The 57,671-nt window shown below is 28.7% G+C and carries 54 protein-coding genes and 1 pseudogene (1 of these 55 running past the window's edge); 23 read left to right on the top strand and 32 right to left on the bottom strand.

Annotation, left to right across the window (positions count from 1 at the left end; translation table 11 throughout):
* Window positions 1-306 precede the first annotated feature (306 nt).
* Entirely contained in the window at window positions 307-459 is a 153-nt protein-coding gene (locus L8X33_RS01400) for a hypothetical protein (RefSeq protein WP_263669761.1), read from the bottom strand.
* Window positions 443-832, bottom strand: coding sequence for a hypothetical protein (locus tag L8X33_RS01405; protein ID WP_263669762.1), 390 nt, complete (start codon window positions 830-832; stop codon window positions 443-445). The genes L8X33_RS01400 and L8X33_RS01405 overlap by 17 nt, the downstream gene beginning before the upstream one ends.
* A gap of 527 nt (window positions 833-1,359) precedes the next feature.
* Here L8X33_RS01405 and L8X33_RS01410 point away from each other — a divergent pair.
* Window positions 1,360-2,280 (top strand): helix-turn-helix transcriptional regulator, encoded by a 921-nt coding sequence (locus L8X33_RS01410; RefSeq protein ID WP_263669763.1) that lies wholly within the window; start codon window positions 1,360-1,362, stop codon window positions 2,278-2,280.
* A 4-nt stretch (window positions 2,281-2,284) separates the two neighbouring features.
* Here the strand turns inward: L8X33_RS01410 and L8X33_RS01415 are convergent, their stop codons facing one another.
* Entirely contained in the window at window positions 2,285-3,694 is a 1,410-nt protein-coding gene (locus L8X33_RS01415; RefSeq protein ID WP_263669764.1) for a PD-(D/E)XK nuclease family protein, read from the bottom strand.
* Between the two features lie 106 nt (window positions 3,695-3,800).
* On the opposite strand from L8X33_RS01415, the gene L8X33_RS01420 reads away from it, so the two are divergent.
* From L8X33_RS01420 to L8X33_RS01435, 4 genes and pseudogenes are all read left to right on the top strand, one after another.
* A complete protein-coding gene (locus L8X33_RS01420) occupies window positions 3,801-4,349 on the top strand; it encodes a hypothetical protein (protein ID WP_263669765.1) in 549 nt (182 codons plus the stop codon).
* Window positions 4,350-4,422: 73 nt separating this feature from the next.
* A pseudogene (locus L8X33_RS01425) lies at window positions 4,423-4,788 on the top strand (agmatine deiminase family protein); the annotation flags it as partial.
* Between the two features lie 69 nt (window positions 4,789-4,857).
* Window positions 4,858-6,780, top strand: a complete 1,923-nt coding sequence (locus L8X33_RS01430) for an AAA family ATPase (protein ID WP_263669766.1) — start codon at window positions 4,858-4,860, stop codon at window positions 6,778-6,780.
* A 13-nt stretch (window positions 6,781-6,793) separates the two neighbouring features.
* Entirely contained in the window at window positions 6,794-7,486 is a 693-nt protein-coding gene (locus L8X33_RS01435) for a hypothetical protein (protein ID WP_263666215.1), read from the top strand.
* On the opposite strand, the gene L8X33_RS01440 is transcribed toward L8X33_RS01435, so the two are convergent.
* A complete protein-coding gene (locus L8X33_RS01440) occupies window positions 7,478-8,815 on the bottom strand; it encodes an McrC family protein (RefSeq protein WP_263666214.1) in 1,338 nt (445 codons plus the stop codon). The two genes, L8X33_RS01435 and L8X33_RS01440, sit on opposite strands and share 9 nt — an antisense overlap.
* On the bottom strand, window positions 8,799-10,685 hold the full coding sequence (locus L8X33_RS01445; protein WP_263669767.1) for an McrB family protein: 1,887 nt from the start codon (window positions 10,683-10,685) through the stop codon (window positions 8,799-8,801). The genes L8X33_RS01440 and L8X33_RS01445 overlap by 17 nt, the downstream gene beginning before the upstream one ends.
* 196 nt (window positions 10,686-10,881) lie before the next feature.
* On the opposite strand from L8X33_RS01445, the gene L8X33_RS01450 reads away from it, so the two are divergent.
* The 4 genes from L8X33_RS01450 to L8X33_RS01465 all read left to right on the top strand — a co-directional run bounded on the left by L8X33_RS01450 (window position 10,882) and on the right by L8X33_RS01465 (window position 13,748).
* Window positions 10,882-11,445 carry a hypothetical protein gene (locus L8X33_RS01450; RefSeq protein WP_012661590.1) on the top strand — a complete coding sequence of 188 codons (564 nt, stop codon included), beginning with the start codon at window positions 10,882-10,884 and terminating at the stop codon, window positions 11,443-11,445.
* 145 nt (window positions 11,446-11,590) lie between these two features.
* Window positions 11,591-13,072: a DUF2779 domain-containing protein gene (locus tag L8X33_RS01455; RefSeq protein ID WP_263669768.1), complete on the top strand. Its 1,482-nt coding sequence runs from the start codon at window positions 11,591-11,593 to the stop codon at window positions 13,070-13,072.
* Between the two features lie 129 nt (window positions 13,073-13,201).
* Window positions 13,202-13,378 (top strand): hypothetical protein, encoded by a 177-nt coding sequence (locus L8X33_RS01460; protein WP_263669769.1) that lies wholly within the window; start codon window positions 13,202-13,204, stop codon window positions 13,376-13,378.
* A 43-nt stretch (window positions 13,379-13,421) separates the two neighbouring features.
* Entirely contained in the window at window positions 13,422-13,748 is a 327-nt protein-coding gene (locus L8X33_RS01465) for a WG repeat-containing protein (RefSeq protein ID WP_263669859.1), read from the top strand.
* 315 nt (window positions 13,749-14,063) lie between these two features.
* Here the strand turns inward: L8X33_RS01465 and L8X33_RS01470 are convergent, their stop codons facing one another.
* Genes L8X33_RS01470 through L8X33_RS01485 form a run of 4 tightly spaced genes read right to left on the bottom strand, consistent with a single transcriptional unit; the run spans window position 14,064 to window position 17,429 of the window.
* Window positions 14,064-14,396, bottom strand: a complete 333-nt coding sequence (locus L8X33_RS01470; protein WP_263669770.1) for a hypothetical protein — start codon at window positions 14,394-14,396, stop codon at window positions 14,064-14,066.
* Window positions 14,383-15,519, bottom strand: a complete 1,137-nt coding sequence (locus L8X33_RS01475) for a PD-(D/E)XK nuclease family protein (protein ID WP_263666207.1) — start codon at window positions 15,517-15,519, stop codon at window positions 14,383-14,385. The genes L8X33_RS01470 and L8X33_RS01475 overlap by 14 nt, the downstream gene beginning before the upstream one ends.
* 2 nt (window positions 15,520-15,521) lie before the next feature.
* Entirely contained in the window at window positions 15,522-15,872 is a 351-nt protein-coding gene (locus tag L8X33_RS01480; RefSeq protein WP_012661594.1) for a hypothetical protein, read from the bottom strand.
* Window positions 15,873-15,881: 9 nt separating this feature from the next.
* The gene (locus tag L8X33_RS01485) at window positions 15,882-17,429 is read right to left on the bottom strand and encodes a WG repeat-containing protein (RefSeq protein WP_263669771.1); all 1,548 of its coding nucleotides are present in this window, start codon (window positions 17,427-17,429) and stop codon (window positions 15,882-15,884) included.
* 191 nt (window positions 17,430-17,620) lie between these two features.
* On the opposite strand from L8X33_RS01485, the gene L8X33_RS01490 reads away from it, so the two are divergent.
* Window positions 17,621-17,824, top strand: a complete 204-nt coding sequence (locus L8X33_RS01490) for a hypothetical protein (RefSeq protein ID WP_041570284.1) — start codon at window positions 17,621-17,623, stop codon at window positions 17,822-17,824.
* Between the two features lie 16 nt (window positions 17,825-17,840).
* Here L8X33_RS01490 and L8X33_RS01495 read toward each other — a convergent pair whose 3' ends face one another.
* The 5 genes from L8X33_RS01495 to dnaE all read right to left on the bottom strand — a co-directional run bounded on the left by L8X33_RS01495 (window position 17,841) and on the right by dnaE (window position 26,348).
* The gene (locus tag L8X33_RS01495) at window positions 17,841-20,045 is read right to left on the bottom strand and encodes a DUF262 domain-containing protein (protein ID WP_263669772.1); all 2,205 of its coding nucleotides are present in this window, start codon (window positions 20,043-20,045) and stop codon (window positions 17,841-17,843) included.
* Window positions 20,045-21,394 carry a DUF262 domain-containing protein gene (locus L8X33_RS01500; RefSeq protein WP_263666204.1) on the bottom strand — a complete coding sequence of 450 codons (1,350 nt, stop codon included), beginning with the start codon at window positions 21,392-21,394 and terminating at the stop codon, window positions 20,045-20,047. Before L8X33_RS01500 ends, L8X33_RS01495 begins: the two co-directional genes overlap by 1 nt.
* Before the next feature lie 27 nt (window positions 21,395-21,421).
* Window positions 21,422-22,249: an SIR2 family NAD-dependent protein deacylase gene (locus L8X33_RS01505; protein WP_263669773.1), complete on the bottom strand. Its 828-nt coding sequence runs from the start codon at window positions 22,247-22,249 to the stop codon at window positions 21,422-21,424.
* Between the two features lie 9 nt (window positions 22,250-22,258).
* Complete coding sequence (locus tag L8X33_RS01510) at window positions 22,259-22,687, bottom strand: hypothetical protein (protein WP_263666202.1); 429 nt, start codon at window positions 22,685-22,687, stop codon at window positions 22,259-22,261.
* 67 nt (window positions 22,688-22,754) lie between these two features.
* Window positions 22,755-26,348, bottom strand: coding sequence for a DNA polymerase III subunit alpha (gene dnaE, locus L8X33_RS01515; RefSeq protein ID WP_263669774.1), 3,594 nt, complete (start codon window positions 26,346-26,348; stop codon window positions 22,755-22,757).
* A 103-nt stretch (window positions 26,349-26,451) separates the two neighbouring features.
* On the opposite strand from dnaE, the gene L8X33_RS01520 reads away from it, so the two are divergent.
* Window positions 26,452-26,691, top strand: a complete 240-nt coding sequence (locus L8X33_RS01520; RefSeq protein WP_257906301.1) for a SelT/SelW/SelH family (seleno)protein — start codon at window positions 26,452-26,454, stop codon at window positions 26,689-26,691.
* Between the two features lie 23 nt (window positions 26,692-26,714).
* Here L8X33_RS01520 and L8X33_RS01525 read toward each other — a convergent pair whose 3' ends face one another.
* Genes L8X33_RS01525 through L8X33_RS01540 form a run of 4 tightly spaced genes read right to left on the bottom strand, consistent with a single transcriptional unit; the run spans window position 26,715 to window position 30,021 of the window.
* Entirely contained in the window at window positions 26,715-27,281 is a 567-nt protein-coding gene (locus L8X33_RS01525; RefSeq protein WP_012661602.1) for a DJ-1 family glyoxalase III, read from the bottom strand.
* A 10-nt stretch (window positions 27,282-27,291) separates the two neighbouring features.
* The gene (locus L8X33_RS01530; protein WP_087699946.1) at window positions 27,292-28,164 is read right to left on the bottom strand and encodes an N-carbamoylputrescine amidohydrolase; all 873 of its coding nucleotides are present in this window, start codon (window positions 28,162-28,164) and stop codon (window positions 27,292-27,294) included.
* Window positions 28,133-29,047 carry a cation diffusion facilitator family transporter gene (locus L8X33_RS01535; protein ID WP_263669775.1) on the bottom strand — a complete coding sequence of 305 codons (915 nt, stop codon included), beginning with the start codon at window positions 29,045-29,047 and terminating at the stop codon, window positions 28,133-28,135. The genes L8X33_RS01530 and L8X33_RS01535 overlap by 32 nt, the downstream gene beginning before the upstream one ends.
* Window positions 29,044-30,021, bottom strand: coding sequence for an agmatine deiminase family protein (locus tag L8X33_RS01540; protein ID WP_263669776.1), 978 nt, complete (start codon window positions 30,019-30,021; stop codon window positions 29,044-29,046). The genes L8X33_RS01535 and L8X33_RS01540 overlap by 4 nt, the downstream gene beginning before the upstream one ends.
* 191 nt (window positions 30,022-30,212) lie before the next feature.
* On the opposite strand from L8X33_RS01540, the gene L8X33_RS01545 reads away from it, so the two are divergent.
* Window positions 30,213-31,208 carry a c-type cytochrome gene (locus L8X33_RS01545; RefSeq protein WP_263666198.1) on the top strand — a complete coding sequence of 332 codons (996 nt, stop codon included), beginning with the start codon at window positions 30,213-30,215 and terminating at the stop codon, window positions 31,206-31,208.
* Window positions 31,209-31,231: 23 nt separating this feature from the next.
* Here L8X33_RS01545 and L8X33_RS01550 read toward each other — a convergent pair whose 3' ends face one another.
* Both L8X33_RS01550 and L8X33_RS01555 read right to left on the bottom strand, forming a co-directional pair.
* Entirely contained in the window at window positions 31,232-31,513 is a 282-nt protein-coding gene (locus tag L8X33_RS01550; protein WP_133318838.1) for a hypothetical protein, read from the bottom strand.
* Window positions 31,513-32,112, bottom strand: coding sequence for an MBL fold metallo-hydrolase (locus tag L8X33_RS01555; RefSeq protein ID WP_263660924.1), 600 nt, complete (start codon window positions 32,110-32,112; stop codon window positions 31,513-31,515). The genes L8X33_RS01550 and L8X33_RS01555 overlap by 1 nt, the downstream gene beginning before the upstream one ends.
* 61 nt (window positions 32,113-32,173) lie before the next feature.
* On the opposite strand from L8X33_RS01555, the gene L8X33_RS01560 reads away from it, so the two are divergent.
* Genes L8X33_RS01560 through L8X33_RS01580 form a run of 5 tightly spaced genes read left to right on the top strand, consistent with a single transcriptional unit; the run spans window position 32,174 to window position 36,706 of the window.
* Window positions 32,174-32,914, top strand: a complete 741-nt coding sequence (locus L8X33_RS01560) for an NAD+ synthase (RefSeq protein ID WP_263664442.1) — start codon at window positions 32,174-32,176, stop codon at window positions 32,912-32,914.
* Window positions 32,901-33,839 (top strand): tetraacyldisaccharide 4'-kinase, encoded by a 939-nt coding sequence (locus tag L8X33_RS01565; RefSeq protein ID WP_263664441.1) that lies wholly within the window; start codon window positions 32,901-32,903, stop codon window positions 33,837-33,839. The genes L8X33_RS01560 and L8X33_RS01565 overlap by 14 nt, the downstream gene beginning before the upstream one ends.
* Window positions 33,814-35,223: a threonine synthase gene (gene thrC, locus L8X33_RS01570; protein ID WP_263669777.1), complete on the top strand. Its 1,410-nt coding sequence runs from the start codon at window positions 33,814-33,816 to the stop codon at window positions 35,221-35,223. Before L8X33_RS01565 ends, thrC begins: the two co-directional genes overlap by 26 nt.
* Window positions 35,220-35,945 (top strand): 3-deoxy-manno-octulosonate cytidylyltransferase, encoded by a 726-nt coding sequence (gene kdsB / locus L8X33_RS01575; protein ID WP_263669778.1) that lies wholly within the window; start codon window positions 35,220-35,222, stop codon window positions 35,943-35,945. Before thrC ends, kdsB begins: the two co-directional genes overlap by 4 nt.
* Complete coding sequence (locus L8X33_RS01580; protein ID WP_263669779.1) at window positions 35,942-36,706, top strand: transporter substrate-binding domain-containing protein; 765 nt, start codon at window positions 35,942-35,944, stop codon at window positions 36,704-36,706. The genes kdsB and L8X33_RS01580 overlap by 4 nt, the downstream gene beginning before the upstream one ends.
* Here the strand turns inward: L8X33_RS01580 and L8X33_RS01585 are convergent.
* Window positions 36,703-37,485 carry an amino acid ABC transporter permease gene (locus tag L8X33_RS01585; protein ID WP_263669780.1) on the bottom strand — a complete coding sequence of 261 codons (783 nt, stop codon included), beginning with the start codon at window positions 37,483-37,485 and terminating at the stop codon, window positions 36,703-36,705. The genes L8X33_RS01580 and L8X33_RS01585 overlap by 4 nt on opposite strands.
* Window positions 37,486-37,494: 9 nt before the next feature.
* Entirely contained in the window at window positions 37,495-38,337 is an 843-nt protein-coding gene (gene ppk2 / locus L8X33_RS01590) for a polyphosphate kinase 2 (RefSeq protein ID WP_220567128.1), read from the bottom strand.
* Between the two features lie 77 nt (window positions 38,338-38,414).
* On the opposite strand from ppk2, the gene dsbD reads away from it, so the two are divergent.
* Entirely contained in the window at window positions 38,415-40,106 is a 1,692-nt protein-coding gene (gene dsbD, locus L8X33_RS01595) for a protein-disulfide reductase DsbD (protein ID WP_263669781.1), read from the top strand.
* Complete coding sequence (locus tag L8X33_RS01600) at window positions 40,106-40,759, top strand: MOSC domain-containing protein (protein ID WP_263669782.1); 654 nt, start codon at window positions 40,106-40,108, stop codon at window positions 40,757-40,759. Before dsbD ends, L8X33_RS01600 begins: the two co-directional genes overlap by 1 nt.
* On the opposite strand, the gene L8X33_RS01605 is transcribed toward L8X33_RS01600, so the two are convergent.
* Complete coding sequence (locus L8X33_RS01605) at window positions 40,752-41,927, bottom strand: NAD(P)/FAD-dependent oxidoreductase (RefSeq protein WP_263669783.1); 1,176 nt, start codon at window positions 41,925-41,927, stop codon at window positions 40,752-40,754. The two genes, L8X33_RS01600 and L8X33_RS01605, sit on opposite strands and share 8 nt — an antisense overlap.
* Window positions 41,928-42,029: 102 nt before the next feature.
* Here L8X33_RS01605 and L8X33_RS01610 point away from each other — a divergent pair, with 102 nt between their 5' ends.
* Window positions 42,030-43,394, top strand: coding sequence for a sodium-dependent transporter (locus tag L8X33_RS01610; RefSeq protein WP_263669784.1), 1,365 nt, complete (start codon window positions 42,030-42,032; stop codon window positions 43,392-43,394).
* Here L8X33_RS01610 and L8X33_RS01615 read toward each other — a convergent pair.
* The 5 genes from L8X33_RS01615 to L8X33_RS01635 form a co-directional block, all read right to left on the bottom strand.
* The gene (locus tag L8X33_RS01615) at window positions 43,365-44,249 is read right to left on the bottom strand and encodes a 1-aminocyclopropane-1-carboxylate deaminase/D-cysteine desulfhydrase (RefSeq protein WP_263669785.1); all 885 of its coding nucleotides are present in this window, start codon (window positions 44,247-44,249) and stop codon (window positions 43,365-43,367) included. The two genes, L8X33_RS01610 and L8X33_RS01615, sit on opposite strands and share 30 nt — an antisense overlap.
* The gene (locus L8X33_RS01620; protein WP_263669786.1) at window positions 44,236-45,186 is read right to left on the bottom strand and encodes an OmpA family protein; all 951 of its coding nucleotides are present in this window, start codon (window positions 45,184-45,186) and stop codon (window positions 44,236-44,238) included. The genes L8X33_RS01615 and L8X33_RS01620 overlap by 14 nt, the downstream gene beginning before the upstream one ends.
* Window positions 45,173-46,504, bottom strand: a complete 1,332-nt coding sequence (locus tag L8X33_RS01625) for a MotA/TolQ/ExbB proton channel family protein (protein ID WP_263660932.1) — start codon at window positions 46,502-46,504, stop codon at window positions 45,173-45,175. Before L8X33_RS01625 ends, L8X33_RS01620 begins: the two co-directional genes overlap by 14 nt.
* A gap of 75 nt (window positions 46,505-46,579) precedes the next feature.
* On the bottom strand, window positions 46,580-47,644 hold the full coding sequence (fbaA, locus tag L8X33_RS01630; RefSeq protein WP_133318824.1) for a class II fructose-bisphosphate aldolase: 1,065 nt from the start codon (window positions 47,642-47,644) through the stop codon (window positions 46,580-46,582).
* Complete coding sequence (locus tag L8X33_RS01635) at window positions 47,644-48,459, bottom strand: peptidylprolyl isomerase (RefSeq protein ID WP_133318823.1); 816 nt, start codon at window positions 48,457-48,459, stop codon at window positions 47,644-47,646. Before L8X33_RS01635 ends, fbaA begins: the two co-directional genes overlap by 1 nt.
* A gap of 78 nt (window positions 48,460-48,537) precedes the next feature.
* Between L8X33_RS01635 and nth the strand changes: the two genes are divergently transcribed.
* Window positions 48,538-49,161 carry an endonuclease III gene (gene nth / locus L8X33_RS01640; RefSeq protein ID WP_133318822.1) on the top strand — a complete coding sequence of 208 codons (624 nt, stop codon included), beginning with the start codon at window positions 48,538-48,540 and terminating at the stop codon, window positions 49,159-49,161.
* A 28-nt stretch (window positions 49,162-49,189) separates the two neighbouring features.
* On the opposite strand, the gene gltS is transcribed toward nth, so the two are convergent.
* The 4 genes from gltS to L8X33_RS01660 form a co-directional block, all read right to left on the bottom strand.
* Complete coding sequence (gene gltS / locus L8X33_RS01645) at window positions 49,190-50,398, bottom strand: sodium/glutamate symporter (protein WP_133318821.1); 1,209 nt, start codon at window positions 50,396-50,398, stop codon at window positions 49,190-49,192.
* Window positions 50,399-50,512: 114 nt separating this feature from the next.
* Window positions 50,513-51,853: a TolC family protein gene (locus tag L8X33_RS01650; RefSeq protein ID WP_263669787.1), complete on the bottom strand. Its 1,341-nt coding sequence runs from the start codon at window positions 51,851-51,853 to the stop codon at window positions 50,513-50,515.
* 1 nt (window position 51,854) lies between these two features.
* On the bottom strand, window positions 51,855-53,786 hold the full coding sequence (locus L8X33_RS01655; protein ID WP_263669788.1) for an ABC transporter permease: 1,932 nt from the start codon (window positions 53,784-53,786) through the stop codon (window positions 51,855-51,857).
* Entirely contained in the window at window positions 53,783-54,916 is a 1,134-nt protein-coding gene (locus L8X33_RS01660; RefSeq protein ID WP_263669789.1) for an efflux RND transporter periplasmic adaptor subunit, read from the bottom strand. The genes L8X33_RS01655 and L8X33_RS01660 overlap by 4 nt, the downstream gene beginning before the upstream one ends.
* A gap of 133 nt (window positions 54,917-55,049) precedes the next feature.
* Here L8X33_RS01660 and L8X33_RS01665 point away from each other — a divergent pair, with 133 nt between their 5' ends.
* Entirely contained in the window at window positions 55,050-55,658 is a 609-nt protein-coding gene (locus L8X33_RS01665) for an NAD(P)H-dependent oxidoreductase (protein WP_263669790.1), read from the top strand.
* A gap of 69 nt (window positions 55,659-55,727) precedes the next feature.
* Window positions 55,728-57,671, top strand: the 5' portion of a protein-coding gene (locus L8X33_RS01670; RefSeq protein WP_263669791.1) for an acyl-[ACP]--phospholipid O-acyltransferase. It continues 1,569 nt past the right edge of the window; only the first 1,944 of its 3,513 coding nucleotides appear in the window; the start codon lies at window positions 55,728-55,730; the stop codon falls past the right edge of the window.

The following is a 57,671-nucleotide window of genomic DNA, read 5'->3' on the forward strand; positions in this document are numbered from 1 at the left end:
TATCTTCATCTTCGATATGGCTAGCACCTTCTATGCAAGGAAACGGAGAACATTGATACTTATTATCTGTTAAAACACATTCTCTTTCTTCGTTAAATGGACATACTTTCCTACTTTTAACACAATTGTTTGCAGGTGGTATTGAAGAATTACAACTATCATTAAAACCATCATTGTTAGAATCTATCGCTAGATTATCTAAGCTTTTGGAATGGTAATTTCAATAAACAATATGTTGTCACAACATATACTAGAAATCCAAAAGAAAGTAGTATATTGTGAAACTCAAAAAATTAGCAGATAAAATCACTCATTTAACTCCTTAATTTTATCCATATTGATCTCACATTGCTTATAGTGATAAAAAAGCTCACTATAAGCTTTTAATATATCTTTTTCATCTTGCACTATAGGTTTATGCGCTCTATCAAATTCTAAAAGCTCATTTGGTATTTGCACTTTTTGACTTTGTATTTTGGTTAGTACTTGTGTTTTGCTCCCACAGCCTATCAAGCATAGCATTAAAAAGCTTAGTGGTATTAGTTTCATTGCTTTTGGATATATAGTTTTTAACATCATCAACCCTTGTTTTAATTTGATTTTTTTGAGTATTTGCATGAAAGAGTGCTTTTAGCTCTTGCTCGTGTCTTATTTTAAGCTCCTGAGTAATCCTCGTGAGTTCATTATTTACACCCAAAGCTAAATTTAAATCACTTTGACTTTTTTCTAATTTTGCATTTGTGCTATCTAGCTTAAGATATAAAAATACATTAAGCATAAGCATTAGAGCTAAAGCAATATAAAGCTTTGTATTTTTAAATAAAAATGACATATTATTTGTAGTTTAAAGTAGGTTTTTGTATAATACTTTCAAGGGTTAGCCGTAGGTCTGACCCCCTATGGCTTAATCTAACCCTAGAAAGTAGGTGATTAAATTTGAGCTATATAATCCACATAATCTTTATAATTATACTACTAAGTATGATTATAGTCAAGGCTTATTAACCTTGTCCCCTTTTTTAAGGGGATTATGTGGTAACCTACTCTAAGCTTACTCCTTTCTAAAATTCGTTTGTGATTTCTAATTTTATATTTGATAAATCTTGCTGATACAACAAGTCATATAATTTTTTACAAGCTTGTCTGCTTTGACCTATACTTTCATCACTCTTGGTTAAACCTAGTAAAAACAACCTTTTGTATTCTAATAATTATATATTTATCATCTTTTACTATCAAATATTATTTTATAAACAAACTTTCATTTCCAAAATATAAGTTTTGCAGCGTTTATAAACTAGACTTTATTTGTTTATAAAGCAATTGTTGTTAATATTTTAAAAAATTTAGAGAAAAATCATGAAAGAACTTAAAAAATACATTGCAAATTCCAAACTAACACGCCTTGAAGTTTTATATGAAAAATTAGTAAAGTCTGAAAATGGCATAACCATAAAAGAACTAGCCCAAGAACTCAATGTAAGCGCTAAAACCATAAAAAGAGACATGCAAGGGGTTTTTGAGCCTATGGGGCTTATTAAAAATGGAAGAAAATGGCGTATCGATACAAGCAAAGACGTTCAAGAGCAAGATGATGAAAAAATAATCCTTGAAGTGCTTGATACCATGGCAAAAAGTGCTGGAAATAGCTTTTATGCTAAGGCTCATCCCCTACTTTCTAAACTTTCTCAAAATATCTCTAACCCCATCCATACTAGCCTAGATGCAGAAAAGCTAGAAGAAAAAGATTTAAGCAATTTTCAAATTCTTGAACAAGCTATTAACACTAAAACACAAATTGTCTTTAAATATGAAAATAAACTTTTCCAAGTAAAACCTTTAAAACTAGCTTTTTTTAGTGGCTTTTGGTATTTGCTTGTTTTTGATATGAAAAAACGTGATATTTTCAAAAAATTTTATTTAAAAAATATCCAAAACATCACCCTAACCCAAGAACATTTTCAAACCGATGAGAGTTTAGAAGTAAAACTTCAAAGAGTAAATTCTATATGGTTTAGTCTTGATAAGCCTTTTACAGTAAGGCTTTTAGTAGAAGAACCGATACGAAAATATTTTGAAAGAAAACCTCTAAATTCGCAAATCATCACTGGTAAAGACAAAGATGGCTCCATAGAAATAGAGCTTGAGATAACTCATGAAATGGAAATTTTACCTTTGGTGTATTATTACATACCTTATGTAAAGGTTTTGGAGCCTGATTTCATAGCAAATAAAGTCAAAGAAGTAATTGGAGAATACCTTGATCAAATAAGTAAATGATTGCTTATTTGTTTGGTTTTAATTCATTGTTTATCTTTTTTAAAACATCTTTTATGGTATTTTTATCCAAGAATTCTCTTAAAATTTTAGAAAATTCTACCATCCAATTGCCATGATTATTTATTAGCCAATACACAAAAGCATATTTTTCTTTAAAGTTAAAAATCTTAAATTCATCATAGTAATAATGATCACCACTTCTGCGGATATTATCATTTCTTATATTTGAGTTTTGAAAGAATTCTTTATATTTTTCATCCTCTTCATTACAATTAATTTTAAAAGTCAATCCAAAATTATCATAATCACCTTTTCCAAAAAAAACACCCACACTAGGCCACACATCATTATCATCTTCATAAATTTTTGGATAAAAATCAAACCAATCGTAATTAACTCTTTTCTCATCAAGCTTATATCCAAACCATTTTTCATCACATATAGTTCGTTCTTTTTCAAATTCTTTTTCAAGCTCATTAAAAAAATCATTTACTAATTCTTCACAAATTTCACCCCATTTCTCTCTTACTATTTCTTTTGCTTTTTTATATTTATCATTATCCACATCTTTAAAATCACTTTTATTTTTAGTATATCTATACAAAGCCATAGTATTTTTTAAATTTTCTTTATTTTCTTTTAGAAAATTTAATACATAATCCCTAGCTACATATTCATCTGTTACATACCATTCTAAAATGTTTTTATACTGATTTAAAGTAAAAATCACATTTTGCATATCATTTTTAAATTTTTTATCAATTTCATTGTTTTTAACTTTATTCTCACACACACCTATACAAGCATTAATCCACTCTTTTATCCATTTATAATCCATTTTTAGATAAAAACTCATTTTTTTATCATAGCTATCATATATAAGATCATTATTTATTTTAAACCCATTTCTTGTGCCTAGGCTATATTTGCTAGGCTCGGTATCTTCATTTTTATGCAAATAAATAGTAAGTATATTTTCATGAAAATCATCTATGTTTTTACCTTTTTCTCTTATGTATTTTATGTAGTCTTTGAGTTGATTTGGCTGATCTTTTGCATAAAGTTTATTTTCTATGATGATATATCTTTTATCTTTTAAACTTATAAGTATATCGATCCTTCTATTATCTTTTACACAAGCTTCTGTTTCTACTCTTTCTATGTCATGAGCTGTAAGATTTTTAAATTTACCAGCCTTTGTATATCTTCCAAGCTTTTTTAAAAACTCATTTGCAAAAAACTCTTGATAATGATCACCATGTGGATCTATCAAATAAGCTATAAATTTAGAATGATAATTTTCTTTATACTCAACTCCCAAAGCTTCAAAAATATTTATATCACTCATGCCTTTTTTGGTATTTTCTTCAAATTTATCATTAACACTTAATAATTCTTCAATAAAATTTTTCATTCACAATGCCTTTAAAATAATTTTCACAATTATACTACAAAAATATAGACTACCATTGTCTGCTTTTTTTAGATATGATTTTTCAAATCATTTAAAAAGGATAAAAATGCTTCAAACCATGAAACACATCCTAACTCACACCGATGAGACTTTACTTGCAAAGAAATTTGGTTATAACAATGTAGAAAAATTTACCAAAACAAAAACTTTGTTTTTAGAATGCGAAAGCATACAAGAATGGCTTTTAAAAGGACACTATGATATGGTAAATTCCTCTTTAGAATTTATACAAAAATTTGATTTTATTTTAGATAAAGAAATTTTGAATTTAATTTTAGAACAAAGTATTTTACTAAAAGATAAACACACAAAATTACAAGAAGCAAAAGCCATCATAAAAACAAATTTTAAACGCAAAAACGAGCCTTTACATACTTTGATGTTTTTATCTCACTTACGCGTGCTTAAATTTCCTATTAGTAATGATATGCTCTATCTTGATAAAACACAAATCATGCAAAAGCTCAAAGAACTAGCTATAAAGCATTATGAAAATTTACAAGGCAAATTAAAACTTTGGGGAGATATCTTACAATATGACATTATTTATGATGATGAGTTGTTAGTTTTAAGCATGCAAAAGAGTGATGAATGATAGCCATTTCTACACTTTTATCATCAAAACATAAAAGAATTTATCAAAATCTTGTGCAAAATTTACTAAATTTAACATCGCTTTTAAAGAAATACCAAGTAATGATATATGGTTAAGAGATTTCATGCCTTTAGTGTATGAAAATACGGCGACAAGCTATATTTATGATCCTGATTATCTTAGAAATTATCCGCATTTAAAAACCACTATAAAACCTCTAAAAAATCACTTAAATTTAATCCTTGATGGAGGTAATTTCATAAGAAAACATGATGTTGCCTTTATGTGTGAGAAAATTTTTAGCCAAAATCCAACACTTAGCAAGGAAAGCATTATCCATACTTTTAAACAAAGCCTAAATTTAAAACACATAGTCTTTTTACCAAGACTAGCTTATGATAGATACACACATAGTGATGATATTAATAATTTTTCATAACTAGACAACTAAAGTCTAGTTATTTTGTTTATAATTGCATTATATTATATCTTAGTTTAAAGGTTTATAATGCAATCAAATACTTCTACTCTTACTCACATTGCGGATTTTGATTATTACTCACATAATGTAAAAGTCATCTCACTACACGCACAAATGCTCTCAAACAGCAAACAAATCAAAAAAGATTTTTACAGCGAATTTGAAGATACACTAGAAAAAGATAGTAAAATCCCTAGTTTTATCTACAAACAATACTCCAAATTTATCTATCCTAGCTTTTTAAAGAAAAATCTAAGTTATCTTAAAAAATACTTAAATTTTACTCAAGCAGAATGTGATGTGTTTGCATTTTTTTACTATGCAAACAAAGGTAGATTTGCTTTACACCAAGGTTATAGCACTGCTTTAGGCAAAAAAATCATAGAAAAAATTTTCAACCACACTTCAAAAGATGTCAATAAAGCCTTAAGTGATGATTCTATGCTTTTTAAACTAGATGCCTTGTGCTATTATGATAGTGATGCCTTTGGTATAGATGTAAATAATTTTGAAAGCATTTTCACTCAAGATATTAGCAAAACTACACTTATGGGTGAGTTTTCTTATTTTTTACCTAAAACTAGACTAAATTTGAATGATTTTGACTATATACAAGAAGAATTAAATACTATCATTACTTTTTTAAAAAAACGCCAAAAGGGGAATATTTTTATATATGGAAAAGCAGGTGTGGGCAAAAACAAGCTTAGCGCACTCATAGCTAAAGAGCTTGGAAAAGAAGCATTGTGCGTTAAAGATTGTGGAAATGATAAAAAATCAAGTAGAATTTCAAATTTTTACGCACTTAAAAAGATACTCAATCCAAAAAAGCAAATAATAGTCTTTGATGAGTGTGAAGATAGCCTTTGCTATGATTCTTTAAAAGAGAAATTAAAAATCAACAAAATCTTAGATGAAGAAAATGGCGTTTGTGTATTTTTATCAAATTCCAAAGACATGGATGAGGCGTATTTGAGGCGTTTTGATGTGATTTTAGAGCTTGAAAGTATGCCTAAAGAAAAGAAAATTCAAAATATAAAAAAGCTATTCAACAAGAAAAATATAAAAATAGATGAAGCCATTATAGAAAATATAGCTTCTCATCCTGAACTTTCTCAAGGGGTTATTTTAAAATGTGCAAATAATGCTAAGATCTTTAAAAGCAAAAGCCAAGAAGTATTTGTAAGATTGATCAATGAAAATTTAAAAGCAAGATCACTTCAGGGCATTTCAATGCCAAAAAAAGACAAAAAATACGATTTAAGCTTGATAGAATGTGATTTAAATTTACAAGAACTAATAAACAATATCGATAAAAATTCAAGTTTGAGAATTTTAAGCTATGGCATAGCAGGCAGTGGAAAAAGCGAGTTTGGCAAAGAACTAGCCAATGTTTTAAATAAAACTTTACATTCTTATAAACTTAGTGATATTTTAGATCCTTTTGTGGGCAATAATGAAAAAAATATCGCAAACATTTTCAAAAAAGCTTCTAATGATAATGCTATCTTACAGCTTGATGAAATCGATGCGTTAATTTATAGTAGAGATGAAGCAAATAAAAGCTGGGAAAAAAGCTTAGTCAATGAAATGCTTATGCAAATGGAAAATTTTGAAGGCATTTTCATAGTTTCAACAAATTACCTACAAAGCCTTGATAAAGCTAGTATAAGAAGATTTGATCTAAAGATAGAATTTCAAGCATTAAAGCAAGAAAAGCTTTTAAAGGCTTTTGAATTTTTTGCCAAAGAATTAAATTTAAGCTTTGATAAAAAGCAAATTACAAAAAGACTCTTAAGACTTCAAAACATTTGTTTGGGTGATTTTGCGCTAATTCTTAGACAAAATAAAATTTTTAAAATCAAAAACGCCGATGAGTTTTTAGAAAAATTAGAAAAAGAATCAAAACTCAAATCAGATGATGAAAAAATCAACATGGGATTTTTATAAAAAGGATAAAACTATGAACATAACACTTCAAGGAACAATACACAAAAGCTTTGTGTTTGGATTTAATGATATAAAAGCAAAAGAACACATTAAAGTATTATATGAAACAAACAATGATGAGTTTAATTTCCAAACACAAATTCAAAACACAGAAAATATACAACTACTAAGCCAAAGTTATCATTTAGAAAATGGATATTTTTTAGATGAAAATACTCAAAGCAAACTTTTGTCTTTTGAAAATTTTTTAAGTCAAAATTATGCGGATTTTAAACATTTTTGTGTTGTTGATTTTATAAAACATAATGCAAAAATACACTATAAATTAAAAAAAACAAACACAAAAAGCAAACTCTATCATCTTGCAAGTGCATATGCCTTTCCTAAAAATGGCTGGATAGATAAAAAAGTGCTAAATATCAACGACATCTCACCTTATCAAAACATACTTATAGAAGGGTTATTTTATATTAAAGAGCAAGAATTGCTAGAAATTATAAAACAAAATGAAAATTTGATAAGAAATAATTTTTATTTAAAAGATTATGATTTTTCAAAAGGTTTAAAAAAACTTTTAGATGTGAGTTTGGATATTTTATTTGCTAATATTAGCACGAAAAATTTTAAACCCTATAAACTAGAAATAAACTCTATCGCTCACGAGGATATAGAAAGAAAGATTTCTTTTACTAAGCTACTAAAATGATTGTTTTAGTAGCTCTTTGATCCTTTCTATAAATTGCGTTTCTTTTTGGATAATATACTCAAGAGTGATTTCTTTATCTTGACTATCTTCAAGAAAAATTCCATCAACTATAAATTTATACTCATCTGAAAGGATAGAATTTTCACTATGGCATTTTGCTTTTTCAAATTCTTGCATAGGATATAAAAGTCCACCTAAAAGCACCTTGCCTATCTTTTGATAATACCCCATATAAGTATGAATTTGAAACAAATCATTTCTGTCTAAATCTCCCATGCCATTTTGGCTTCTACCTTCCATTTTCATTCTTTTATATTTAGTATCAAAAACCATGTATGTATCATCTTTAGACAAAACAATATCAGGTATTATATAGCGTTTATAAAAGCTATTTTTATAAATTTCAAGCTTTGGAGAATCAACCATATATTCTTCAAAATTATTTCTTAAAAGCTTACTTATATAAATTTCAAAAAGCTCTGCTATATTAACGATAAAACCATAACTTTTTTGATCATTTTTATTTTTACTAGTAAAATTTTGACTTTCTATGATCATTTTTGCGTATTTTAAAAGCTCTTTGTAGTTTTGATAGTTTTGATTTCTCAAGGCTTTGCTAGAAAAGGCTTTATTTAAACTTTCTTTTATAAAACAATGCTCGCTTTTATTTTGCACTAAATAGGTTTTTATATGCTTTACATTTTTTAAAAAGCCTGAATTTTTCTTTTCTATGACTTCTAATGCTTTATATAATACATTAATAATATGCACATCTTCTATTTGCTCTCTTGTTTTTGTAGCAACCTTTGCTTTTAAAGGGATATTGTGTTTTATAAATTCAACCATATCGATATTTCCCTTAAAGCGCAAATCGTTGTATTTTTTACTTTGATAATTTTTAGGCAAACCTATCAAAAAACTTTTTTCAAGTTTTTGCACAAAGATATAAAAAAGTATAAACTCACTTATATTGCTTTCCTTTTTTACATCTTGATAAATACTCACATCATCAACAAATACATCATTAGCATAATTTAGCATTCTTTCTAAAAACTTCTTGCCAAACCTGGAATTTATCTCAATTTCCAAACCATTATAAGAAATTTTTCCTATATAATTTCCACTAGCAATTTGCCTTTTATTTTCATCAATCGTTCGCAATGAAATGATAGGATTTTTAGCATTTTTACTTAAAATTTTTTCATCATCATTAAAAAAAGAAAAGAAATTTCCATTTTTTATAAAATCTTCAAAATACAAATCAAAATCTTGTATTCTTGAAGATTTTTGCTCTATTTCTATAAAGCTATTATCATTTATTTTTATCATCGTTTTTTTCTATAACAAAAAGTTTTTTTAAATTATCCAAGTGTGTTTGTATTTCTTTTTCATTATATTCGCTTCTTAAATACTCTTTTAAAAGCGCTTCAAAGCGGTTGCTAAAAAGTTTTTTCATATCACTATCTTTAATCTCATCATTTTTAAATTCAATTTTGAGAAAATAAGAATGCCCAAGTTGATATTTTTCACCTATATCTTTACTAATTTTATCGTTTAATTTTTTACAAGCTTGTGCGTATTCTTCAATATTATTTGCATAAATTTCATCTCTTATTACATCATAATCACACTCCATTTCTTGCCATATAAAGCGTCTTCTAAGTGCTAAATCAAAACTATCTATGCTTTTATCTAAATCATTCATAGTTCCTAGTAAAAAAATATTTTCAGGCACATAAAAATCCTCATCATCTCTCATAGAGGCATATTGTGTTTTTATCTTACCTTTTTCTCCTCTATACTCAAGCGCATAAAGTAATTCTCCAAAAACCCTAGATAATTCCGCACGGTTAATCTCATCAGCTATGAAAAAATACCCATGATCACTTAGAGCTTCATTAAAATTTCCTTTTTCGAGTTTTTCCAAAAATCCTTTTTCTTCTTCTTTTGCTTTATCACAAAATTCTCTAAAAATTCCATTTTTAAGCTCAAGTTTTAATTGTCCATTTTCAATCCCCGCAGGTTTAATACCCTCTATAAAATCCTCATAAGAAAAACTTGGGTGAAATTGAGTAATGAGCATTTGATTTTCATTTTTAATGATGTTTTTTATATTATTTACTATAGTATAGGTTTTTCCAGTTCCAGGAATTCCATGAAAAATGATGTTTTTATGCGTTTTTAAAAGCTCTTTAAAGCCTTCTAAATCATTGCTTTTTATATCTGCTTTGCCACATAAATTTGCAAAATCATAAGCTGCTTCGTAAAGTTTATAATACGCACTTTGCTTTATATCTTTACTTTCATCATTTTTATCTAATTTTTCTTTTGTAATTAAAGCCAAATCAGACTTTTTTATCTTATCGATCAAATTTAAAAATTGATCTAAAATATAGTATTTTGGAAAATTATATGTTTTTTCTTTTATTTCAAGTTTATCCAAAACAAAGTTAAAGTATATTTCTTCATTTCTAGTTTTAGTTGTCTCTTTTTTTATATCTTCAAGCTTCTTTTTTGAATCTTCATTTAGCATTTCAAAGATATATTTAGCCATATTTATCATAGCATCATTTGCAAGTGGAAATTTATCATTACTTTCTAAGTTAAATTGTAAAAAATATGCTAGTTCTCTAGCAGTAGCACTCATACCTTCTACTTTACTAAGCGCTTCAAATAATTTTGTTAAAGTTTCACTCTTTGCTGCTTCTTTTATTTTCTTAAGATTTTCAATTAATTTACCTTTATCTTTTAATAAATTTGTGGCATTACCTTGCATTCTAGCACTATTTATACTTTTATCCCACCATTGTTTAAAAGTTTCATCATTAAAATTACCTTGATTGAAATCTATCTCGTCTATTTTTTTACCAAATGTTTCGCTAAATTTATTCACAATTTCGCTTTTTGTTCGTAAAAATTTTCCATTTTCATAAAATTTAATATGAATAGTATCTTTATCACCAAAATATTGTAAATATTCCTTAAAAGCTTTTTTTAATGTACCAAATGTATCACCATTTTCTTTATAAATGTTTTCGGTTAATTTTTCAAATTTTGTTTTAATATCTTCATTTTTTAAAATCTCTTCTTTTCTCTCCCTACCAAATTTAGTATGATAAATATAGCATTTATCTTTATCAAAAAAATAACCAAAATTTTTATCTTTAATTGCATCTAAACTAGTTTTTAAATCACTCATAGTTTTCCTTAGTTTTGATTTTTATAATTATAACTTAATTTTTGCATTGTTAATTATACCAAAATAAAAAATTTAAAATAGACAAACTCAGTCCACTAAAATAAATTACAATTGTAAAATAAAAAATATCAAGTCATGGAGGTGTTAAAAAATAAAAATCAAATTTAAAATAACAAATCAAAAACAAAGGAATAAAATGAAAAAACTATTTTTAATTTTAAGCGTGTTAATGTGTATATGCTTTACTTTTACTAATGCTGAAGTAAATTATACAACAGCACAACAAGATATAACAATAGAAAAAACCATAGATAACAATACAAGCACAAAAATAGCTCAAGAAGATTATACCAATACAATAATCATCACCATAGCTATCTTGATATATATCATCATAGCTGCAGTGCTTGTGTATTATGGGTTAAAAGGCAAGGTAGTCATATATAGAAATACAATAGATCTTAGCTTGTGTGTTGGATTATTTGCTGTATTGCCTTTAGCCTTTATAATCTTTATGACATTATTTCTAATGCGAATAGAAAGAGATACTGCGCTAATGATTATGGGTGTCATTGCTTTTATATGGGAATGCGTTGTATTATATATAGCATACACAACACTAAGAGATAATCGTAACAATCCATTACTAATGATTTTAATACTACCTTTAAAAATAACATTAGGATTATGGTATGGACTTAGTATTTTTGCAGTTTTGAGAAAAAGCAATCTTAAAACCGTAGCGCAAAGAAGAGAATAAAAACAAAATGCGTTAGCACGCTTTGCTTTTTCAAGCGGACTAATTTATGCTCTAATGTGAGATAAACCTTTGAAAAAAATAATACTCTAGCCTATTTTAATAAAATAGACTAAAATTCAAATAAAACAACGAAGAAAGGTAAATAATGTTTTTTTCAAAATCAAGATACACAAGAGGTACACAATGTGCTAAGTCTTTATGGTTGAAAACTTATAAAAATGAAATATTGAGTGTGCCAAATGAAAATGCTTTAGCTAAATTTAACACCGGTAACAAGGTAGGCGAGCTAGCTTGTGAGCTTTTTCCAAATGGAGTAAAGATAGAGTTTGAAGGCAGTTCTTTTGATGAAAAATACGAACAAACTAAGAAATTATTAAAAAATAACCAAGAGGTAATTTACGAAGCTACTTTTTGCTATGATGGCATTTTGATCATGATAGATATTTTACAAAATACTAAAGATGGTATGATCATTAATGAAGTAAAAAGCTCTACATCTTTAAAAGATGTTTATATAGATGATTGTGCTTTGCAGTATTTTGTTTTATCAAATTTAGGCTATAAAATCAAACAAGTTAACCTGATACATTTAAACAATGAATACTATAGAGGTGATTTTCTTGATATAAATCAACTTTTTGTAATCAATGATATCACAAAAGAAGTTTTATCAAATCAAAACCAAGTTAAAGAAAATTTAAAATACTTTGAAGAAATTTTAAGCAAAAATGAAGAGCCAAATATAGACATAGGAACACATTGTTTTGATCCTTATGAGTGCGATGGATACGAGTACTGCTGGATTGAACAAAGAAATTTATGTGAAAACGAAAATATTTTTAACATTTCATGGCTTAATGCAAATAAAAAATTTGAACTCTATCAAAAAAATATAATCAATTTCAAAGATATAAAAGATCCATCCATCTTTAATGAAAACCAACAAATTCAAATCAAAGCCTCACTTAATAAAGAAATCTACATAAACAAAGAAAATATCAAAAAATTCTTAGATACTCTAACCTATCCCATATATCATCTAGACTTTGAAACTTTTATGCAAGCTATACCTGAATATAAAGGTATAAGACCTTATATGCAAATTCCTTTTCAATACTCTTTGCATATAGACTATAAAGACAAGTTAGAACATAAAGAATTTTTAAGCGAATGTGGGATCGATCCAAGATATGAACTTGTAAGAAATTTGATCAATGATATACCAAAAGATGTTTGCGTACTTGCTTATAATGCAAGCTTTGAAAAAGGTGTGATAAGAAATTTAGCACTTATTTTTCCTGAATTTAGCGAGCATTTGTTAAATATAGAAAAAAATATCGAAGATCTTATGATACCTTTTAAAAATAAAGATTATTATCATTATAAAATGCAAGGGAGTTATTCTATAAAAAAAGTTTTACCAGCTCTAATCCCTGATATGGAGCAAGCTTATAAAAATTTAGGTTTAATCCAGAATGGAAGCGAAGCTATGAAAAGTTTTGAAACTATGCAAAATATGGATGAAAACAAAAGAAAAGCTTGCCGCCAAGCCTTGCTAGAATACTGCAAACTTGATACTTTAGCCATGGTAAAAATTTTAAAACATTTAGAAGAGCTTGTAAAATAATAACTATATTAAAAGCCACTGCTTAGAGTTTTTATATCAATCTCTAAGCAAAAATCATCAAACTAGACAGCAGTAGTCTATAAAAATACATTATAATAAAATATTATATCAATCAAAAAAGGAAAACATGTGAAAACAACACTTTTAAAACTAGATAAAAATCTTGCTAATAAAAAAATAATAAATTGTGGTGTTATAAAAAAAGATGAAATGTATTATGCAAGTTTTGAAGAAGATTCGATCTTATTTGACATCAATGGAAATATACTAAAAAAAAATCGCTGGCAAGATTTATCACTTAAATGATGATTTATATGGATTTTGTTGTACAAAAACAAAATATGGCTTTATAGATAAAAAAGGAAATTTAATCACAAAAGTAAAATATGATGGTATCAACAGCTTTCATGATGTCTTGGCCGGCGTTGAACTTAACGGAAAATGGAGTTTTATAGATAAACAAGGAAATTTAGTTATAGAAGCAAAGTATGATAATGCTTTGGGGTTTAAAGATGGCTTAGCTGAAGTTAAGCTTGGTGAAAAATGGGGTTTGATAAATAAAAATGAAGAAATTGTTATTGAGATTGAGTATGATGAGATACTAAAACTTGATACGAATTTATTTTTACTTAAAAAAGGCGAAGAATTAAAACTAAAAAACCTAAATATGATTTAAAATGTTTGCGAGCATTTGTTAAATATAGAAAAAAATATCAAAGTTCTTATGATACCTTTTCAAAATAAAGATTTTTATCATTATAAAATGCAAGGTAGTTTTATAAAAAAGTTTTACTAGTTTTAATCCTGATATAAAGCAAGCTTATAAAAATTTAAATTTAATCCATAACAAAAGCGAAGCTATGCAAAGTTTTGAAGCTATGCAAAATATGAGTGAAAATGAAAAAAGCTCTCCGCCAAGCCTTACTAGAATGCTGCAAATTTAACCATGATAAAAATTTTAAAAGCTTAATCCATAGCTTAAAGCTATGGATTAAAATTCGATTTTTAAAACCTCATACACATTTACCTCATTTGTATAAAAGACATCATAATAACATCCTGTGTATTTATTGTTTTTTAAAAACTGATTGATTATTTTTAGTTTTCTATCATCACTGAGCTTAAAACTTAAAATATGAATTTTAGCTTGCGGATTTAACACTATCTCTTCATCTATGGTTTTTACTTCACAATGATAATTTTCACTTTCTTTTAAAGCTTCTATTGTATTATGATTATTAAAAACTTCATGATGAACAAATTCTCTACATAAGTTTTTATGAAAATCATTCCATTTTTCTAGCAAAATATCAAGAGTTTTCATTGTTTTTTACTCCGTTTAATTTTTCATTTAATTCTTTGATTTTTTCTTTATTTTCTTCAATAAATTTTAGTATTGCTCCTGCTGTAGGATTTTTATCAAAAACTATATAATCAGATAAAGTGTATCCGTTAAATTCAGGTATTTTCTCTTGAATTTTTTCTCTATCTCCTTGTGATATATCACCTATAAGTCTGATTCCAAAATTTTTCCAATTTTTAGAATTTGTAGTATCAAACCAAGCAAAAGCAAAATATACATCATTATTACTTAAATTCTTTGGTTTGAGTATAAATTGAATATAGCTTGAGCCATTATCAATGCTAAAATCATTATCAAAAACTTTGCAAGTTTCTTCTAAAAACTTATTGATAATATAATCTCTTTCATACATTGATATTTTTGGCAATAATTTTGACTTATTATTAACTAAATCTTTAAACAATTGTTCAAAACCAACTTTACTTTCCTTTTGCAAAAAGCTTATTATATCACTACCATTGCCTATGACATTATTTATAGCATCTTTGTAAAATTCTATAGTTTGGTTTAAATTACAAAAATTTTTAACCTTTTCTTGAGATTTTTTTAACCAAGTTAAAATTTCTTTCTCATAAGAAATTTGTCTATATAGCACTTTATCGTTGCCTCTTTTTAAGAATAATTCATTTTCAACATTTTCTATATTCCAACCATTTAAACTATTCTCACTAGGATCTCTATCGCCATATGGAGTAAGATAAATCACTGCGATATCTTTCTTTTCTCCATTATTTAATGTATCTATATACCTAGCAATTTGCTCATTTTGATCTTTCGCCCAAATTTTATTTTCTAGTATAATGTGTTTAGTGCCATTATGTATATAAATATCTATATTTTTATATTCTTTTAAGACTTTTACATTATCACTTTCTCTAAACCAACCTTCTAATTTTATCTCTTTTAAAAATAAATCTAAAAATAATCTTCCTTGTTTATGATTTTCACTAGGATCAAGTAAAGATTTTAAAATTCCACTATGCAAATTCACCTCATCATGAGCGGGCAAAACCTTTAATAAAGGATTGTAGTTTGATTTGTTTTTTTCCTTAAATTCCTTAAATTGTTCTAAAAATTTTTCCATATTTATTTTCTTTCCATATATAAACTAATAATTTTTATTTTAGCGTAATTTTCATCATCGCAAAACCAAAATTTCATGCGTTCTCCAACTCTATTTTTCTCCAAAGTTTTTAAAATTTTAATAGCGTGTTTTGCTAAATCATTTTTAGGTAAAAATATCACAGCAAAATAACACATCAAATCATACTCTCTATCAACTATTTTCTCATCATAGCAAAAAAATCCTCCTTTATTTAAAATTTCACTTGCATACAATAAATCATCATCATCTAGTCTAAACACATCGCCATCTCCATAAATAGACATGTATTTATCATAAATTCTTATCATTTCATTAAGATTATTTCCTCGCATATTTTTCCTTTACTCTTTCAACTCTAACAACCTTAAAATTCTCCAGCCTATATCCTTGCTTATACATGCAATTTGTCTTTGAGAAAAAGGATTAAGGGTTATTTTTCCGTTGTATTCTAAGTAAAATTTATGTCCATTTTTACTAAGCTCGTAAATTCCATTGCCCAAATCATTTACATTTTCAAACTGCAAATCAAGCACAAATTCTCCATTTGTATTAATAAAACCCCATTGATTATCTATACAAACTTGTGCTAAACCTTCTTTAAAATCAAACGCCTCATCAAAATGCTCTTTTATAACAATATTTGCATTTTTATCCACATAAATAAAACCATCACTTGTTAAAACTAATGCCAAACCACAGCTAAAACAAGACATATACTCATACTCATGCTCACAAAGTATCTCACCATTTTGATTGATCAAAAAATATCTATTGTCTTTTTTTACACTTGCTATGCCTTCGCTAAAGCTATTTGCCTCATCGTATTTTGCTTCTATGATGGTTTTTCCCTTTGTATTGATAAAACCCCATTTTCCTCTTGCACAAAAGGCTGCTAAATTCTCACTAAAAAACCTAAGCTCATCATACATCACATCGATGATGATTTTGGCATTTTTATCTATAAAGCCGTATTTGTTAGCTATCTTTACGCAAGCTAATCCACCAACAAATTCTCCAACTTCATCAAATTTAGCTTCACAAATTACCATCCCATTTTGATCCATGAAACCAAATTTAGAATTTTCTAAAAACAAAACAAGCTCATCATCAATAATCTTCATAAAATCAAAACTATTCTTACTAAGCTCATTTTTGTTTTTATCTACCAAAGTATATTTAGTCCCTACCCTGACTTTGATCATATCTTTGGCTATAAATTTCACATCCTTATACATAGGATCAAAAATGCAATTTAAATTTACATCAAACAAACCATATAAAAACCCATCAAACACTAGCAAATACTCATCATTTATCAAGCTAATATCATCAAATTTAGCCTCTAAAACAAGCTTTGCAAATTCATTTAAAACTCCGCATTTAACCTTGCCATTGATCTTTTGCTTGCATAAAAATAATTTTTCATTTAGTCTTTTTATACTTAAAAACTCAAAATCACTTAAAAAATTTCCATTCTGATCAATCAATGCAAACACATCGCCTTTTTTGATCTTAAAAAGCTTATCACTAAGTCTTATAATGCCATCATATTCAGTCTTTAGAATGATATTTGCTTGAGTATCTATGATGATATTTTCATTTCCTTGTCGCAAAAGCGCATAATCATTTACAAAACTACAAACATCATCATATATAAGATCCACCACCACTTTAGCTTTAGTATCTATAAAACCCCATTTGTTATTTATCATAACACCTGCTAAATTTTGACTAAAATTTAAAACCTCATCATATAAAAAATCACAAATTAATTCTCCACTGCTATTTATAAAACTATACTTACCAGCTTTTTTTACCGCTGCAAAGCCATTTTGAAAATCTCTTACATGATCAAATTCATCATCGATAACAATCCTAACTTCTTTCATCACTTTCCTTTATAAAATAAAATTATATTAGAATTTTATAGACTAATAATGTCTATATTTTATGCTAGAATATCATTTTAAAAATATGGAGGAAAAAATGAAAAAGAAAAAAAATACCAAGTCAGGTTCCATTTAGTTTTGAAGATTCTCCCTTTGAAAGCAAAGAAGAATATATAGAATTTATCAAAAACATGCCTAAGATAGCTACTTTAGATAAGGCTTTGATAAAAAAATCAAGAGAGAAAAATTTAACAAATAAAGCCATTTCTTACATACAAAGAAAAACTAATCTAAGCTACAACAATGCTAAAATTTTAAAAGATATCTTATCAAAAGAGTATTTTCGTAAGATAAGAAGCAAAAATAAAGTCCTTGTTAAATTTATGAAAAGATAAAGCCTTAGGCTTTATCTTAACTGCTTTCAAACGATTTTTTTAATATTTCTAACATTTGTTCTTTGTGTGTTTGTGCATTACCAAAAGTCCATTTTGACTGATCTTTTTCGCTTAAAGCATAAATTAACCAAAGTTTTAAAGATATAACACTATCTTTATTTATATATTTTTGCAAATCTAAATATTTATCTTGTGTATCTTGGTTATTTAAAGATGAATTAAAACTAGAGCTAATAAGAGCTAAATTTCCAAAATTATCTATTTTATCTTTGTCATTTTTCCATTCTTGTGCTTTACTTTGTGCTTGCACATGTTCTATGGAATTTAAATTTCTAAAATAGAAACTGCTAGCAACATAGTCAAATGTTTTATTATCTAATTTTATTTCTTTTAATTTTACATTATTTTCTAAAGAATATTCCATTTTTGAATACTTCCATAAATAATACTCCAAACGATAAAACCAATAATGCGGAGTCGCTGTTCCTTGATCTAAGTTTGGAATTTTTACTTCGTTAGTATTAGTAAAAATACATTCATCACTATTGCTTAAATTAGAAAGAACTTCATTTGAAATTTCCAATAAATCTTTTTTCTTTCCATTTATTTCTACTTCTTTTGCTTGCTCTTTAGCTAAAGCTGTATCTAAATTTTCAAGGAATTTAATCAATTCTTTTTTAATATTTTCGTTTGGATTTAATTTATTTAAAAAGTCTTTAAAATTTGTAGTAATATTACAATCATCTATTTTTATTTGAAATTCTTCTTGTTTATTACTATCTTTTACTTCATTACATGAAATTTCTAATTCAATTTTATCATCCAAAAATTTCAAAAACGGAGTAAGCCAGTGATGATGATTATTAGACATACCACTTCTTGCTACGCGTAGATAATTTTGCACCATAGCAAGTTCAGGTATAACATTAGAATCTTCGCTGATTGAATATGTGTTATTTTTTGTATTTTTAGTTAATCTTCTAATCTTATAAGAATTTTCCTCATCATCTTGACCTTTAATAACAAAATAATCAAATAAAATTCTATATATTAAAAGATTTTCCATGAATGTTTTGGTGCTTTCTTTTTCTTCTATTTTTATAATCTCTAAAAGCTTATTTTTGTCTATGGTAAAATTTTTATCATTATTTTCATTTTGCTTTTCTTCTAAAAAAGTAAGCTTATAAACATGCAATAAAAAAGTAGGAAAATCTACTATAGATTTAAATTTTTCCCGCTCTTCTTCATCTTGATTTGGTTTATCAAATGATTCTTTTATAATAGTATCTATAGTATCTTTATTGCTTTCATCTAATTCAGAAATCTTTCTATCGCTAGCTTTTTGAAAGATATAATTATCCATTTGTGAGCAAATATCCCATATATGAGCATAAAGGGTTTTTTCATCTTTATTAGTAATTAGAGTTTTTCCATCTTTATTAGTAATTTTAGAAAGCAATCTTGCTTTTAAAATTTCATGTTTTTCTAGTTGTTTGCCGCGCTTATTCATACGGATAAAAAAGCGATTTAAGTCAGTATTTTGGGCTAATTCTACAAAAACAAATTTTACATTGTTATAAATAAAATCAGAAAATTCTTTGATATTTTCTTTGATATTTTCTTTGATATTTTCTTTGATATTTTCTTTGATATTTTCTTTGATATTTTCTTTGATATTTTCTTTGATATTTTCTTTGATATTTTCTTTGATATTTTCTTCAAACCAATTTACTATAATTTCTAAAGCTTGTGGTATGTTTTGACATATATCTTGTGGAAATTTTTTAATTTCTTGTAAAAAAATATCATTTTTTCTCTCATTATTTTGATTATCTTTACAAAATTTAGCAAATTCTTTTAGAACTTTTTCTTCTTTTTCTCTTATAGGCATAGAAATTCTAAGTTTATCACTTTGCATTATAAATTCTTTCCACTTTGGCTGATCGCTTGGATTTTTATAAGAAAGATAAAATCCTATCAAAAACAAAGTTGTTAAGCGTTGTTGGCCATCTATGAGCAAGTATTTATCATCTTTTTGGCTTACCACCACATTGCCGATAAAGTATTCTTTATTCTTATTTTCATCAATTTTAGTTTTTATATCATTAAGTAAGGTTTGTATTTGCTCTTTATTCCACTCATATAGTCTTTGATAAGGTGGAATTTCAAAAAAAATTTCTTCTACTCCACTAATATTTTTAATATTTGCTTTATTATTCATTACTTATTCCTTTCCTTGTTTTTATATTGCACATAATGCAATGGAATATTTTTTTCAAGATTTTTATTTTTATAGTAATTTTCAATAATCTTCAAGTAGTATTTTCTTTTTGCTTTTTCAAGCATATTTTCATTTTTTTTATAAAATTCTTTTTCTAAAATCATTTTTTCTTGAATAAAATCAAGTAAATTTTGCTCTAATTCCCCTTCAAAAGATACAAAATACACTTTTTCTAAAAATTCCAAAGCATAATTTTTTTGAATGTCTCTAGTGATATTTATATTATAAAATCTTGGACTAAAAGTAGCTCTTGCAAGCAAGGCTAAGAAATAATCACTATTGCCATTTGGAAATTTAGAAAAATAAATCATCGCAGCAATTGCATAAACAGATCTGCAATATAAAAAAGTATCTATATTTAGACTTTCATAAATTTCACTTTGTTTTATAACTTTATTAAAACACTTATTATATTTATATAAATACTTAAAAAAATCATCCCCATTAGCAAAACTACTTAAAATTCCTAAGTCTTCCTTGCTATAAAGGAATTTATCACTAGAAAATTCTTTACAAAACTCTTCATATATTTGTTCTGTTTTAATTTTATCTACTCTAATGTTTTTATGTTTTAACCATGCTCTAGCAGGTGCTAAAAGCTCGTCAAATAAAATAGTGATTTTTCTTTCATCTTTTGCAATATTTTCAAAAAACATGGCATAATTTTTTTGTCTTTTCTTTAAAGAATGCAAATGAAAAGCCTTTATAAGATCGTATGATTTTAAGCCTTTTCCTTTTGAATTTGCACTATCAAAAAACAAAAATGCTTCATCTACGCTTGGTGCTAAAACACAGATAAATTCTATATTCTCTAAAAGAAAATCTAAAAACTCGCATTTTTTATCACTATAACTTTCAAAATAAGCTTTTATATACTCGTAATTTTCTTTGATATGGTATTTTGACTCATTATGAGAGTATTCAACATTATTTAAAAAATTACATTTACATAAAACTCTTAAAATCAAAGCCAAAGTAGTAAGGCGTTGTTGGCCATCTACTATATTAAATTCATTATCTTTCTGTTGTTGGCCATCTACTATTTCTGTATTTCCCTTATGCAATATCAAACTTCCTAAAAGATATTTTTGGTTTTTATCTATTTGTTCGCTTATATCTTTTAAAAGAATTTTAACTTGCTCTATACCCCAAGCATAAGGGCGTTGATAATAAGGTATGTTTAAAGAAAAAGCTTTATCAAAAATATTACTACCATTAATTATATCTCCACACACCAACTCTTTCAAACTCACAACGCAAGATTTTACCTCGTTTTCTTTTTCACTCATTTATAGCCTTTCTAAATTTTAAGCTTATTATATCAAGCTATCTATCATTTCCAAAGCTTCCAAAGCTTTCATCTTAAGCCCTATGCCATTTCTAAAAAACTTTGGAAAATCACACTCATTTGGATTGATCCTTAAAAGTGTTCCAGCTTTGCTTTTTTTACAAAAATCCTCACTAAACATACGCATACTAGACACAGCTTTACCAGCTCCAAGCTCTATAAACAAGATGTTTTTATCCTCTAAGGGTTTAAGCCAGTTTTTATAACTTTGCTTTTGTAAAAAATAACGGCTATCATTAAAACTACCATCATTAAACATCAAGATATTTAGCCTTGCTAAACCTTGACATCTAGGGCATTTTGGCAAAGATAAGGCTTTGAAATTTTCCATATCTATATCTAATTCCTCTTGCATTTGCCAGATCAAATCACCGCATGCATAATTAAAACATTGCAAGTAATTTATATTTCCATGAAATTCATAAATTTTATTCTCATCAAAACCAGCCTTTTTAAAATGTCCATCTACATTAGTCGTAACGACATAATAATCTTGTTTGCTTTTTGCAAGTTTTAAAAGTATTTCATAACCTTTATGTAGCTTAGTATCTTTGTATAATTTAAATCTATGTCCATAAAAAGCCCAAGCAAGCTGTGCGTTTGTATAAAAATTTGTAGGATTAGCCATGCGTTCAAAGTCTATACCTAGTTTTTGCAAATGCGGATAAGCTCTCCAAAAACCTTCTTTTCCTCTAAAATCAGGCAAACAACTATCTACTCCCATGCCAGCTCCAGCTGTGATGATGATTACCTCTGCTTTGTCTAAAGCTTCTTTTATATAAGTTTGCATTTGCATTTTTTACCTTTAAAAATTTTCATAATCAAATTTCCTAGCCTCATGTAGCTCTTTGGCTACTTCAAGGCTCATTTCCCAAAAAACTGCATTCATGGATTTTGGCATGCAATTTTCATCTTCGTATTTTTTGCTTATAGCCTTATAAACCTCATCATTTTCCTCACAATCAACAGCAAGACTGCCCAAATAAGGATACAACAAACGCCCCACCGGAGCCATATCAAATACCATAGTTAGTTTTGTTTTTGGAAAATTTTCTTTCATAAAAGCTAAAAATTCATCTCTAGCTTTGTAATCTGTCTTGTCTTTATCAAACAAATCACTATATTTTGTTTTATTGACATGAAAATCATTATTTGGAGTGTTAAAGCACATCCAAAAAGATTTTTTACCTTTTTGGATGGTATAATCTTGAATAGTCTCAAGTGCTAAAGCCATTTTTTATCCTTTTTATATTGTATTGATATAATTATACTATATAAAATGGACTTTTAGTGTCTATATTTTAACCTTTACATTTTTGAGCTATCACATCCATAGCTTCTTGCGAGAGAACAAAATTTGTATGATAAAGCAAGCAGCTACCCATATCAAGTACTTTTAACACAAGCTTTTTATTATTAGCATCTTTCGGATTATGTCTTGTATTAGCTAGATCATAAATTTCATACACCATATCTTTACTAAGCTTATTAATGTCAAGTTCTATGATATTTTCTTCAAATTTCATAGGATCTTGTGTAAAATCTTCTTTGTTTTCTTTTTTTACAAAGCTTTTTTTCTTACTAAAAGATTTTAGCTCATTTTCTTTTGCTTCTTCTAGTGTATAAATTTCATTTAAACTAAAGCTTAAGTCATTGTCATTGTTTTTATATCTTAGTAAAAAGGCAAAGGCTTCATCTTTGCTTTCTTTAAAAAGTGTTTCAACTTTTTCTACTTGAGTTTCAAAAATAATCATATCAAAAGAAGAATAAAAGTCTAAAACCACAGCCTTAGCATATCTTTTACCACTTTTACTCATCATTGATTTAAAATCTTCAATCTTTCCTACAACCAAAAGCTCACCTTCGCCTTTGAGTGTTTCAAAATCCATACTTTTAAAATATTCTATACCTTCTATTTGACTTGCAAATTTATCTAAAGGATGGCCTGATACATAAATTCCTAAAATTTCTTTTTCATAGCCTAGTTTTTCCATTAGTTCAAATTCTATCTTGCTATCATGAAGCCCTACTTTGATATCTGCAGCTATTTCTTCTTCTCCAAAAAGAGAAGCAGTAGAATTTCTTTTAACTTCAGCAATTTTTCTACTTGTTTCTGAAATAAGCTCAAGATTATCTACCAAGCATTTTCTAGTATAACCAAACTCATCAAAAGCACCTGATTTAGCTAAATTTTCTATAGTTTTTTTATTAATCTTAGTAGGATCAATAGAGCTTATAAAATCATCAAAATCACTAAAGCCCTCTTCCTTGCGAATAGTCATGATATTTTCTATCGCAGGAATTCCCACACTCTTAATCGCTCCAAGCCCATAAATAATAGCTTCAGAACCATCTTCAAGCTTAGTTGCACTAAATTCTCTTTGAGCTTTATTGATATTTGGCGGCAAAAGCTTGATATTCATTCTTTTCATCTCTTCAATGTATTTTGCGACCTTATCCACATTGCTTTCTTCACTTGTTAAAAGCGCAGCCATAAATTCACTTGGATAATAAGTTTTTAAATACGCTGTTTGAAAGGTTATAAGTGCATAGGCAGCCGAGTGAGATTTATTAAAACCATATTCAGCAAATTTCAAAATAAGCTCAAACAAATCATCAGCCTTTTTCTCATCATAGCCTTGTTTTTTAGCGCCTTCTAAATACTCTGCTTTAAGATTGTCCAAAATTTCTCTTTTTTTCTTACCCATAGCACGGCGTACATTATCAGCTCCACCCAAAGAAAAACCACCAATTTTTTGTACTATTTGCATAACCTGCTCTTGATAAACTATAACCCCATAAGTGTTTTCAAGTATAGGCTTTAAATCTTCAAATGCATAAGTAGCAGCCTTTCTACCATGTTTGATATCGATAAAATCATCCACCATCCCACTATCAAGTGGCCCTGGTCTATATAAAGCTAAAACCGCGATTAAATCTTCAAATCTTTCAGGCTTTAACCTAGCATTCAAACTTTGCATACCGCCTGATTCTATTTGGAAAATACCCAAGGTATTACCACTTTGTATGGTTTTATAAACCTTAGGATCATTCATATCAATCTTTTCCCAAATTACATCTTTACCATAACGCTTTTTCACTAGCTTAATCGCATTATCAATTACTGTAAGGGTTTTTAAACCCAAAAAGTCAAATTTAATTAAATCCACATCTTCAAGATATTCTTTAGAATACTGGGTTACCAAATGGCGCTCATCGTTTTTGCTTTGTCTAAAAAGCGGAGCTTTATTCCACAAAGCTTCATTAGATATCACAACTCCGGCCGCGTGCATACCTGCATTTCTATTTAAACCCTCTAGCGCTTTAGCAAAATCCCAAACTTGACGCCCTTTTGGATGAGAATTTACAAATTCAGCTATTTTTGGTTCTTGCTCATAGGCTTTTTCTAAAGTAATTTTTAGCTCTTCAGGAACTAATTTTGCCAAAGCATCCGCATCAGGTATGCTCATATCACAAACCCTAGCCACATCACGGATTACTCCCTTTGCTAAAAGCTTACCAAAGGTAATGACTTGTGCAACCTTTTCAGCTCCGTATTTATCGATCACATAATCAATCACTTCCCCTCTTCTATCTTGACAAAAATCCACATCAATATCGGGCATTGATACACGCTCAGGATTTAAAAATCTTTCAAAAAGAAGATTGTAAGGTATAGGATCTAAATCTGTAATTTTCAAACAATACGAAACTAGACTCCCCGCAGCACTCCCACGCCCTGGGCCAACTGGTATATCTTTTTCCTTAGCTGCGGCGATAAAATCATGAACGATTAACATATAACCTGAAAATTTCATATTTTTAATAATACTAATTTCTAAATCAAGCCTATCTTTATACTCTTGGTGCTTACTCTCATCGATAAATTGAAGTCTTTCTTCTAAGCCTTTTTTACAAAGATACTCAAAAACTATATCATCATTATCAAAGCTAAATTCTTGATCTTCTTGTGCTAGATTTAAACTATATTTTTTTGCATATTCACGGGTAAATTTAAAATTTGGTGGGGTTGGATCGCCTAGTTTTAATTCTAAATTGCATTTATTAGCTATTTCTTGAGTATTTTCAATGGCTTCAGGAATATCAGCAAAAAGCTCGCTCATTTGCTCTGGCGTTTTTACATAAAACTCATGCACCTCATGTCTTAAACGCCCTGGATCATCAAGCTTAACCCCCATAGCAATACACATAAATACTTCATGAGCAGCCGCTCTTTCTTTAAAAGTGTAATGCGTATCATTAGTTGCAATAATTTTTATATCAAGCTCTTTAGCAAGTTTGATGATAGAATCATCAATAAATTTTTGATCATCAATACCATGACGCATAATTTCAAGGTAAAAATCATCTCCAAAAACCTTTTTATACCATAAAGCTGCTTCTTTTGCACCCTCATAACCCTTTGCGCCAAATTTTATATTTCTTTCATTCTTGGTATTTAAATGCCAATTAATCTCACCTTGCAAACACGCAGAAGAGCAAATCAAACCATCACTATGAGCCTCTAAAAGCTTTTTATTAATCCTTGGGTAATAATACAAGCCATGTATATAACTTTGCGAGCTCAAATACATCAAATTTTTATAACCAATTTCATTTTTGGCAAATAAACAAAGATGAAAACGCTGTCTTGAGCTTTTATCACTTAAATCATCGTGATTATGTAAATATGCTTCAAGCCCTATAATAGGCTTAATTCCTTCAGCTCTCATTGTTTTATAAAAATCAATAGCACCAAACATATTTCCATGATCAGTCATAGCAACACTTGTTGCACCTTGTGCTTTTAGCGTTTTAGCTAGCTCTTTGAGTTTATTTGCTCCATCAAGTAAAGAATATTCTGTATGTAAATGTAAATGTGTAAATTGGCTCATATTTTTCCTTGTATTTTTTTATTATTATAAAAAAAAACCTTAAATTTAAAACTTACAAGCATAAAAAATGTATAATAGCTTACTTTCAAAAAAGGAGTAAAAAATGGAAGTAAAAATTTATTATTGTAATCTTTGAAATTACAAACCACAAGCTGCAAGGGTTGCAGAAGAAATACAAAATGAATTCAAAGATGCGCAAATTTCTACCATAGAAAAAGGTGGTGGTCATTTTATAGTAGAAGTAGATGGTAAAATCATTTACTCTAAAAAAGACTTGTTTAATTGTGAAGTAGATAGATTTCCTCATGAGGGTGAAATTACCAAGCTTATGAAACAAATATAAGCTAAACCCTCATTAGCGAGGGTTTATTTTGTTAAAGGAATAAGCATTCCATCATAAAGTTTTTGATAAATTTCTTCTGAGCATAAATGTTTAGCAAGCTCTAAACCAAATAAAATAGCCGTAGCAGGCCCAGCTGCTGTGATGATATTTTCATTTACTACAACTGCTTTATTTACTCTTATACCTTCAATACCCGCTTCACAACCAGGATAGCAAGAAAACTCCCCGTTAATCACCCCTGCTTTTGCCAATACCATAGGTGAAGCACAAATAGCAGCTACGATTTTTTTCTTAGCATGTAAATCTTGTATGATTTTTATGATAAGAGAATTGTTTTTTAAATTCATCATACCTTCAAATCCACCTGCCAAAGCGATTGCATCTAAATTTTCTTGATCAACACTAGCCAAACTCACATCAGCCCTTATGCTAATTCCATTAGCTCCTTGCACTAAAAGCTCATCATCTAGTGAAGCAATAATAACTTCTAAATTTCCACTAGCCTCCCCTGCTCTTTTTAAAACATCAGCTATACCTATAAATTCAGCCTCTTCAAAACCTTTTGCCAAAGGCACTAAAACTTTTTTCATTTTTCTCCTTTTAGTCGATAAATCTTTTATTTAATTCATGAAAATATTCTATGCGTCTATCGCGTAAAAATGGCCACCATCTACGCACATTTTCACATCTTTGCATATCAATTTCAACGATTTTACAAAGCTCTTGTTTATCATCAGCCCTAAAAAGCTCTTCACCTTGAGCCCCAAAAACAAAAGAATTCCCCCAAAATCTTATACCTTCTTCCACACCGCTTTCATCTTTTTCAAAACCCACTCTATTAATAGCTACTACAGGTAAGCCATTAGCTATAGCATGACCTCTTTGCACACCTATCCAAGCTTCAAGCTGTCTTTGTTTTTCTTCTTTTTCATCCTTATCAAACCAACCTATAGCAGTAGGATAAATCAAAATTTGAGCTCCCTTTAAAGCCATTAACCTAGCAGCTTCAGGATACCATTGATCCCAGCATATTAAAACTCCAAGCTTTCCAACACTTGTTTGTATAGGCTCAAAACCCAAATCACCTGGAGTAAAATAAAATTTTTCATAAAAACAAGGATCATCAGGAATATGCATTTTGCGATATTTGCCTGCTATGGAGCCATCTTTTTCAAATACCACACTAGTATTATGATAAAGCCCTGCACTTCTTTTTTCAAATAAAGAAGTTACCAAAACAACTTTATTTTCCCTAGCTACATTAGACCAAAATTTAACATCCTCTTCATAGTCATTTGCCAAATCAAAAAAGTTTGTATTTTCACTTTGACAAAAATACTGCGTTTGATGAAGCTCTTGCAAACACACAAGCTCAGCCTTTTCTTTTGCTGCTTGTTTAATAAGTTCGCATGTTTTTTCTATAGTTTTTTCTTTATTTTGTTTAAATTCTTGCTGAATGAGTGCTAATTTCATTTTTACTCCTTTCTTCTTCTGAATCATCATAAGGATCTAAATGTATATGGATATTCCAAAAATCATCTTTAAAATGTTCTCTTATGCTATCTTCAATCTCATCACCAACCTCATGAGCTTTTAAAAGTGATATTGTAGGTTCAAAAACTAAATGCACACTAACATAAAGCATATCAGGACTTTTTCTAGTTTTTAAATGATGAAAACTTTTGACTTCTTTATTTGCACTTATGATTTGTTTAATCACTTCAACTTGTTCTTTATCAATAGCTACATCTAATAAAATTTTAGAACTTTCCTTAATGATTTTAAAAGCTGAAAAAATCGTATATAAACTTATAGCTATGCCAAATAATCCATCAATAAAATGATAATTTGTAAAAGCTATAATCACAAGTGCTAAAAGCGTTAAAGCATTAGTCAAGAAATCTATTTTATAGTGTAAGCTATCAGCTTTTATAATCAAGCTTTTTGTTTTTTTAGCAACATAATTTAAAAAAACCACCAAACACAAAGTCACAGCCATAGCAAAAGCCATGACAAAAATTCCAAGATCAAGTTTTTCTACACTTTCTTGATTGTGAATTTTCAAAACACTCTCATAAAAAATATAAACCCCAATCCCACTAATAACAAGACCTTCAAAAAGCCCCATTAAAGCTTCAATTTTACTAAGGCCAAAATTATATTCCTTGCTAGAGCCTTGAGAGCTTTTTTTCAAAGCTAAAAAATTTAAACCCGAAATCACACAATCAAGCAAAGAATCAATCGCGCTAGAAAGTACTGCAACAGAACCTGAAGCTAATCCTACTGCAAATTTTATAATAGCTAAAAAAATAGCACATACACTTGCAATGATAGTTGCGCTTTTTTGTAAATTCATCTTTGACCTTCATAGCGGTTTTGACAAGAGCAATGCAAAGAACCATTTTGTCTTAAAAACACCCTTGCATCAACCCCTACTACTTTTCTATCTTTGCATGCTTTTTGTAAATTTTCTAATACCAAAGCATCATTTTCATCATTATAAGTTGGCACTATCAAACCACCATTAACAAAAACAAAATTTGCATAAGTAGCACCAAGTCTTTTACCTTCAAAATATAAAGGCTTAGGTAAAGGAAGCTCTAATAAATCAAATCCTGTTTTTTTAAGTTCCTCTTCCATAGCCTTTAAAGGTTTATAATGCTCATCATTTTCATCTTTACACACACAATAAGCAATGGTTTTTTCATTTATAAATCTTGCTAGAGTATCTATATGATGATCAGTATCATCGCCTTTTATATAACCATGATTTAACCATATAATTTGTTTTAAGCCAAAAATTTCTTTTAACTTAGCTTCAATTTGCTCTTTATTAAAATGTGAATTTCTATTTTCATTTAACAAACAAGCACTCGTTGTAAGCATTACTCCTTGCCCGTTAAAATCAATACTCCCACCTTCTAAAATAAGATCAATTTTTTCTAATTTTCCAGATAATTTTTGTGCAAAAAGTTTTGAATTTACCGCATTATCTAAAGAACTTTGAAATTTATCGCCCCAAGCATTAAAAGTAAAATCAAGCCCTATAATTTTATCATCTTCACGCACATCAATTGCACCAAAATCTCTAATCCAAGTATCATTAGTATCACACTTAAAAAAATCTACATTTTTTATATGTTTAAATCTTTGAAAATCTTTTTCACTTGGAGCAATAAGTAAAACTTTTTGAAAATTTGCCACAGCTTTAATAAATTCCTCATAGCTTTGCATAATTTCTTCTAAATAAGGACTCCAATCGCTATTTTTATGGGGTAATGAAAGTAAAAGTAGCTCTTGTTTTTGCCATTCTGCTATGCTTTTTCTCATTGATAATTTCCTTTGATAAAATGTATAAAAAGGTAACATTAATTACATATTCTAAAAAATATTAATAATATCATTTTTATCTTTAAAAACGGCATAGTAGTATTTAAAGATACTTTTACATTAAAAACATTTAATATTTTTTTTAAATTTCAAGTTATAAGATGAAAATAAGACAAGTTTAAGGAGGTAAAATGAAAAAAATTGTATATTCTGTCTTATCTTTATCTTTTTTAATGAGTTCTGCTTTTGCCATTGATCAAGCAAAACTTCAAGCAAAAAAGCAAACAGGTATCCATTTACAAAGTGCACAATGGAAAGTCCCAAATACTATAGAAAATGGTATTATCATTGAAGATAAACTTCCAAATTCACCTTATACTCAAGCAGTCATTTTGGGTAATAAAATTTTAAATTACACCACAAACTATATAGGACCTCAAGCAAAAAATCCTAAAAATCGTTATGCAGGTAATAATCTTTCTTGCTCAAGCTGTCATGCTAATGCTGGAACTATAAAAAATCAATCAGGTTTTGTAGGAATTTATGCACGCTTTCCACAATATAATGCAAGAGCGGATAAAATAATCACTCTAGAAGATAGAATTAATGGCTGTATGGAAAGATCCATGAATGGCAAAAGGCTTCCAAACAACTCTCCTCAAATGAAAGCCATACTTGCTTATATGCATTATATTTCTCAAGGTATAGAAGTAGGAGCAAAAACACAAGGACAAGGATTACCTAAAATATCCTTTTTAAAAAGAGCAGCAGATCCTAAAAAAGGTAAAGAAATTTATCAAAATAAGTGCGTAGCCTGCCATGGAGAAAATGGAAAGGGGGTAAAAAGTAATGATCCTAGTATGAGTTATTACATATATCCTGCTTTATGGGGAAATGATAGTTACAACACAGGTGCTGGCATGTATAGACTTATCAAAGCTGCAAGTTATATCAAAGCAAATATGCCAAAAGATGATGCAACCTTAACTCTAGAACAAGCTTATGATGTGGCAGCTTATATTAATTCTCAACCAAGACCTATTAAAAAGAATAGAAATAAAGACTTTCCAGATCGTGATGTAAAACCTGCAGATATGGATGTAAAACCTTATGCTAAACATGATAAATTTAGTATAGAGCAACATCGTTATGGTCCTTTTGAACCTTTATATATTAATACAAAATAATTTTTAAGAATAGCTAATTCTAGCTATTCTTTTTTTAAAACCCAAGCAAAATACCATATCGCAAAAGATAAAAGCAAAATCATAAAAAGCTTTTTATCATACACTCCAAAACCAATATAAAGCACAGAATACATAAAACCAAAACTTCCTGCATAAATGCAAATTCTACTCATTAAACCATTTTCTACTGCTCTAAAACATGGACATTTGTGAAAAAATTTCTTTTTTGTTTCTTTGGGTTTAAAAAAACTCAAAATCGCACTTAAAATCAGTAAAAAACTTAAAAAATATAAAACCTTATCCATTAATGAAAATACCTTAACCAAGCAGGAATTGCACTTTGCTCTTCTCTTAAAGAACTTTCTTCTCCATGCCCTGGAAAAAGCTTAAAATCTTTTTCATAAGCTAAAACTTTAAGCAAACTCTCTTTCATTTTAGTTGCATCTGAGTAAGGAAAATCCCACCTACCAATACTACGATAAAATAAAAAATCCCCACTAAAAAGCACATCTTCGCCCACAAGTTCTATCATACAACACCCTGGAGTATGCCCTGGGAAATGATGAAATTTAAACTTAAACTCATCTATACTAAATTCATTTTCATTTTCTATCAATACATCAGCACTTGAATGCTCAAAACCATAATTAAAAGGATCTTTTAGCATAAAAGCATCATCTTTATGGATAAAAATTGGAATTTCATAAGCCATTTTAACTTTAGCATTATCATAAACATGATCATAATGACCATGGGTATTTAAAATAGCTAAAGGTTTGCTTGTATTTTCTTTGATAAACTTATAAGCATTTTCTCCTGGATCGATGATAATTTGCTTGTTATTATGATCTATAATATAACAATTTGTTTCATACATTCCACATGGTTGTTTCAAAATACGCATATAAACTTCCTTTTAACTAAATCAAATATAATTTTAAAAAATTAATATTTAAAGATTTTTTATGAATTATACAAAATTACAAGAATTATTGATCAATTTTATAAAAGAACAAGCAAGAGATAAAAATCTCATCTTAGGTTTAAGCGGTGGAATAGATTCAGCTTTAGTAGCTCATCTTTGCAAAAAAGCAGTAGGTGAAAAACTTTTTGTGCTTTTAATGCCTACAAAACATTCTAAAAAAGAAAATTTAGATGATGCGTTAATGCTATGTGATCATTTGCAAATTCATCACAAGATCATTTATATTGATGAAGTACTTTGTGCTTATGAAAAAATTTGTCAAGACTTAAACCCTTTACGCTTTGGAAATTTAGCTGCAAGAGTGCGTATGAGCTTGCTTTATGATTATTCAGCCTTGCATAATGCTTTAGTGGTAGGCACTTCTAATAAAAGTGAACTTATGCTTGGTTATGGAACTATTTATGGGGATTTAGCTTGTGCTTTTAATCCTTTAGCTACACTTTATAAAAGTGAAGTTTTCGAGCTTGCTAAATTTATAGGTGTACATGAAAATTTCATACAAAAAGCCCCTAGTGCTGATCTTTGGCCAAATCAAAGCGATGAAAAAGATCTTGGCTATAAATATGAAGTTTTAGATGAAGTTTTAAAAGCTTTAGAAAATAATCAAAGTTTGGAAAATTTTGATGAAAATTTAAAAAATTTAGTCTTAGAGCGTATGCAAAATAATGCCTTTAAAAGAAAACTTCCAACAACATTAAAGAATACATATGACTTGGCTTGATCGGTATTTTTTTAAACCTAATTTTTTGCAAAAAATTCTAGCCTTTTTGCTTTTACCTTTTAGCTTTTTATATATGATTATAGCTATTTTAAATACTAAATTTAAAAAAGAACTTGATTTTAATTTACCCATTATAAGCATAGGCAATCTAACCCTAGGAGGCAATGGAAAAACTCCCATTTGTAAAGCCATAGCTGCTGAATTTGAAAATTGTTTTATCATCTTAAGAGGCTATAAAAGACAAAGTAAAGGCTTAATCATCGTTAAACACAAAGATAAAATTTTATGCAGCATTAAAGAAAGTGGCGATGAAGCTATGGAGTATGCACTTACAAAGCATATTAGCGGAGTGATAGTAAGTGAAGATAGAGTTAAAGGCATACAAAAAGCTATCGAACTTGGAGCAAAAATCATACTTTTAGACGATGCTTTTTCTAAATTTCATATTAAAAAACTTAATATTTTATTACAAAGCAAAGATGAGCCTTTTTTTGATTTTACCCTACCTAGTGGGGCTTATCGTTTGCCAAAATCTTTTACTAAAAGGGCTGATTTTATAGCTAAAGAAAATGAAGATTTTGTGCGTTATTCTCATGTAAAAGAAAATCAAAAAGCTATTTTAATAAGCTCTATTGCAAAGCCTTTTAGATTATATGAACATTTTATCAAAGCTAGGGCTTGTTATTTTTTTGCTGATCATTACACTTTTCAAAAAGAAGAATTAGAAAAACTTTTAAAAAAACACAATTGTGATACCTTAATGCTAACCTTTAAAGACTATGTCAAGGTAAAAGATTTTGGCTTTAAAACAGAATTAATTCATCTTGATATTATTTTAAAAGACAGCTTTAAGCAAATTTTACAAGATTATATTGATAAATTTAACAATAAGGAAAAAAATGTTACTACACTCAACCCAAGATAAAAATCACCAAGTAAGCTTTTCAAAGGCCTTACTTAGCCCTAGTGCACCTAATAATGCTTTATATGCACCACTTAATCTACCAAAGCTTGATAATGAAGCTTTAAAAAATTTAAACTACAAAGAATTAGCCTTAAAAATCATCGCAGCTTTTGATTTTGATTTAGAGCCTGAAGTTTTTGAAAAAGCTTTGAAAACTTATGAGAGTTTTGATGATAAAACCTGCCCTATTAATTTAAGAAAAATTAATGATAAGCTTTATATTAATGAATTATTTCATGGGCCAACAAGAGCTTTTAAAGACATGGCATTGCAGCCTTTTGGCGTGCTTTTAGAATACTTAAAAAAAGATGATGATTTTTTAATCATGTGTGCTACAAGTGGCGATACAGGACCTGCTACGCTAAAAAGCTTTGAAAATAAAAAAGGCATAAAAGTAGTTTGCATTTACCCAAATGAAGGCACAAGTAAAACTCAAGCTTTACAAATGACACATTCAAATGCAAGCAATTTAAAATCCATAGCCATTGAAGGTAATTTTGATGATGCGCAAAATGCTCTAAAAACACTTTTAAATGATGAAGATTTTAAAAATACTTTAAAAGAAGAAAAGTTAAGTCTAAGTGCTGCAAATTCAGTTAATTTTGGAAGAATACTCTTTCAAATCATCTATCATTACTATGCTAGTTTGAAAATTGATAAAATAATAGATATCATCATTCCAAGTGGAAATTTTGGCGATGCTTTGGGAGCTTATTATGCTAAAAAAATGGGAGCAAATATAGGTAAAATTAAAATTGCTTCCAATTCAAACAATATCTTAAGTGAGTTTTTTAATACAGGTAAATACGATTTAAGAAACAAAAACTTACAAAAGACTATTTCCCCTGCTATGGATATACTTATATCATCAAATATAGAAAGATTACTTTTTGATAAATTTAAAGATGAACGCACCAAAGAGTTAATGCAAGCTTTAAAGAATGAAAAATATTATGAGCTTAGCCAAAAAGAACTAGAGCTTTTACAAGAAGACTTTGAAGCTGATTTTTGCAATGATGATGAGTGTATGCAATATATCAAACAATACAGCCACTTAGGACTTTTAGATCCTCACACTTGCACTTGCTTTAAAATGCTTGATTCTAACACCACGACACTCATCACTTCCACAGCACAATGGAGTAAATTTACCCCAAGTATGTATCAAGCAATTTATAACAAAGAATGTCAAGATGAACAAGCTTGTATGCAAGAACTTGCAAAAGAATTTAAGCAAGAAATTCATCCAAATATTGCAAGCTTATTTACAAGCACTCAAAAACAAAATCAAGTTTGCAAACTCAAAAATCTAAAACAAACTATTATAGAATGGATAAAACAATGATAATCATACCAGCAAGATTAAAATCAAGTCGTTTTGAAAATAAAATTTTATGTGAGATTGGTAATTTACCTATGTTTATTTATACAGCTAAAAAAATGCAAGAAGTTGATGAAGTGTATGTGGCACTTGATGATGAAGAGGTTTTAAAAATAGCACAAAAACACAATATAAAAGCAGTTTTAACAAGCAAAAATCATGAAAGTGGCACTGATAGGATCAACGAAGCTTGTCAAATTTTAAAACTAAATGAAAATGAGCTAATTATTAATGTCCAAGCTGATGAGCCTTTTATAGAAACACAAAATATTAAAGATTTTAAAGAATTTAGCCAAAAAGCTTTTGAAGATGAGCTTTGTTTTATGAGTAGTTGCTACAAAGAAGTAGATGCGAAAGCTTGTGATGATCCAAATTTGGTTAAAGTAGTTACTGATAGTAATGATTATGCTTTATATTTTTCAAGATCTAAAATTCCTTATGAAAGGGCAAATTATAAACAAAATTTTAAAGCCCATCTTGGAATTTATGCATATAGGGTTAAAAATTTACAAGAATTTTGTACTTTAAAAAACTCAGCTTTAGAAGAATGTGAAAAATTAGAACAATTAAGAGCCTTAGAAAATGGCAAAAAAATCAAAATGTTAAAAATACAAAGTCAAAGCATAGGTATAGATACAAAAGAAGATTATGAGAGGGCTTTGGCTAAATTTGGAGTTAAAAAATGAAAAAAATATTTTTTTTACTAAGCTTGTTTTTTACACTTCATGCAAAAGAATTAATCGTAGGCATGGAGTTAGCCTACCCTCCTTTTGAAATGAGTGATACTAAAGGTAATCCAAGTGGTATTAGTGTAGAGTTTTTACAAGCCTTTGCTAAGGAAAAAAACTATGATTTAAAAATTCAAAACATAGCTTGGGATGGACTCATACCTGCTTTAAGAACTCAAAAAATAGATCTAATCATGTCTTCTATGAGTATAAGCGAGCAAAGAAAAAAAGTAATAGATTTTACCTTGCCTTATGCTAAGGCAAATTTAGCGATATTAAGCGCTAAAAAATTAAATATTAATTCCATAGAAGATTTAAATCAAAAAGGAAAAATCCTTGCCTTAAAAAGAGGATCAAGTGCGCATTTATATGCTCAAAAAAATCTTAAAAATGCAAAAATATTAGTATTCGATAAAGAAAATGCAGCTATTTTAGAAGTCATTCAAGCAAAAGCTGATGCTTTTATTTATGATCAAATGAGTATTTATAAAGCATGGAAAAAACATCCTGAGCAAACAAAAGCTATTTTTACCCCTTTTGAAAAAACACCTGAGCAATGGGCTATAGCTTTAAATAAAAACAATACCAAATTAAAAGAAGAGCTCAATGAGTTTATTTTAAAATCTAAAGAAAATGGTCTTTTTGATAAGCTAAGTCAAAAATATCTCAAAGATATGCAAGAAGTTTTCAAAGAACAAAAGCTTGAGTTTTTCTTTTAAGAAAAACTCTTTTCAAGCTTTCTTGAAAACATAGAAATAGGTAAAGTTAAAACCAAATAACAAAGCGCTAAGGGAATATAAATTTCTAAAGTAGAAAAGGTAAAAGCATTAATTTCTTGAGCATTTTGAGTTAATTCTGAAATAGCTATAACGCTTAAAAGAGAGCTATCTTTAATCAAATTACTAAGTTGTCCACTTAGTGGTGCTAAGATATTTTTTAAAGCTTGAGGAAAAATCACACTTTTATAAATTTCAAACTCACTCAAACCCAAAGCCTTAGCACTTTCATATTGCATTTTATCAACACTTAAAATCCCTGCTCTAAATATTTCACAAATATAAGCACTAGCAAATAAAGCTAAAATCAAAATTCCACAAACATAACGATTATCAAGCCCCAAATTATCTGCAAAAATATAATAAATCAATAAAATTTGCACTAGCAAAGGTGTGCCTCTAATAAGCTCTATAAAAACTCTTGCAAACATATTAAAAAGTACGATTTTACAAAGACTCATATAACACAAAATCAAAGCAAAAATCACACCTACAATCAAAGACAAAACACTAATAAAAAAACTCGTAAAAAAACCTTGTATCATTTTGTTTTTATACTCATAAATTGCCATAAAATCAAAATTATAACTAGCACTTAAAAAAGATAAATAAAAAAATAAAAACAATAAAAATGCTAGCAAAAAGGCATTAACTGCAAACACCTTTGGACTGATTTTTTTATGCTCATTAAATTTATTACGCACTATAAAAAGATGATTCAATTCTAGCCTTTATTTTTTATCAAATTTTTTAAGTTTTTCATCATTTAAACTAAGTTCCATCTTACGAATTTCTTCCTCACCGCTACGGACTAATTTTTTATCATATTTAAAATACTTATTTTTAATTTTATTTGGATATTCTAAAGAATTAAGTAGATATTTAAATAAATTTATCCTTGCTTTCTTTTTACTATCTGAATTAATGATCACCCAAGGACATTTTGGTGTATTAGAAGCTAAAAGCATAGAATATTTGGCTAGAGTGTATTTATCCCATAATTCTTGTGATTTTTCATCAACAACAGAAAGTTTGTATTGTTTTAGCGGATCTGTTCTCCTTTGCTCAAAACGCCTTTTTTGCTCTTGTTTGGAAACTGAAAAATAAAATTTAAAAAATAAAATTCCACTATCAAGTAGCATTTCTTCAAAAGAAGACACCTCACGCAAGAATTTTTTATGCTCATTTGGAGTACAAAAGCCCATCACAGGTTCCACCCCTGCTCTATTATACCAAGATCTATCAAAAATCACTATCTCTCCTGCTGCAGGCAAATGTGTCACATAACGCTGAAAATACCACTGAGTTCTTTCCACATCACTTGGTTTTTCAAGTGCTACCACACGACAACCTCTAGGATTTAAATGTTCAATTAATCTTTTAATAGCACCACCTTTTCCTGCTGCATCACGCCCTTCAATTAAAATCAAAACTTTTAATCCTTTATCTTTGACATGATTTTGAAATTTTAAAAGCTCAATTTGTAATCTTCTAAGCTCGCTTTCATACTCAAGTGTTGATTTTTTCACTTTAATAAGAGTAAATTTATCCTTATCCACAACAAACTCCTTAATTTAGGATAATTATTAACTTAAATTTACCACAAATAAGTAAAATAAAACAAATTTAATTTTCAATTTCAAGGAGAAAAATGCGTTTTTTAGCGGTATTTTTTATTTTTTTAAATTTAGCTTTTGCTAACAATGGAGTATTATCACTTAATGAAGCCTTTAAACTCAATACTCACAGCAATAATCAAGGAATTTTTTTAAAAATCAATCTTGCAGATAGAATTTATCTTTATAAAGATCAAATCAAAGTAGAATTAGACTCTAATGATATTACTTCTTTATTAAATTTCCCACAAACTCAAACTAGAGAAAACAAAGAAGTAATTTTTAGCCAACTTGAACTTTTCATACCTCAATTATTATTAGATGATTTTATTAAAAACAACAAAGCAAAACTTTCCCTAGCTTATCAAGGTTGTTCAGAAGAAGGTTTATGCTATCGTCCTGTATATGTAAATTATGAGCTTAATAAACAAAATGGAATTTATACTATAAAATCAACTAAAGATCAATTTAAAAAGCAAAATGAAGATGAACAAATTGCTAATGATTTAAGTACGCAAAATATATTTATCACACTTTTGACTTTCTTTGGTTATGGCTTATTACTAGCATTTACTCCTTGCATTTTACCAATGATACCTATTCTTTCTTCATTAATTGCAATGAAGCTCAAAGACAAACCATCTAAAAAACATAGCTTTTATTTATCTTTTATCTATGTCTTTTTTATGTCTTTAGCTTATGCTATAGCAGGTGCTTTAGTAGGCCTTGCAGGGGCTAATGTACAAGGTTTATTACAACAACCTTGGATTATCATTACTTTTGCAGGCATTTTTGTATTACTTTCACTTTCTATGTTTGGACTTTATGAATTACAATTACCGCTTAAATTTCAAAATTTTATCAATAAAAAAATAGAAGGCAAAAATGGAGTTTTTGGTATAGCTATCATGGGCTTTTTATCAGCTCTTATTGTAGGTCCTTGCGTGGCTGCACCTTTAGCAGGAGCTTTGCTTTATATTACTAATAGTGGTGATGTATTTTTGGGAGGACTTTCTTTATTTGTGATGAGTTTTGGTATGGGCATGCCTTTACTCTTAATAGGTCTTGGAGGAAATCTTTTAAAAAGTGGGGCTTGGATGCTTAAGATAAAGATTTTCTTTGGTTTTATCATGCTCATTATGGCAGTTTGGATGCTAGAAAGAATACTTAGTGCAAATATCATTTTGATACTTTATGGAATTATAGGGATATTTTTTGCTAGTTTTATGGGTTTATTTGATGAAGCTAAAACTAATTTTGATAAATTTAAAAAAGCGAGTATGATTTTAGTTTTAACTTACAGTTTAAGCCTAATTTTAGGCGGCTCAATGGGTTCAAAAAGCTTACTAAAACCTCTTGAGTTTAACCTTGCTTCAAAAGAAAATAGCCCTAGTTTAAGTTTTAAAACCATTAAAAATTTAAAAGAACTTAAGCAAGAATTACAAAATTCTACCAAACCTGTTATGCTTGAATTTACAGCCGCTTGGTGTGAAAACTGCAAGCTCTTAGAAGAATATACTTTTACAGATGCTAAAGTACAAAATTTACTTGCTAATTATACACTTTTAAAAGCAGATGTAACACATAATAGCCAAGAAGATTTAGCTCTTATGAAAGAATTTGGAGTTTTTGGACCTCCTGTGATGATATTTTTTAACAAAAGTGAAGAAAAAGGACGCATTATAGGCTATGTAGATGCAAATGAATTTTTAAGTAAAGTTCCTTGATGAGCTCTATTAAATCTTTACAAATTGGCAAAATCAAAAACTATAATAAATTTCATTCAGCATTTATCAAGGATATTTATTTAGATTCTTTGCAAATTTATACAGATTGTATTCTTAATAATGAAATAGCCGATAAAATTCATCATGGAAATTTAGAAAAAGTTGTTTTTGTAAATAGTGTACAAAACTATACTTTATGGAATAATTATTTAAATAAATACTTAAATTTTGGAGAAATGGGAGAGAATTTAAGTATTGATGGTTTAAATGAAAATAATGTTTGTTGTGGAGATATACATGAGATAGGTACTTGTATTTTACAAGTAAGTCAACCGCGCAAGCCTTGTTTTAAAATTTCTAGCATACACAATCACTTAAATTTCACTCAAGAAATTTTCAAAAGTGGAAGAACTGGATGGTATTATAGAGTCTTAAAAGAAGGCATAATAAACAAAAACGACAAAATCAAAATCTTACAAAAAGATGAAACTAATTTAAGTATTATGGAGTTAAATCAATTATTTTTTAATCCTTTTAAAAATTCAAATTCTTTAGAAAAATTAGAAAAAATTTCCACCCTAGCAAAAGGATGGAAAGAGAGTGTTCAAGCTAGATTAAACCATACTTATGATAATTCTTATATGTTTATTTAAAAAATCCTTTTATCCCCATAAGCTGATATTGCCATAGTTTTTCTATAAAAATTTTAAGTTTTATTGCCAAAAGACCACTAATTGGTTTATGTAAAACCGTGCCAACTGCATAATCTTTTCCTATTGAACAAACGGTATTTCCACTCACAAAAGAAAATTCTTGTTTAAAATCTTTCTCATCAATCATAGCCATTAAAGCTTTAGCCACATAAGCTCCTTCTCTTAATGCAAGCTGGGCTGTTGGAGGATATGGAGTGTTAGTTTTAGGGTTTTTAAATAAACTATTATCGCCTATAAAAAAGTATTTTGATGAATTTTCAACATTTAATGGATGCATAAAAACATCTACTTCTATACGCGATCTTGTGCTTGGAAAATCTGAGCTATTTTCTATAACGCTATTACCTCTAACTCCTGCAGTCCAAATGATAGTATTAGCTTTAATAAATTCTCCCCCATCAAGCCTTATACCATTTTTTTCACATTCTATAATTTTAGATTTTTCATATACTTTCACACCAAGTGTCTCTAGCCTTTGCCTTGCTTTTAAAGCCAAACTTTTATCAAACATAGGTAAAATTTGATCCATAGCTTCAATAATAGAAAGTTCTAATTTCTCATAAGAAATTTGCTCTTTTTGACAAAATATTTTAAGCTCTTTAGCTAAAGAAGCTACAAATTCAACCCCGCTTAAGCCCCCGCCACAAACTGCGATTTTTAAATCATCTTCATTTTGGGTGGCTTTATAATTTTTTATTTTCTCATATATTATTTCATTAATTTTTAAAGCATTTTCATAATTATCTATACTCAAAGCATATTCTTGCATGCCTTTAATACTAAAAGTTTCTTTGGCAAAACCAAGCCCACATACTAAAATATCAAAGTCAAATTCATTATTTTTAGTAAAAACTTTGTCTTTAGAAATTTTTAAAACTTCATCTTGGATAAAGTTGATTTTTGGATTTAATAAAAGCAAAAGATCATATTTTGAACTATAAATATCTTCATTGGAAGCTACTTTGTGTAGTAAAATAGTATGATAATGATAAGAATTATTATTAATCAAACTCACTTGTGCTTTTTCAAAAAACTCATCAGGTAAGGCTTTTATAGCCGATAAAGTAGCATATCCTGCACCTAAAAACAAAATTTTCTTTTTTTGCATGGATTTTCCTTTAATTTGATAAAAAAATAAATAAAAATTTGGCATAATGGTATTATTTTTTATCTTAAAATATTTTTTATTTAAATTTAGCAAGGAAAAAGCATGCAAAGACAAACTTGGAGTAATACGCTAACTTATATCCTTACAGTAGCAGGAGCGACTATTGGTTTTGGAGCCACTTGGCGTTTTCCATATTTAGTGGGTGAAAATGGAGGCGGTGCTTATGTTTTGGCCTTTTGTATAGCTATGATTTTTATAGGAATTCCTGTGATTTTGGTCGAAAATGTCATAGGAAGACGCAGAATGCTAAATTCAGTCGATGCTTTTGGCGGAAAAACAAACGATGGAGTTAAAATATCTAATTCTTGGCAAGGTGTTGGCTATATGGGACTTTTAGGTAGTTTTGGAATCATGGCTTATTATATGGTAATAGGCGGATGGGTTTTAGCTTATATTTTTAAAATTATCATAGGCGATTTTAATCTTTCAAGTCCCATTAACGCTCAATATACAAGCGATTTTTATAGCTCTACTATAGAAAATAATCCTTTATTAATAGGAATTTTTACTACTATATTTGTGATAATTAATTGGATTATCTTAAAAAAAGGTGTGATTGATGGCATAGAAAAGTCAGTAAAATACCTTATGCCATTTTTGTTTATCTGCCTTTTGGTTGTTGTTGCACGCAATTTAACTCTTGAAGGAGCAAGCGAGGGTGTGAAATTTTACCTTACTCCTGATCTTTCTAAAATCACTCCCAAATTGTTTATAGATGTTTTAGGACAAGTATTTTTTGCCCTATCTTTAGGCTTTGGTGTAATGATAACCTTATCATCTCACCTTAAGAAAAATGAGAATTTAATCAAAACTTCTGTTTATACAGGAATTTTAAATACTCTCATAGCAGTGCTTGCTGGATTTATGATTTTCCCTGCTTTATTTAGCGTAGGTTTAACCCCTGATAGTGGGCCATCTTTGGTTTTTAAAACTTTACCTGTTGCATTTTCACATATACCTTTTGGAAGTATAATTTGCGTGTTTTTCTTTTTGCTTTTAATCATCGCTGCACTTACTACAAGCTTACCAATTTATCAAGTAATCATTAGTGTTTTAGAGGAAAAATTTAAACTAGCTAAAAATACCGCTATTAATCTAACACTTGGAAGTATTTTTGTTTTAGGGAATTTACCATGTATACTTACCTATGGTCCTTTAAGAGATATTACTATCATCAAAGGAAAAAATATTTTTGATAGCTTTGATTTTATTAGTGGAAATATATTCTTTGTTTTAACCGCATTTTTTTGTTGTATTTATGTAGGTTGGGTGCTTAAAAAAGATGCTATTTATGAACTTTCCAATCAAAATACCCTAAAAGGAAGTATTTTTAAACTATGGTATTATTATGTTAAATTTATTATACCTTTGATTATCTTAGTGATTTTTTATTTTGGAATTTTTTAATTTATACTCATAACGCTTTAGCATGCTTATATTTCCTTCAAGGCCTCCTTGATGGATATATAAGATTTTTCCACCAAATTGCTCTCTATGAGCTAATAAAGTTTTAAAACCCACCATATCATAAAGCAAATCAAACTCCACTCCACATTCTTTTTTTAAATCCTTATAAAGATCATAAAATTCCAAATAAGACTTAGCAAGATGATATTTTTTAGGTGGATTTAGTATGGTTAAATTACCAAAATCATAATTTGGCTCTAAGCTTAAAATTTGCTCTTTTAAATATGCACTATCGCCCACACAAGCACATGTAAAAACTTTAAATTTACTATGTTTAGCCAAAAAAGCCGCAGAAGTTCCTGTACCTGAAGGTAAAAAAATACTTACAGTTTCACTTAACTGCTCACTAAGCTCTAAGGCTAGTTGCTGGTATCCAAATTCAGCTTCTTTTATAGCCACACCCTCTTCTATAAAAATATCATCATCTTTTTTCAAGGCTAAAGCTTGCAGTCTTCTTGTGGGATAATTTATATTTTCTATCAACTTCACATTGTGTTTTAATGCAAATTCTAAATTTCCATGGGGATTTTCTTTTAAAAAAGAACTCATTTTTTCACAAACAAAAATAAGCGAAAAATCATTTTCGTAACAAAACTTAGCTAAAGCAACTAAAGCATTACTTTGAGAGGAGCCAAAAGAAATAAATCTTTGTCCTTTTTTAAATAAATGTTTATTTTTTTCAAATAAGGCTAGTTTTCTAGCCTTATTTCCATTAATATAACCTAGTAAATCATCTCTTTTGAGTAAAAATTCAAAATCTTTGTATTTTAAAACATCAATTCTACTTGCTATCAAGGTATTTTTCAACCTTTTCTAAAGCATTATTTGTATTGATATTAAACTTAATCTCTATTCTACGACTTGCCCCTTTGTCTTCTTTACCATCTTTCATAATCACATCAGAATAAGATCTACCACTTGCCATTAAAAGTTTTTGCAATCTTGGATCTTTGTAAAATGAGTGTATAAAACTCATCACAGCATAAGCTCTTTTTTGTGATAAATCAAGATTATATATATAAGAGCCTGCACTATCTGTGTGACCTTCTATGACTATATTTTCTATACTATTTAAGATATTTTCATCTTTTAAGATATTGTCAAAATACTGTGTTAAAATTGCCTTTAAATTCTCTTTTGCTTGAGCTTTTAGAGTAAAAGAATTTGTATCAAAAAGCACTTCAGAAGGTAAAACTATCGCGCCCGTATTAGAATCTAAGGTAATATTAGTATCAAATTTTGCTTGAAGATTTTTGATGGTATTTTCTTTGATTAATCCTAGTTCTTTGATTTTGCTTTTCGCCTCATCAAAATTACGCTCTAATTCTTTGATTTCCTCATCTTTTTTATTTAATCTTTCAAGTAAAGCAAAAATTTGCTGATCTTTTTCATCTAAACTTGAATTTAAATCTTGATTAAGTTTAGTAATATTAGCTTCTAAAGCTTGTTTTTGTTTGTTGATATTATCAAGTGTACTTGAGGTATTACTTAATTTTTGGCTAAGACTTTTTAAAATATCTTCTTTTTGATTTAATTCTTCTTTATTCTCTCTTAAGCGTTCTTCTTGTTTTTGCAAATTTTCTTTTATGATTTGTAAATCACTTTGAGTTAAAACATACTTAACAACTATAGCTCCAATAAGCAAAATAAATATAAAAAGCAAGCCTGCCATTAAATCTGCATAAGCTATCCAAAAATTATTTTCTTCATTGCTAGAATTATTTTTTATCATCTATTTTTTCATCTTCTTTTTGATTTTCAAGCTTTGCAATAACTTGTGTGGTTTGCTCATCTAATTCTTTGCTTTCTTCTTTAAATTCTTGCATTAGTGAAATTTTTTCGTCAATATTTTTTTCATCTTCATAAGCTTCTTTAAAAGTATGCATACCCTCTATAATACTTGCCCTAAAGCCTTCAAAAAGCTTAGTTTGATTATCAAGCATAAGATTTTGATATTTTTCAATATTATTTGAAAAATTATTTACCTTTTCATCTAAAGCACTCACACTTTTATCTAAATGCACAATCTTATCTGAACTCACATCTAAGAGTCTATTATATTGCTCTGAAATTCTTAAGGTTAAATCTTTTATGTTTGAATTTAACATATTTACCGCATTTGCAATCTCGCTATAAGTTTTAACAATATCTTTTTGCTCTCTTTGGGTTTTAGATAAATCACTCATAGTTTGTTTTACATGCTCACTGCTTAATCTTACAGCTTTTTCTTCAGCATTTACAAGTTCTTGAAAAACTTTGAATTTTCTATCTATTGTATTATCTAGTTCTTTAAAAAATTCTTCATTGCTTACATGTTCAAAAATCGTGCCTATTTTTTCAAAATGTTGCAAACTTTCTTGAAGATATTTTCTATCAATTTCTTCTTTAGACCAGAAAAAATCGCTTGTTGCGTTTTTTTGGCGATTTAGAAGTTTTTGGAATTTACTACTACCGTATTTTTCAAAAAATATCCACCAAAGTGCTAAGAAAATTCCATAAATTGATACATAAAAGGCTGTTCCTACTCCATTTAATAAAACTGAAATCTCTTGTTCTAAGCCTGCTGTATCGCTTGAATTAAAATTTGGCATAGACATGGCTATACTTATAAAAGTTCCTAAAATACCAAGCATAGGAAAAATAGCTGCACCCACAGAAGCAAAATTTTCATTTCTCAAATCTTTCACATAAGCATATGCAAAATCATCAAAGCTAGCATTTGACTTTGTTTCTTTACCTATAACTAAAAAATGCTTCATAATATAGCGTTTTAATATCAGCTTAAACTCATCTTTTTGTTGCTCAAAAATACTTGAAGCATAATCAGCACTATGTCTAGCAAAGATCAAAGCCACTAAAAAGATAATCCCTATCATTGCAACACTATGTAATTCTACTTTAAAATCAATCTTTCCAAAATACCCTAAAAGCACTAAAATATACAATATAGCAGGGATAAAAATAATCTTTAAATAAGCAACAATTCCTGTGCTACCTTTTCCTTCAGGTAATACAAGATCAGAAAAATCATCAGTTGTTTTAACTTCCATTTTATAAACCTTTGTTAATTTTACTCTAAAAATTTAAAATCTTCACAGGAAAATCAACTAAGAGTTATAAAACTCTTAGTTTCTATCGATACAATTTAAATCGCTAAAAGCGCACTCTAAGCGTTTGATCATACTCTCTTCGCCCGCTCTAAGCCATACTCTTGGATCATAATATTTTTTATTTGGCTTATCTTCTCCATCTGGATTACCAATTTGGCCTTGCAAATAAGCTTTATTTTTAAGCTCATACTCTCTAACACCATCCCAAAAAGCCCATTGTGTATCTGTATCAATATTCATCTTAATTACACCATAGCTAAGTGCTGCTTTGATATCCTCTATATCGCTACCACTGCCACCATGGAAAACAAAATTGATTGGTTTATCTTCACCAAGATTGAATTTTTCTTTTACATAATTTTGAGAGTTTTTAAGAATTTCAGGTCTTAAAATCACATTTCCTGGTTTATATACTCCATGTACATTACCAAAACTAGCTGCAATTGAAAATCTATCACTAATTTTAGAAAGTCTCTCATAAGCTAATGCTACATCTTCAGGCTGAGTGTATAATTTTGCATTATCAATATTAGTATTATCCACTCCATCTTCTTCACCACCCGTACATCCTAGCTCAAGCTCTAAAGAAATTCCAAGCTCAGACATTTGTTTTAAATAATTCTCACAAGTGCCTAGATTACTTTCTAAATCCTCTTCACTTAAATCAATCATATGAGAGCTAAACAAAGGCTTACCTGTTTCTTTTTTAAACTCAATATTTGCTTCAATCAAAGCATCAATCCAAGGAAGTAATTTTCTAGCAGCATGATCTGTGTGTAAAATTACTGGAACTCCATAAGCTTTTGCCATTAAATGCACATGTCTTGCACCACTTATAGCACCAAGCACATCAGCTTTTGGACAAGCTTTTCCTGCTACAAATTTAGCTCCACCATTTGAAAATTGAATAATCACAGGTGAATTAACTTTTTTAGCACTTTCTAAAACCGCATTAATAGAATTTGTCCCCACGACATTTACCGCAGGGATAGCAAATCCTTCTTTTTTTGCATAATTATATACGGTATTTAGATCATCGCCACTTAAAACACCTGGTTTGACAAGATCTAATACACCCATTATTTATATTCCACTTTTGCTTTTTGACGAAGCTCTTGAGCTTTTTTATTCATAAGTTCTTTAAATTCTTCCATTTTGATATTGCTTTCAATACCTGCTTTTACTTCATTATAACTCATAGTACTTTTCGCTCTAGCATCTTCTTTTAAAATAATATGATATCCAAAATCACTTTTTACTGGTGTTTTAGAAATAGTGCCTTTTTTCATAGAAAAAGCTGCATCAGCAAATGGTTTTACCATAGTTGATTCAGCAAACCATCCAAGATCACCACCTTGAGCCGAAGAACCTTTGTCGATTGATTTTTCTTTTGCAAGTTGAGCAAATTTATCATTTAAAGCTTTTCCACTTAACTTACTAAGCTCGGCAATAATATCTTTAGCTTCTTTTTCACTAGTTACCAAAATATGCTTAGCTTTTACTTGAGCTGGTTTAGTAAATTTATCTTTATTTGCTTCATAGTATTTTTTAGCCTTAGCATCATCATTTTTGATAGAATCAAAAATTTTCTTTTGATAGATATTTACCATGATAGCTTCTTTAGCACGCTCTAATTCTTCTTTATATGAAGGATCATTTTCTATTTTTTGAGCTTTAGCGTCTTTTAATACAAGTTGTTGGATGATATATTGATCAATGATTGCTTTTTTTTGTTCAGCTGGTAAGTCAGTGATTTTAGCACCTCTTAACATAGGAGCAAAAAACTCATTTACTTCTGTATCGCTAATATTGTTTCCATCAAGGGTTGCAACCACCGCAGCATTTAAACTCAAACCTGTTAATAAAGCCGCAGCAACTAAAGAAATTTTTTTCATTGTTTTTCCTTTGAAATAGTTTTGTTGATTTTATTATATCTAAACTTTATTTAAAGCCGATTAACATACAATAAGTTTATGAAAAGAAATTTAGAAATTAAAGAATTATTTTTAAAACATTTTGGACAAGCAAAAACAGAATTAGTTTTTAGTAATGCTTATGAACTTATAGTTTGTGTTATGCTTTCAGCTCAATGTACTGATAAAAGGGTTAATCTCATCACACCTGCTTTATTTAAAGCTTACCCTAGTGTGCAAGATTTAGCTAAGGCAAATTTATCTTCTTTAAAACTTTTGATTAATTCTTGCTCATTTTATAATAATAAAGCACAAAATTTAATCAAAATGGCTCAAGCAGTTTGCGAGCAATTTAATGGTGAAATTCCAATGGACGAGCAAGATTTGAAAACTCTAGCAGGCGTAGGACAAAAAACTGCACATGTAGTGATGATAGAATGGTGCGGGGCTAATTGCATGGCTGTAGATACCCATGTATTTAGAGTTTCACACAGACTTAATCTTAGCAAAGCCAAAACTCCTGAAGAAACCGAAAAAGACTTAACTAAAATTTTTAAAGATAATCTAAACTATCTTCATCAAGCTATGGTGCTTTTTGGGCGTTATACATGTAAAGCTAAAAATCCTTTATGCAAAGAGTGCTTTTTAAATCATTTATGCAAAAGTAAAGATAAGAAAATTTAATCTAGCACCAATTTAGTGCTAGATGATTTTAATGAAAGAATGGTAGATACAAGAAAGCATTGATCACTAAAGCATTTACTATATCTATGAAAAACGCACCCACTAAAGGTACAATAATAAATGCCATATGGCTCATACCATAGTGATTTGTTACAGTTTGCATATTTACCATAGCTGTTGGAGTAGCGCCCAAACCAAAACCACAATGTCCTGCTGCTAAAACTGCTGCGTCATAATCTTTTCCACATACCCTAAAAGTGATAAATATAGCATAAGCAGCCATCATAGCAACCTGAACAGCTAAAATTACCAACATCGGTAGTGCAAGAGTTACTAAATCCCAAAGATTAATAGTCATTAGAGCTAAAGCTAAAAATAAAGACAAGCTTACATTACCTAAAACTGATACTTCTCTATCAAATACATGATGAATTTTTGTAGCTGATAAAACATTTCTTAAAACCACACCTACAAAAAGACAATACACAAAAGTTGGTAAAGTAAAACCTGTATTTGTTTTAATATAAGTAGACAAAGCACTACCTATTAATAAACATAAAGCAATTAATGCCAAAGATTCTATAAAAGAAGAAGGTGTGATTAGTCTTTCTTTTTCTGGAGACTGGAAATTTAAAATCGCATCTTTATCATCATTTTGCTTTGGAACTACTAACTTATATTTATTGACTAAATATCTTGCAACAGGCCCACCTATGATACCACCTGAAATAAGCCCAAAAGTAGCACAAGCAATAGCAACAGTAGTTGCACTAGAGTAAAAATAAGGTTCTTTAATAAATTCAGCTGCCCATGCTGCACCTGTTCCATGACCGCCACTCATTGTAACAGAACCTGCTATAAGTCCCATTAGTGGATTTTGCCCCATAGCACTTGCCACACCTATGCCAACTATATTTTGCGCAAAAAGCAAGCCAACAACAACAACTAAAAAAATTGCTAATTTTCTTCCACCCTTTTTTAAAGAAGCAAAATCAGCTAACAAACCAATACTTGAAAAAAATGCAAGCATTAAAGGATCTTTCATAGATTCATCAAATTTAATATCCAATGAGAAGAAACTATGTAAGATCAAAAGAATAATCGCAGCAATCCCACCACCAACAACTGGCTCAGGGATATTATAATCACGAAGAAATTTTACCCTTTTAATGACAAATACGCCTAAAAGCAATACTATAACCATAGTAACTAGCGTTGCATAAAAATCAAATTTCATAATTCTCCTTTGTTTGATTTATTTATCAATTGTATTCTAAATGACTTTAAAACAACGCAAATAAACAACACTCTTTTCTTATAATATTACAAAATGAAACACTTTTAGTCTTTTTTACTCTGAAATTAAAACAATATTATGATATAAATTAATATTTTTAAGCAAAGATAGCTTTGCTCTGCTAAGCTCTTGGAGTGAATTTATAAACAAAGCGTCCGCATCAAGATAATCTTTTAATTCACTGCGACCTAATTCATATTTTTCTAAATATAGCTGTGTAATTTTTTCTTGATTAACATTAATGTCTTTTACTAATTTTAACAAATCATTATAATACTTGTCATTTTCATAACAAAAATTAAATTCATGGATAGTTCTTTGTAATACATCTTTATATTCAACCAAACGAGCTTGGTATGTTAATTCAGAAATTTTTACATTTTGTTTTACTCTATAAAAGTCCAAAAATGGTAAGTCAATGGCGACATTGCCTCCTAAAATTAAAAATTTAAAACTTTCATCAATATTCTTATCATTCCCATCTAAATTTCCCAATATTTTTATGCTAGGTAAAATACTTTTTTGCACACTTGTATAATCCTTGTAAGAAGCCATAAGTTGATTTAGTTTTGCTTGAACTTGTGGTCTATAAGCAAGCATTTTTAATTCTATATCAAAATTAATTTTTTGCAAAGAAAAATCTTCAAGAGTATAATTTAGCATTTTATTAATCAAATGCTCATCATCTTTACCCAGTAAGTCTTTTATATTTTTAAGAGTTAAGTCTTTATTTTGCAAATTTGTAATGATATTTTGTTTAGTGTTTAATAAAGATTTTTTAATATTTAAAAGATCTATATATTCAACTTTTCCATAATTAAGTTTAGTAGTATAAATTTCTAGCATTTGCTCTAGATTTTTTAAATGTTTGTTTAATAAATGATCTACATCATTGAAATAAATAAATTCAAAAATACTATTTATCGCTAAATTAATCGTATCAAGCTCTAAAGAGTGCAACTCATACTCACTCGCCTTTGCTAAAAATTCAGAACTAGCAACTTGATCTGAAATTTTGCCATATATATCAAGCTCATAATTTAACATAATGCCATTTGAAAAACTATGCGTTTTTGTGCCATTGTTTAAATTTTTTCTTATATTTGCACCAAAATTTCCACTCAAAGTAGGATAAAGATCTAAATTTAAAAGCTTATATCTAGCTAAGGTACTTAAAAAATTAACCCTTGCTATATTTAAGTCTTTATTATTATCAATAATAGCTTTTAAGATATTATTTAAGTCTTGATTGTTATATTTTTCCCACCAAGCCTTGCTTGCGTTAAAATCTTCAAAATATTCTTTTTTTATTTGTTCTTGAGATACTTGTTCTAATTTTACTCCTACGCAGGCATTTAAAAAAAAGGCTATAAAAAATAATAAAAATATTCTCATCTCATTCCTTTGATAAAGCACTAATAGGATTTAAATTTGCTGCATTTTTTGCTGGGAAAAATCCAAAAACCACTCCGATTAAAACCGAACTTAAAAGCCCTAAAAATACCGAATTTAATGAAAGTATCATCGTAAAACCAAAATTTAAAGAATTAAATACTTCAATGATAATAAAAGAAAGCATTACTCCAAAAATAGCCCCTAAAGAACAAATCAACACAGCTTCGATTAAAAACTGCATTAAAATATCTTCTTTTCTAGCTCCAATAGCCATTCTAACTCCAATTTCTCTTGTGCGCTCACTTACTGAAACAAGCATGATATTCATCACACCAATACCACCTACTATCAAAGATACCACTGCAATAGAAGAAATAAGTAAAGTCAAAGTAGCAGTATTTTCCTCAATGGCATTTTTAATCGCGTCAGAATTTATAGTGAAAAAATCTTTTTTTCCACGTTTAATCTCTAAAATTTTTACCATAGCTTCTTCAGCCAAAGCAGGATTTACCTCATCTTTTACCTTAGTTACTATGGCTCTTATTTGTTTATCTCCTGTGATTTTATTCATCAAAGTAGAATAAGGAGTATAAATTTTAATGGTATTTTCATCAGCTCTAAAGCCTTTATTATCTCTTTCTTTTTTTAAAACACCAACTATAGTTAAAGGTTGCTTGTTAAAAATCACGCTTTTACCTAAAACATCTTTAACGCTGATATTATCAAATAAAATTCTCAAAGCATTTTCATCTATAATGCAAATATTAGTATTATCTTTTATATCTTCATTATTAATAAACCTACCATCTACCATCACAAAACCCCTAAGTCTTAGATGATTTGGTCCTACTCCATAAATTCTAGCTTGTAAAGAATTATTCTTATAAGTTACCACCCCTATTTTACCCACATCTGCTTCTATTGCTTCTAAATAAGGCAAAGAGCTTAAGGTTTTTAAATCACTTAAATTAAGCCTTGTTCTACCTGATCGAACATCCCCCAAACCACGCCCTGAAACAACTTCTATGGTATTAGTCCCAATAGAGCTAATAGAAGCAAGTATGTTTTGTTGGGCTCCAAGCCCTAAAGCAACCACGCAAACTACTGAAGCTATGCCTATGATAATACCAAGCATAGTAAGCAAAGAGCGTAGTTTGTGTGCTACAATGGAAGTTATAGACATTTTCAAACTTTCAAAAAGCTGATTTTTAAGCAAATTAAAGCTTTTTTTCTCTTTTGGCATTAACTTAGCTTTTATTTCATCTGCTTTTTTTACACCATTATCGCTTATAATCTTACCATCTTTAATTTCTATAACTCTTTTTGCTCTAGCAGCTATTTCCCTATCATGAGTGACTAAAACTACGGTGTGTCCTTGCTCATTTAGTTTATTTAAAATTTCTAAAACCATCTTACCGCTTTTAGAATCAAGCGCACCCGTTGGCTCATCTGCTAAAATAAGCTCGCCACCATTTATCAAAGCTCTTGCTATAGAAACTCTTTGCTGTTGCCCACCACTTAGTTCATTTGGCTTAGAAAGTTCTTTATGATCAAGCTCTAAAAAAGAAAGTAATTCTTTAGCCTTTTGTGATCTTTCTTGTTTGTTTTTTCCTGCATAAACAGCAGGTAAGGCTACATTATCTTTAGCATTTAAAAGACTAAGCAAATTATATCTTTGGAAAATAAAACCAATTTTTTCGCGTCTAATTCTTGCTTTTTCATCTTTGCTTAAATTTGTAACTTCATATTGTTCTAAAAAGTATTTTCCACTACTTGGCTCATCAAGTGTGCCTATAATATTTAAAAGAGAGGTTTTACCACTTCCTGATTGTCCTATAATGGCTACAAATTCTCCCTTTTGAATATAAAGATTAATATTTTCTAAAATAGTTGTATTATTAATCTTTTTTTGTATATTTTCTAAGCGTATCATTTTTTATTTTTACCTATGATAACTAAATCACCCTCATTAATACCATCTAAAATTTGAGTATTTAAACTATCTTTGATACCTAATTTAACAGGTGTTTTTACACTTATATTATTGGCTTTTAAAATTTCTACATAATAACCACTTGTATCGCTTTTTATAGCCAAAGTTGGTATAACTAAAGTATTATTTTCTGTTTTAATAGCAATTTCATTTTCTGTACTCATACCTATGCGTAAAAAATTATTATCATTTTTTACAAAAACCCTTGCATAATAATATACAGCGCTAGTGCTAGTACTTGAGTTTGAGTTTAAATTTGTATTGCTTGTTGCATCACTTATGGTAGTATTTGCTGGATCTATACTTGAAATAGTTGCTTCATATTTTTTATCAGGCTCATTTAAAATGCTAAATTTTACCTTTTTTCCAACACTGATTTTATTAATATCAGCTTCAGCTATTTGCATACGAATTTCCATTTCACTTAAATCAGCCAAGCGCACTATACTTGGTGTATTTTGGTTTGCATTTACAGTTTGCCCCTCTTCAACTGCTACATTGATAATCTCACCCTTACTAGGTGCAGTTATAGTAGTATAAGCTAAATCTTTTTGAGCATTTTTTAAAGAAATTTCAAGTTGAGTAGTTTGAGCTTTTAAATCAGCCACATTTGCTCTTAAGGCATAAAAAGTATTTTTAAGATTTTCAAGATTTTCTAAAGAGGTAGCCTTTTTAGTATAAAGCTTTTGCTCTCTTTGGTATTGTTTAGTAGCTATATCAAGAGCAATTTTTTTACTTTCTAAATTTGCCTTTGCACTTTCAAGTCTAGCTTTGGTAATATCTAAATCATTTTGTTGTTTATCTTTATCAATTTGCGCGATTAAATCACCCTCATTAACACGATCGCCCAATTTTACATATAGTTTAGTAATTTGCCCACTAACTTGTGCACCAACATCAACTTGGGTTTTTGCATAAACTTCACCTATTGCTTCTATGCTTTGAGTAATGTCTTGTTTTTTAACCTCATAAGTTAGATAATTATATTCTTCCTTATTTGCAAAAAAGTAAAAATACACCCCTATAATAAGTATAATCAAAAATATGCTCAAATAAATTATTTTTTTCATTTTAATCCTTTAAAAACCGCATAATAAAACATTTGTGTGAAGTAAAAATAAAATTGTAGCAATAAAATATAATTTTAACAATTTTAAAGCTTATAAGATATAAGATAAATTAAACTAAAAATAAGGAAATTATATGCAAGATTATTTAAATTTAATGCAAAATCGCTCTTCTATTAGAGCATATACTCAAGAAAAAATTTCTAGAGAGAACTTAGAATATATCTTAGAATGTGCTAGATTATCTCCTAGTTCCTTAGGACTTGAGCCTTGGAAATTCTTAGTTTTTCAAAAAGATGAACATAAAAAAGAAATTGCAAAAATAGCTAACAATCAAAATCATGTAGCAAATTGTGCTGCTATTATTGTTGTGATCTCAAGAGCTGATTTTAAAGATTATTTTGAAGAAAAACTAAAAAAGCGTGGTTTAAGTCAAGAAGAGTTAAATAAACGCTTACAAACCTATAAGCCATTTTTAGACACAATGGATTTAGAACAAAGTTTTATTTATGCAAAAGAGCAAAGTCATCTTGCCATTGCAAATATTATCAATGCTGCTTATAGTTTAAATTTAGGTTCGTGTATTATCGGTGGCTTTGATAAAGATAAAATCAATCAATATTTAAATTTAGACACCGCTAAACAAAGAGTATCTATGCTCATTGCTCTAGGACATGCCCAAAAAAATTCTAGTACAGAAAAAGCTCGTTTTGCATTTAATGAAGTGGTAGAATTTAAAGATTAATCAAATATCAAAACTCCATTTAAATTTTATATAATAAAATAATATTTTTAAAATAAAATGGAGTTTTAAATGCAAGGAAATTTTTTAAAGATTTTTGGCGTATTGCCATTTTTAGCAGTAGCTTTTATTAATGCTTTTGTGGATTTAGGACACAAAATCATCATACAAAATACCATTTATAAATTTTATGAAGATAGCACCCAACTTTTTCTAACTGCTATTGTCAATGCTTTAATGCTTTTGCCTTTTATTCTTATGCTTTCACCATCTGGATTTTTAGCGGATAAATTTCCTAAAAATAAAATCATGAAAATATCTGCATTATTTTCAGTAATATTAACTTGTATTATTTGTTTGTGTTATTATCTTGGAGCATTTTGGCTTGCATTTACAATGACTTTTATCATGGGAGTGCAATCTGCCTTATACTCTCCTGCAAAATATGGCTTTATAAAAGAATTAGTAGGAAAAGAGCTTTTGGCTATGGGAAATGGAGCTGTCAATGCAGTAAGTATTGTGGCTATTTTAGCCGGTATGGCAGTATTTTCTCTAAGCTTTGAAATGCTTTTTGAGTCAAATTTTAACACTCCTTCGGATATTTTAACACAAATTGCACCTTTGGGTTTTGTATTAATAGCTTTTGCTTTATTAGAACTTTTTTTAGCTTATAAACTTCCTAGCCTAAAAGAAGAAGATAAAAATTTAAGTTTTGATAAAAAACAATATTTACAAGGAAAGCTTTTAACCTCTAATTTAAAAACAATATTTTCTCATAAAATTATTTGGCTTTGTATTGTAGGAATTTCACTTTTTTGGGCCATATCACAACTTTATTTAGTGAGTTTTCCTGTATATGCAAAAAACGATCTTTTCATAGAAAATACCTTTTATGTACAATGCTCTTTAGCTTTTTCTGGTATAGGAGTGATTATAGGATCACTTATTAGTGGTAAGTTTTCTAAAAATTACATCGAATTAGGTCTTATACCACTAGGTGCTTTAGGGGTTTTTCTAATGAGCATTTTAATGCCATTTTTAGAAAACTTACTAAGTTATAGTGTAGTGTTTTTTATTTTTGGTTTAAGCGGAGCATTTTTTATCATACCTTTAAACTCTCTAATACAATTTCATGCAAAAGAAAATGAACTAGGAAAAGTCTTAGCAGGAAATAATTTCATACAAAATATTTTTATGTTAGGCTTTTTAGCACTAGCTACTTTTGCTGCTTATGCTAAAATTGAAGTGATAAATTTGTTTTATTTTATCATCGCTGTAGCATTTTTTGGAAGCATTTATGTGCTAAGTAAATTGCCTTTTTCTTTAGTGCGTTTATTAATGAGTATAGCGTTTTTTCAACGCTACCGTTTATTGGTAGAAGGTTTTGAGAATATTCCTGAAAAAGGTGGAGCGTTATTACTTGGCAATCATATATCTTTTATAGATTGGGCTATTGTGCAAATGGCTATACCAAGAAAAATTTATTTTGTTATGGAAAAAAGCATTTATTCTAAGTGGTATATTAGAATTTTTCTTGATAAATTTGGAGTTATTCCTGTTTCAAGTGCTTCTAGCAAATCAAGCTTAGAGCTTATTGCTATGCATATTAAAAATGGAAATTTAGTTTGCCTTTTCCCAGAAGGAGTGCTTTCACGCCATGGACAGCTTAATGAATTTAAAGGTGGGTTTGAGTTAGTTTGCTCAAAATTAGAAGAACAAGATGGAGTGATTTTACCTTTTTATATTAGAGGACTTTGGGGAAGTGCTTTTTCAAGAAGTGATGAAGAATTTTCAGCAAGAAACCGCAAAATAAGCAAAAGAAAAATCGCTATTGCTTTTGGAAAAAGCTTGCCAATACACACTAAAAAAGAAGTGGTTAAAGCAAAGGTTTTTGAACTTTCATTTATTGCTTGGAAATCTCAATGTGAAAGTATGCATACTATAGCTAGAGCTTGGATAGATAGTGCTAAAAGAAATTTAAGTCAAATAGCTATTGTTGATCCTTTAATAGGTGGT

The organism is Campylobacter sp. CNRCH_2014_2849 (assembly GCF_025772845.1).
Classification (GTDB): domain Bacteria; phylum Campylobacterota; class Campylobacteria; order Campylobacterales; family Campylobacteraceae; genus Campylobacter_D; species Campylobacter_D lari_D.

Excerpts from the sequence above, each read along its gene's own strand:
- L8X33_RS01405 (WP_263669762.1), bottom strand. The coding sequence starts at position 832 with ATGTCATTTTTATTTAAAAATACAAAGCTTTATATTGCTTTAGCTCTA.
- L8X33_RS01410 (WP_263669763.1), top strand. The coding sequence starts at position 1,360 with ATGAAAGAACTTAAAAAATACATTGCAAATTCCAAACTAACACGCCTT.
- L8X33_RS01415 (WP_263669764.1), bottom strand. The coding sequence starts at position 3,694 with ATGAAAAATTTTATTGAAGAATTATTAAGTGTTAATGATAAATTTGAA.
- L8X33_RS01420 (WP_263669765.1), top strand. The coding sequence starts at position 3,801 with ATGCTTCAAACCATGAAACACATCCTAACTCACACCGATGAGACTTTA.
- L8X33_RS01430 (WP_263669766.1), top strand. The coding sequence starts at position 4,858 with ATGCAATCAAATACTTCTACTCTTACTCACATTGCGGATTTTGATTAT.
- L8X33_RS01435 (WP_263666215.1), top strand. The coding sequence starts at position 6,794 with ATGAACATAACACTTCAAGGAACAATACACAAAAGCTTTGTGTTTGGA.
- L8X33_RS01440 (WP_263666214.1), bottom strand. The coding sequence starts at position 8,815 with ATGATAAAAATAAATGATAATAGCTTTATAGAAATAGAGCAAAAATCT.
- L8X33_RS01445 (WP_263669767.1), bottom strand. The coding sequence starts at position 10,685 with ATGAGTGATTTAAAAACTAGTTTAGATGCAATTAAAGATAAAAATTTT.
- L8X33_RS01450 (WP_012661590.1), top strand. The coding sequence starts at position 10,882 with ATGAAAAAACTATTTTTAATTTTAAGCGTGTTAATGTGTATATGCTTT.
- L8X33_RS01455 (WP_263669768.1), top strand. The coding sequence starts at position 11,591 with ATGTTTTTTTCAAAATCAAGATACACAAGAGGTACACAATGTGCTAAG.
- L8X33_RS01470 (WP_263669770.1), bottom strand. The coding sequence starts at position 14,396 with ATGAAAACTCTTGATATTTTGCTAGAAAAATGGAATGATTTTCATAAA.
- L8X33_RS01475 (WP_263666207.1), bottom strand. The coding sequence starts at position 15,519 with ATGGAAAAATTTTTAGAACAATTTAAGGAATTTAAGGAAAAAAACAAA.
- L8X33_RS01480 (WP_012661594.1), bottom strand. The coding sequence starts at position 15,872 with ATGCGAGGAAATAATCTTAATGAAATGATAAGAATTTATGATAAATAC.
- L8X33_RS01485 (WP_263669771.1), bottom strand. The coding sequence starts at position 17,429 with ATGAAAGAAGTTAGGATTGTTATCGATGATGAATTTGATCATGTAAGA.
- L8X33_RS01490 (WP_041570284.1), top strand. The coding sequence starts at position 17,621 with ATGCCTAAGATAGCTACTTTAGATAAGGCTTTGATAAAAAAATCAAGA.
- L8X33_RS01495 (WP_263669772.1), bottom strand. The coding sequence starts at position 20,045 with ATGAATAATAAAGCAAATATTAAAAATATTAGTGGAGTAGAAGAAATT.
- L8X33_RS01500 (WP_263666204.1), bottom strand. The coding sequence starts at position 21,394 with ATGAGTGAAAAAGAAAACGAGGTAAAATCTTGCGTTGTGAGTTTGAAA.
- L8X33_RS01505 (WP_263669773.1), bottom strand. The coding sequence starts at position 22,249 with ATGCAAATGCAAACTTATATAAAAGAAGCTTTAGACAAAGCAGAGGTA.
- L8X33_RS01510 (WP_263666202.1), bottom strand. The coding sequence starts at position 22,687 with ATGGCTTTAGCACTTGAGACTATTCAAGATTATACCATCCAAAAAGGT.
- dnaE (WP_263669774.1), bottom strand. The coding sequence starts at position 26,348 with ATGAGCCAATTTACACATTTACATTTACATACAGAATATTCTTTACTT.
- L8X33_RS01525 (WP_012661602.1), bottom strand. The coding sequence starts at position 27,281 with ATGAAAAAAGTTTTAGTGCCTTTGGCAAAAGGTTTTGAAGAGGCTGAA.
- L8X33_RS01530 (WP_087699946.1), bottom strand. The coding sequence starts at position 28,164 with ATGAAATTAGCACTCATTCAGCAAGAATTTAAACAAAATAAAGAAAAA.
- L8X33_RS01535 (WP_263669775.1), bottom strand. The coding sequence starts at position 29,047 with ATGAATTTACAAAAAAGCGCAACTATCATTGCAAGTGTATGTGCTATT.
- L8X33_RS01540 (WP_263669776.1), bottom strand. The coding sequence starts at position 30,021 with ATGAGAAAAAGCATAGCAGAATGGCAAAAACAAGAGCTACTTTTACTT.
- L8X33_RS01545 (WP_263666198.1), top strand. The coding sequence starts at position 30,213 with ATGAAAAAAATTGTATATTCTGTCTTATCTTTATCTTTTTTAATGAGT.
- L8X33_RS01550 (WP_133318838.1), bottom strand. The coding sequence starts at position 31,513 with ATGGATAAGGTTTTATATTTTTTAAGTTTTTTACTGATTTTAAGTGCG.
- L8X33_RS01555 (WP_263660924.1), bottom strand. The coding sequence starts at position 32,112 with ATGCGTATTTTGAAACAACCATGTGGAATGTATGAAACAAATTGTTAT.
- L8X33_RS01560 (WP_263664442.1), top strand. The coding sequence starts at position 32,174 with ATGAATTATACAAAATTACAAGAATTATTGATCAATTTTATAAAAGAA.
- L8X33_RS01565 (WP_263664441.1), top strand. The coding sequence starts at position 32,901 with ATGACTTGGCTTGATCGGTATTTTTTTAAACCTAATTTTTTGCAAAAA.
- thrC (WP_263669777.1), top strand. The coding sequence starts at position 33,814 with ATGTTACTACACTCAACCCAAGATAAAAATCACCAAGTAAGCTTTTCA.
- kdsB (WP_263669778.1), top strand. The coding sequence starts at position 35,220 with ATGATAATCATACCAGCAAGATTAAAATCAAGTCGTTTTGAAAATAAA.
- L8X33_RS01580 (WP_263669779.1), top strand. The coding sequence starts at position 35,942 with ATGAAAAAAATATTTTTTTTACTAAGCTTGTTTTTTACACTTCATGCA.
- dsbD (WP_263669781.1), top strand. The coding sequence starts at position 38,415 with ATGCGTTTTTTAGCGGTATTTTTTATTTTTTTAAATTTAGCTTTTGCT.
- L8X33_RS01600 (WP_263669782.1), top strand. The coding sequence starts at position 40,106 with ATGAGCTCTATTAAATCTTTACAAATTGGCAAAATCAAAAACTATAAT.
- L8X33_RS01605 (WP_263669783.1), bottom strand. The coding sequence starts at position 41,927 with ATGCAAAAAAAGAAAATTTTGTTTTTAGGTGCAGGATATGCTACTTTA.
- L8X33_RS01610 (WP_263669784.1), top strand. The coding sequence starts at position 42,030 with ATGCAAAGACAAACTTGGAGTAATACGCTAACTTATATCCTTACAGTA.
- L8X33_RS01620 (WP_263669786.1), bottom strand. The coding sequence starts at position 45,186 with ATGATAAAAAATAATTCTAGCAATGAAGAAAATAATTTTTGGATAGCT.
- L8X33_RS01625 (WP_263660932.1), bottom strand. The coding sequence starts at position 46,504 with ATGGAAGTTAAAACAACTGATGATTTTTCTGATCTTGTATTACCTGAA.
- fbaA (WP_133318824.1), bottom strand. The coding sequence starts at position 47,644 with ATGGGTGTATTAGATCTTGTCAAACCAGGTGTTTTAAGTGGCGATGAT.
- L8X33_RS01635 (WP_133318823.1), bottom strand. The coding sequence starts at position 48,459 with ATGAAAAAAATTTCTTTAGTTGCTGCGGCTTTATTAACAGGTTTGAGT.
- nth (WP_133318822.1), top strand. The coding sequence starts at position 48,538 with ATGAAAAGAAATTTAGAAATTAAAGAATTATTTTTAAAACATTTTGGA.
- gltS (WP_133318821.1), bottom strand. The coding sequence starts at position 50,398 with ATGAAATTTGATTTTTATGCAACGCTAGTTACTATGGTTATAGTATTG.
- L8X33_RS01650 (WP_263669787.1), bottom strand. The coding sequence starts at position 51,853 with ATGAGAATATTTTTATTATTTTTTATAGCCTTTTTTTTAAATGCCTGC.
- L8X33_RS01655 (WP_263669788.1), bottom strand. The coding sequence starts at position 53,786 with ATGATACGCTTAGAAAATATACAAAAAAAGATTAATAATACAACTATT.
- L8X33_RS01660 (WP_263669789.1), bottom strand. The coding sequence starts at position 54,916 with ATGAAAAAAATAATTTATTTGAGCATATTTTTGATTATACTTATTATA.
- L8X33_RS01665 (WP_263669790.1), top strand. The coding sequence starts at position 55,050 with ATGCAAGATTATTTAAATTTAATGCAAAATCGCTCTTCTATTAGAGCA.